The 53,135-nt window shown below is 65.1% G+C and carries 65 protein-coding genes, 2 tRNA genes and 2 pseudogenes (1 of these 69 running past the window's edge); 35 read left to right on the plus strand and 34 right to left on the minus strand.

The genetic code is table 11. The features are described from left to right. Window positions 1-243 precede the first annotated feature (243 nt). The 3 genes and pseudogenes from ACWD3H_RS21030 (at window position 244) to ACWD3H_RS21040 (ending at window position 2,360) form a co-directional block, all read left to right on the plus strand. Window positions 244-1,239: an ROK family protein gene (locus ACWD3H_RS21030; protein ID WP_451956153.1), complete on the plus strand. Its 996-nt coding sequence runs from the start codon at window positions 244-246 to the stop codon at window positions 1,237-1,239. A 33-nt stretch (window positions 1,240-1,272) separates the two neighbouring features. Continuing rightward, window positions 1,273-1,347 (plus strand) — tRNA-Val (locus ACWD3H_RS21035). 170 nt (window positions 1,348-1,517) lie between these two features. Then, window positions 1,518-2,360, plus strand: a pseudogene (locus ACWD3H_RS21040) (IS5 family transposase). Window positions 2,361-2,463: 103 nt separating this feature from the next. Here the strand turns inward: ACWD3H_RS21040 and ACWD3H_RS21045 are convergent. Continuing rightward, on the minus strand, window positions 2,464-3,576 hold the full coding sequence (locus tag ACWD3H_RS21045; RefSeq protein WP_451956154.1) for an ABC transporter substrate-binding protein: 1,113 nt from the start codon (window positions 3,574-3,576) through the stop codon (window positions 2,464-2,466). 459 nt (window positions 3,577-4,035) lie between these two features. On the opposite strand from ACWD3H_RS21045, the gene ACWD3H_RS21050 reads away from it, so the two are divergent. The 4 genes from ACWD3H_RS21050 to ACWD3H_RS21065 all read left to right on the plus strand — a co-directional run bounded on the left by ACWD3H_RS21050 (window position 4,036) and on the right by ACWD3H_RS21065 (window position 5,408). Further along, the gene (locus ACWD3H_RS21050; RefSeq protein ID WP_451956155.1) at window positions 4,036-4,257 is read left to right on the plus strand and encodes a type II toxin-antitoxin system RelE/ParE family toxin; all 222 of its coding nucleotides are present in this window, start codon (window positions 4,036-4,038) and stop codon (window positions 4,255-4,257) included. Next, on the plus strand, window positions 4,254-4,592 hold the full coding sequence (locus tag ACWD3H_RS21055) for a helix-turn-helix domain-containing protein (protein WP_451956156.1): 339 nt from the start codon (window positions 4,254-4,256) through the stop codon (window positions 4,590-4,592). Before ACWD3H_RS21050 ends, ACWD3H_RS21055 begins: the two co-directional genes overlap by 4 nt. 118 nt (window positions 4,593-4,710) lie before the next feature. Next, window positions 4,711-4,800 (plus strand): GntR family transcriptional regulator, encoded by a 90-nt coding sequence (locus ACWD3H_RS21060; protein ID WP_451956279.1) that lies wholly within the window; start codon window positions 4,711-4,713, stop codon window positions 4,798-4,800. 308 nt (window positions 4,801-5,108) lie between these two features. Then, window positions 5,109-5,408, plus strand: coding sequence for a UTRA domain-containing protein (locus ACWD3H_RS21065; RefSeq protein WP_451956157.1), 300 nt, complete (start codon window positions 5,109-5,111; stop codon window positions 5,406-5,408). A gap of 306 nt (window positions 5,409-5,714) precedes the next feature. On the opposite strand, the gene ACWD3H_RS21070 is transcribed toward ACWD3H_RS21065, so the two are convergent. The 3 genes from ACWD3H_RS21070 to ACWD3H_RS21080 all read right to left on the minus strand — a co-directional run bounded on the left by ACWD3H_RS21070 (window position 5,715) and on the right by ACWD3H_RS21080 (window position 8,012). Then, on the minus strand, window positions 5,715-6,815 hold the full coding sequence (locus tag ACWD3H_RS21070; protein ID WP_451956158.1) for a hypothetical protein: 1,101 nt from the start codon (window positions 6,813-6,815) through the stop codon (window positions 5,715-5,717). A gap of 730 nt (window positions 6,816-7,545) precedes the next feature. Beyond that, window positions 7,546-7,884, minus strand: coding sequence for a hypothetical protein (locus ACWD3H_RS21075; RefSeq protein WP_451956159.1), 339 nt, complete (start codon window positions 7,882-7,884; stop codon window positions 7,546-7,548). Continuing rightward, complete coding sequence (locus ACWD3H_RS21080; RefSeq protein WP_451956160.1) at window positions 7,881-8,012, minus strand: hypothetical protein; 132 nt, start codon at window positions 8,010-8,012, stop codon at window positions 7,881-7,883. Before ACWD3H_RS21080 ends, ACWD3H_RS21075 begins: the two co-directional genes overlap by 4 nt. A 192-nt stretch (window positions 8,013-8,204) precedes the next feature. On the opposite strand from ACWD3H_RS21080, the gene ACWD3H_RS21085 reads away from it, so the two are divergent. Further along, a complete protein-coding gene (locus tag ACWD3H_RS21085; RefSeq protein WP_451956161.1) occupies window positions 8,205-8,987 on the plus strand; it encodes a hypothetical protein in 783 nt (260 codons plus the stop codon). Window positions 8,988-9,339: 352 nt separating this feature from the next. Here the strand turns inward: ACWD3H_RS21085 and ACWD3H_RS21090 are convergent, their stop codons facing one another. Continuing rightward, window positions 9,340-9,894, minus strand: coding sequence for a DUF1349 domain-containing protein (locus ACWD3H_RS21090; RefSeq protein ID WP_451956162.1), 555 nt, complete (start codon window positions 9,892-9,894; stop codon window positions 9,340-9,342). 89 nt (window positions 9,895-9,983) lie between these two features. On the opposite strand from ACWD3H_RS21090, the gene ACWD3H_RS21095 reads away from it, so the two are divergent. After that, entirely contained in the window at window positions 9,984-10,376 is a 393-nt protein-coding gene (locus ACWD3H_RS21095; RefSeq protein WP_451956163.1) for a hypothetical protein, read from the plus strand. On the opposite strand, the gene ACWD3H_RS21100 is transcribed toward ACWD3H_RS21095, so the two are convergent. Beyond that, window positions 10,377-11,051, minus strand: a complete 675-nt coding sequence (locus ACWD3H_RS21100) for a DUF6461 domain-containing protein (RefSeq protein ID WP_451956164.1) — start codon at window positions 11,049-11,051, stop codon at window positions 10,377-10,379. A 129-nt stretch (window positions 11,052-11,180) separates the two neighbouring features. On the opposite strand from ACWD3H_RS21100, the gene ACWD3H_RS21105 reads away from it, so the two are divergent. From ACWD3H_RS21105 to ACWD3H_RS21115, 3 genes are all read left to right on the plus strand, one after another. Beyond that, a tRNA-Val gene (locus ACWD3H_RS21105) sits at window positions 11,181-11,254 on the plus strand. A 257-nt stretch (window positions 11,255-11,511) separates the two neighbouring features. Beyond that, complete coding sequence (locus ACWD3H_RS21110; RefSeq protein ID WP_451956165.1) at window positions 11,512-11,832, plus strand: type II toxin-antitoxin system RelE/ParE family toxin; 321 nt, start codon at window positions 11,512-11,514, stop codon at window positions 11,830-11,832. Then, window positions 11,832-12,140 carry a helix-turn-helix domain-containing protein gene (locus ACWD3H_RS21115; protein WP_451956166.1) on the plus strand — a complete coding sequence of 103 codons (309 nt, stop codon included), beginning with the start codon at window positions 11,832-11,834 and terminating at the stop codon, window positions 12,138-12,140. The genes ACWD3H_RS21110 and ACWD3H_RS21115 overlap by 1 nt, the downstream gene beginning before the upstream one ends. A gap of 302 nt (window positions 12,141-12,442) precedes the next feature. Here ACWD3H_RS21115 and ACWD3H_RS21120 read toward each other — a convergent pair whose 3' ends face one another. Continuing rightward, window positions 12,443-12,751 carry a hypothetical protein gene (locus ACWD3H_RS21120; RefSeq protein ID WP_451956167.1) on the minus strand — a complete coding sequence of 103 codons (309 nt, stop codon included), beginning with the start codon at window positions 12,749-12,751 and terminating at the stop codon, window positions 12,443-12,445. A 195-nt stretch (window positions 12,752-12,946) separates the two neighbouring features. Beyond that, window positions 12,947-13,336 carry a hypothetical protein gene (locus ACWD3H_RS21125; protein ID WP_451956168.1) on the minus strand — a complete coding sequence of 130 codons (390 nt, stop codon included), beginning with the start codon at window positions 13,334-13,336 and terminating at the stop codon, window positions 12,947-12,949. A gap of 6 nt (window positions 13,337-13,342) precedes the next feature. On the opposite strand from ACWD3H_RS21125, the gene ACWD3H_RS21130 reads away from it, so the two are divergent. Beyond that, window positions 13,343-13,663 (plus strand): transposase, encoded by a 321-nt coding sequence (locus ACWD3H_RS21130; RefSeq protein ID WP_451956280.1) that lies wholly within the window; start codon window positions 13,343-13,345, stop codon window positions 13,661-13,663. Next, window positions 13,663-14,322, plus strand: coding sequence for an IS3 family transposase (locus tag ACWD3H_RS21135; protein WP_451956169.1), 660 nt, complete (start codon window positions 13,663-13,665; stop codon window positions 14,320-14,322). The genes ACWD3H_RS21130 and ACWD3H_RS21135 overlap by 1 nt, the downstream gene beginning before the upstream one ends. Window positions 14,323-14,455: 133 nt before the next feature. On the opposite strand, the gene ACWD3H_RS21140 is transcribed toward ACWD3H_RS21135, so the two are convergent. The 3 genes from ACWD3H_RS21140 to ACWD3H_RS21150 all read right to left on the minus strand — a co-directional run bounded on the left by ACWD3H_RS21140 (window position 14,456) and on the right by ACWD3H_RS21150 (window position 18,512). Continuing rightward, the gene (locus tag ACWD3H_RS21140) at window positions 14,456-15,628 is read right to left on the minus strand and encodes a hypothetical protein (RefSeq protein WP_451956170.1); all 1,173 of its coding nucleotides are present in this window, start codon (window positions 15,626-15,628) and stop codon (window positions 14,456-14,458) included. 1 nt (window position 15,629) lies between these two features. Beyond that, window positions 15,630-17,009 (minus strand): hypothetical protein, encoded by a 1,380-nt coding sequence (locus ACWD3H_RS21145; RefSeq protein WP_451956171.1) that lies wholly within the window; start codon window positions 17,007-17,009, stop codon window positions 15,630-15,632. Between the two features lie 723 nt (window positions 17,010-17,732). After that, window positions 17,733-18,512, minus strand: a complete 780-nt coding sequence (locus ACWD3H_RS21150; protein ID WP_451956172.1) for a transposase — start codon at window positions 18,510-18,512, stop codon at window positions 17,733-17,735. Between the two features lie 307 nt (window positions 18,513-18,819). Here ACWD3H_RS21150 and ACWD3H_RS21155 point away from each other — a divergent pair, with 307 nt between their 5' ends. Beyond that, entirely contained in the window at window positions 18,820-19,386 is a 567-nt protein-coding gene (locus ACWD3H_RS21155) for a hypothetical protein (protein WP_451956173.1), read from the plus strand. Window positions 19,387-19,571: 185 nt separating this feature from the next. Beyond that, window positions 19,572-20,168 (plus strand): hypothetical protein, encoded by a 597-nt coding sequence (locus ACWD3H_RS21160; protein ID WP_451956174.1) that lies wholly within the window; start codon window positions 19,572-19,574, stop codon window positions 20,166-20,168. Between the two features lie 584 nt (window positions 20,169-20,752). On the opposite strand, the gene ACWD3H_RS21165 is transcribed toward ACWD3H_RS21160, so the two are convergent. After that, window positions 20,753-21,403, minus strand: a complete 651-nt coding sequence (locus tag ACWD3H_RS21165; protein WP_451956175.1) for a DUF6461 domain-containing protein — start codon at window positions 21,401-21,403, stop codon at window positions 20,753-20,755. A 155-nt stretch (window positions 21,404-21,558) separates the two neighbouring features. On the opposite strand from ACWD3H_RS21165, the gene ACWD3H_RS21170 reads away from it, so the two are divergent. From ACWD3H_RS21170 to ACWD3H_RS21180, 3 genes are all read left to right on the plus strand, one after another. Next, window positions 21,559-21,987 (plus strand): NUDIX hydrolase, encoded by a 429-nt coding sequence (locus ACWD3H_RS21170; RefSeq protein ID WP_451956176.1) that lies wholly within the window; start codon window positions 21,559-21,561, stop codon window positions 21,985-21,987. A 1,001-nt stretch (window positions 21,988-22,988) separates the two neighbouring features. Then, window positions 22,989-23,615, plus strand: coding sequence for a ClpP family protease (locus ACWD3H_RS21175; protein WP_355564267.1), 627 nt, complete (start codon window positions 22,989-22,991; stop codon window positions 23,613-23,615). Next, window positions 23,612-24,202: a ClpP family protease gene (locus tag ACWD3H_RS21180; RefSeq protein ID WP_355564270.1), complete on the plus strand. Its 591-nt coding sequence runs from the start codon at window positions 23,612-23,614 to the stop codon at window positions 24,200-24,202. Before ACWD3H_RS21175 ends, ACWD3H_RS21180 begins: the two co-directional genes overlap by 4 nt. A gap of 27 nt (window positions 24,203-24,229) precedes the next feature. On the opposite strand, the gene ACWD3H_RS21185 is transcribed toward ACWD3H_RS21180, so the two are convergent. The 3 genes and pseudogenes from ACWD3H_RS21185 to ACWD3H_RS21195 all read right to left on the minus strand — a co-directional run bounded on the left by ACWD3H_RS21185 (window position 24,230) and on the right by ACWD3H_RS21195 (window position 25,964). Next, window positions 24,230-24,586 carry a helix-turn-helix domain-containing protein gene (locus tag ACWD3H_RS21185; RefSeq protein WP_451956177.1) on the minus strand — a complete coding sequence of 119 codons (357 nt, stop codon included), beginning with the start codon at window positions 24,584-24,586 and terminating at the stop codon, window positions 24,230-24,232. Between the two features lie 157 nt (window positions 24,587-24,743). Continuing rightward, a pseudogene (locus tag ACWD3H_RS21190) lies at window positions 24,744-24,869 on the minus strand (hypothetical protein); the annotation flags it as partial. A 96-nt stretch (window positions 24,870-24,965) separates the two neighbouring features. Then, on the minus strand, window positions 24,966-25,964 hold the full coding sequence (locus ACWD3H_RS21195) for an SDR family NAD(P)-dependent oxidoreductase (RefSeq protein ID WP_451956178.1): 999 nt from the start codon (window positions 25,962-25,964) through the stop codon (window positions 24,966-24,968). A gap of 81 nt (window positions 25,965-26,045) precedes the next feature. Between ACWD3H_RS21195 and ACWD3H_RS21200 the strand changes: the two genes are divergently transcribed. Continuing rightward, window positions 26,046-26,648: a TetR/AcrR family transcriptional regulator gene (locus ACWD3H_RS21200; protein ID WP_355564280.1), complete on the plus strand. Its 603-nt coding sequence runs from the start codon at window positions 26,046-26,048 to the stop codon at window positions 26,646-26,648. Window positions 26,649-26,848: 200 nt separating this feature from the next. Continuing rightward, the gene (locus ACWD3H_RS21205) at window positions 26,849-27,118 is read left to right on the plus strand and encodes a hypothetical protein (protein WP_451956179.1); all 270 of its coding nucleotides are present in this window, start codon (window positions 26,849-26,851) and stop codon (window positions 27,116-27,118) included. Window positions 27,119-27,144: 26 nt separating this feature from the next. Here the strand turns inward: ACWD3H_RS21205 and ACWD3H_RS21210 are convergent, their stop codons facing one another. After that, complete coding sequence (locus ACWD3H_RS21210; protein WP_451956180.1) at window positions 27,145-27,606, minus strand: DinB family protein; 462 nt, start codon at window positions 27,604-27,606, stop codon at window positions 27,145-27,147. Window positions 27,607-28,253: 647 nt separating this feature from the next. On the opposite strand from ACWD3H_RS21210, the gene ACWD3H_RS21215 reads away from it, so the two are divergent. Next, window positions 28,254-28,994, plus strand: coding sequence for an NPP1 family protein (locus ACWD3H_RS21215; protein ID WP_355564292.1), 741 nt, complete (start codon window positions 28,254-28,256; stop codon window positions 28,992-28,994). A 380-nt stretch (window positions 28,995-29,374) separates the two neighbouring features. Here the strand turns inward: ACWD3H_RS21215 and ACWD3H_RS21220 are convergent, their stop codons facing one another. Further along, window positions 29,375-30,349 carry a quinone oxidoreductase family protein gene (locus ACWD3H_RS21220; RefSeq protein ID WP_451956181.1) on the minus strand — a complete coding sequence of 325 codons (975 nt, stop codon included), beginning with the start codon at window positions 30,347-30,349 and terminating at the stop codon, window positions 29,375-29,377. A 97-nt stretch (window positions 30,350-30,446) separates the two neighbouring features. Between ACWD3H_RS21220 and ACWD3H_RS21225 the strand changes: the two genes are divergently transcribed. The 3 genes from ACWD3H_RS21225 (at window position 30,447) to ACWD3H_RS21235 (ending at window position 32,840) form a co-directional block, all read left to right on the plus strand. Then, a complete protein-coding gene (locus tag ACWD3H_RS21225; protein WP_355614127.1) occupies window positions 30,447-31,073 on the plus strand; it encodes a TetR/AcrR family transcriptional regulator in 627 nt (208 codons plus the stop codon). Between the two features lie 771 nt (window positions 31,074-31,844). Then, window positions 31,845-32,450, plus strand: coding sequence for a hypothetical protein (locus ACWD3H_RS21230; RefSeq protein ID WP_451956182.1), 606 nt, complete (start codon window positions 31,845-31,847; stop codon window positions 32,448-32,450). A gap of 198 nt (window positions 32,451-32,648) precedes the next feature. Further along, on the plus strand, window positions 32,649-32,840 hold the full coding sequence (locus ACWD3H_RS21235) for a hypothetical protein (RefSeq protein WP_451956183.1): 192 nt from the start codon (window positions 32,649-32,651) through the stop codon (window positions 32,838-32,840). A gap of 42 nt (window positions 32,841-32,882) precedes the next feature. Here ACWD3H_RS21235 and ACWD3H_RS21240 read toward each other — a convergent pair whose 3' ends face one another. The 5 genes from ACWD3H_RS21240 to ACWD3H_RS21260 all read right to left on the minus strand — a co-directional run bounded on the left by ACWD3H_RS21240 (window position 32,883) and on the right by ACWD3H_RS21260 (window position 36,346). Further along, entirely contained in the window at window positions 32,883-33,059 is a 177-nt protein-coding gene (locus ACWD3H_RS21240; RefSeq protein WP_451956184.1) for a hypothetical protein, read from the minus strand. 154 nt (window positions 33,060-33,213) lie between these two features. Next, on the minus strand, window positions 33,214-33,975 hold the full coding sequence (locus ACWD3H_RS21245; RefSeq protein ID WP_451956185.1) for a pyridoxal-phosphate dependent enzyme: 762 nt from the start codon (window positions 33,973-33,975) through the stop codon (window positions 33,214-33,216). Continuing rightward, the gene (locus tag ACWD3H_RS21250) at window positions 33,972-34,772 is read right to left on the minus strand and encodes a ThiF family adenylyltransferase (protein ID WP_451956186.1); all 801 of its coding nucleotides are present in this window, start codon (window positions 34,770-34,772) and stop codon (window positions 33,972-33,974) included. The genes ACWD3H_RS21245 and ACWD3H_RS21250 overlap by 4 nt, the downstream gene beginning before the upstream one ends. A gap of 13 nt (window positions 34,773-34,785) precedes the next feature. Beyond that, window positions 34,786-35,484: a class I SAM-dependent methyltransferase gene (locus ACWD3H_RS21255; protein WP_355564313.1), complete on the minus strand. Its 699-nt coding sequence runs from the start codon at window positions 35,482-35,484 to the stop codon at window positions 34,786-34,788. Between the two features lie 97 nt (window positions 35,485-35,581). Continuing rightward, window positions 35,582-36,346 (minus strand): hypothetical protein, encoded by a 765-nt coding sequence (locus ACWD3H_RS21260; protein WP_355564316.1) that lies wholly within the window; start codon window positions 36,344-36,346, stop codon window positions 35,582-35,584. A 775-nt stretch (window positions 36,347-37,121) separates the two neighbouring features. On the opposite strand from ACWD3H_RS21260, the gene ACWD3H_RS21265 reads away from it, so the two are divergent. After that, a complete protein-coding gene (locus tag ACWD3H_RS21265) occupies window positions 37,122-37,658 on the plus strand; it encodes a histidine phosphatase family protein (RefSeq protein ID WP_451956281.1) in 537 nt (178 codons plus the stop codon). Between the two features lie 64 nt (window positions 37,659-37,722). Here the strand turns inward: ACWD3H_RS21265 and ACWD3H_RS21270 are convergent, their stop codons facing one another. Next, entirely contained in the window at window positions 37,723-38,214 is a 492-nt protein-coding gene (locus ACWD3H_RS21270; RefSeq protein WP_451956187.1) for a MarR family winged helix-turn-helix transcriptional regulator, read from the minus strand. Window positions 38,215-38,828: 614 nt separating this feature from the next. Between ACWD3H_RS21270 and ACWD3H_RS21275 the strand changes: the two genes are divergently transcribed. Further along, the gene (locus ACWD3H_RS21275) at window positions 38,829-39,722 is read left to right on the plus strand and encodes a slipin family protein (protein ID WP_451956188.1); all 894 of its coding nucleotides are present in this window, start codon (window positions 38,829-38,831) and stop codon (window positions 39,720-39,722) included. A gap of 76 nt (window positions 39,723-39,798) precedes the next feature. On the opposite strand, the gene ACWD3H_RS21280 is transcribed toward ACWD3H_RS21275, so the two are convergent. The 3 genes from ACWD3H_RS21280 to ACWD3H_RS21290 all read right to left on the minus strand — a co-directional run bounded on the left by ACWD3H_RS21280 (window position 39,799) and on the right by ACWD3H_RS21290 (window position 41,368). Then, complete coding sequence (locus tag ACWD3H_RS21280; protein ID WP_355564325.1) at window positions 39,799-40,149, minus strand: DUF1801 domain-containing protein; 351 nt, start codon at window positions 40,147-40,149, stop codon at window positions 39,799-39,801. Between the two features lie 14 nt (window positions 40,150-40,163). Further along, window positions 40,164-40,301 (minus strand): hypothetical protein, encoded by a 138-nt coding sequence (locus ACWD3H_RS21285; protein WP_451956189.1) that lies wholly within the window; start codon window positions 40,299-40,301, stop codon window positions 40,164-40,166. 122 nt (window positions 40,302-40,423) lie between these two features. Next, window positions 40,424-41,368, minus strand: coding sequence for an RNA ligase family protein (locus ACWD3H_RS21290; protein WP_451956190.1), 945 nt, complete (start codon window positions 41,366-41,368; stop codon window positions 40,424-40,426). 415 nt (window positions 41,369-41,783) lie between these two features. On the opposite strand from ACWD3H_RS21290, the gene fusA reads away from it, so the two are divergent. After that, window positions 41,784-43,868 (plus strand): elongation factor G, encoded by a 2,085-nt coding sequence (fusA, locus tag ACWD3H_RS21295; protein WP_451956191.1) that lies wholly within the window; start codon window positions 41,784-41,786, stop codon window positions 43,866-43,868. 199 nt (window positions 43,869-44,067) lie between these two features. Here the strand turns inward: fusA and ACWD3H_RS21300 are convergent, their stop codons facing one another. Beyond that, window positions 44,068-44,526, minus strand: coding sequence for a hypothetical protein (locus ACWD3H_RS21300; protein WP_451956192.1), 459 nt, complete (start codon window positions 44,524-44,526; stop codon window positions 44,068-44,070). A gap of 155 nt (window positions 44,527-44,681) precedes the next feature. Next, on the minus strand, window positions 44,682-45,185 hold the full coding sequence (locus tag ACWD3H_RS21305; protein ID WP_451956193.1) for an HAD family hydrolase: 504 nt from the start codon (window positions 45,183-45,185) through the stop codon (window positions 44,682-44,684). A 127-nt stretch (window positions 45,186-45,312) separates the two neighbouring features. On the opposite strand from ACWD3H_RS21305, the gene ACWD3H_RS21310 reads away from it, so the two are divergent. Next, on the plus strand, window positions 45,313-46,107 hold the full coding sequence (locus ACWD3H_RS21310; protein ID WP_451956194.1) for an ArsR/SmtB family transcription factor: 795 nt from the start codon (window positions 45,313-45,315) through the stop codon (window positions 46,105-46,107). 1 nt (window position 46,108) lies between these two features. Here the strand turns inward: ACWD3H_RS21310 and ACWD3H_RS21315 are convergent, their stop codons facing one another. After that, on the minus strand, window positions 46,109-46,681 hold the full coding sequence (locus ACWD3H_RS21315; RefSeq protein ID WP_451956195.1) for a peroxiredoxin-like family protein: 573 nt from the start codon (window positions 46,679-46,681) through the stop codon (window positions 46,109-46,111). 69 nt (window positions 46,682-46,750) lie between these two features. On the opposite strand from ACWD3H_RS21315, the gene ACWD3H_RS21320 reads away from it, so the two are divergent. Next, window positions 46,751-47,365 carry a TetR/AcrR family transcriptional regulator gene (locus ACWD3H_RS21320; protein ID WP_451956196.1) on the plus strand — a complete coding sequence of 205 codons (615 nt, stop codon included), beginning with the start codon at window positions 46,751-46,753 and terminating at the stop codon, window positions 47,363-47,365. A gap of 161 nt (window positions 47,366-47,526) precedes the next feature. Beyond that, window positions 47,527-47,871 carry an MmcQ/YjbR family DNA-binding protein gene (locus ACWD3H_RS21325; RefSeq protein ID WP_350923449.1) on the plus strand — a complete coding sequence of 115 codons (345 nt, stop codon included), beginning with the start codon at window positions 47,527-47,529 and terminating at the stop codon, window positions 47,869-47,871. A 159-nt stretch (window positions 47,872-48,030) separates the two neighbouring features. On the opposite strand, the gene ACWD3H_RS21330 is transcribed toward ACWD3H_RS21325, so the two are convergent. After that, a complete protein-coding gene (locus tag ACWD3H_RS21330) occupies window positions 48,031-48,348 on the minus strand; it encodes a hypothetical protein (protein WP_451956197.1) in 318 nt (105 codons plus the stop codon). Between the two features lie 458 nt (window positions 48,349-48,806). Between ACWD3H_RS21330 and ACWD3H_RS21335 the strand changes: the two genes are divergently transcribed. Next, entirely contained in the window at window positions 48,807-49,478 is a 672-nt protein-coding gene (locus tag ACWD3H_RS21335; protein WP_451956198.1) for an enoyl-CoA hydratase-related protein, read from the plus strand. Between the two features lie 126 nt (window positions 49,479-49,604). Here the strand turns inward: ACWD3H_RS21335 and ACWD3H_RS21340 are convergent, their stop codons facing one another. Further along, window positions 49,605-49,910, minus strand: a complete 306-nt coding sequence (locus ACWD3H_RS21340; protein WP_350923467.1) for a hypothetical protein — start codon at window positions 49,908-49,910, stop codon at window positions 49,605-49,607. A gap of 130 nt (window positions 49,911-50,040) precedes the next feature. Further along, window positions 50,041-51,291, minus strand: a complete 1,251-nt coding sequence (locus ACWD3H_RS21345; protein WP_451956199.1) for an amidohydrolase family protein — start codon at window positions 51,289-51,291, stop codon at window positions 50,041-50,043. Between the two features lie 144 nt (window positions 51,292-51,435). Between ACWD3H_RS21345 and ACWD3H_RS21350 the strand changes: the two genes are divergently transcribed. Both ACWD3H_RS21350 and ACWD3H_RS21355 read left to right on the plus strand, forming a co-directional pair. Continuing rightward, complete coding sequence (locus tag ACWD3H_RS21350) at window positions 51,436-51,666, plus strand: hypothetical protein (RefSeq protein ID WP_451956200.1); 231 nt, start codon at window positions 51,436-51,438, stop codon at window positions 51,664-51,666. Then, window positions 51,656-51,982 carry a type II toxin-antitoxin system PemK/MazF family toxin gene (locus ACWD3H_RS21355; RefSeq protein WP_451956201.1) on the plus strand — a complete coding sequence of 109 codons (327 nt, stop codon included), beginning with the start codon at window positions 51,656-51,658 and terminating at the stop codon, window positions 51,980-51,982. Before ACWD3H_RS21350 ends, ACWD3H_RS21355 begins: the two co-directional genes overlap by 11 nt. A 76-nt stretch (window positions 51,983-52,058) precedes the next feature. Here the strand turns inward: ACWD3H_RS21355 and ACWD3H_RS21360 are convergent, their stop codons facing one another. Beyond that, a complete protein-coding gene (locus ACWD3H_RS21360) occupies window positions 52,059-52,358 on the minus strand; it encodes an NIPSNAP family protein (RefSeq protein WP_355561685.1) in 300 nt (99 codons plus the stop codon). 198 nt (window positions 52,359-52,556) lie between these two features. On the opposite strand from ACWD3H_RS21360, the gene ACWD3H_RS21365 reads away from it, so the two are divergent. After that, window positions 52,557-52,754: an RICIN domain-containing protein gene (locus tag ACWD3H_RS21365; protein ID WP_451956202.1), complete on the plus strand. Its 198-nt coding sequence runs from the start codon at window positions 52,557-52,559 to the stop codon at window positions 52,752-52,754. Window positions 52,755-52,872: 118 nt separating this feature from the next. Here ACWD3H_RS21365 and ACWD3H_RS21370 read toward each other — a convergent pair whose 3' ends face one another. Next, a protein-coding gene (locus tag ACWD3H_RS21370; protein ID WP_451956203.1) for an SRPBCC family protein crosses the window boundary here: on the minus strand, window positions 52,873-53,135 show its 3' portion. 148 nt of this gene lie beyond the right edge of the window; the window shows 263 of its 411 coding nt (coding positions 149-411); its start codon lies off the right edge, out of view; the stop codon is at window positions 52,873-52,875.

Genomic DNA, 53,135 nt, shown 5'->3' on the forward strand with positions numbered 1-53,135 from the left:
TAAGTTGTGGGTTGGTGGAGGAAATGCCACCGGCATGCCGAACCACCCAGATCACGGAAGCCACCGCTTCCGGCACCGTCCCGTCCAGCGATGATCACCCGAGATACCGGTAAGCCGCCTATGAGGCCGTAGCCGGGGTTCCTTTCCGATCCCCCGCTATCGGTGGATCTACCCCATCCGAGCGCGCGTGCCGTGCGCTAGGGTCGGGCTCGGTCCCGCTCCTTCGAGCCGCTGGATGGGTGCATGAGCTCCTTCGTTGTTGCCCTTGACGTCGGTGGAACGTCGATGAAGGGCGGCCTCGTCACCAGGTCCGGCGAGATCATCCACACCGACCGCCGTGCGACTCCACGGGATAGGGGCCCCGCCGCCGTCGTCGCGACGATCCGGTCGTTCATCGACGACCTCGCCACCGCGGGCGACGGCACCCCCACGGGCGTCGGGCTCGCCGTGCCCGGCCTGGTCACCGCCGATGTGGCCCTCTACTCCGCCAACATCGGCTGGAGGGACGTCCCCGCGACGGATTTCGTCCCGCTCGACGTCCCCGTCATGCTCGGCCACGACGTCCGCACCGGCGGCCTCGCGGAGAGTGTCCTGGGTGCCGGTCGCGAGCTCTCCGACTTCCTGTTCCTGCCCATCGGCACCGGCATCGCGGGCGCCGTGATCCTGCACGGCGAGCCGTACGGCGGGAGCGCCGGCTGGGGCGGCGAGATCGGCCACATCCCGGTCTTCCCGGAGGGCGAGCCGTGTGCCTGTGGCCAGATCGGCTGCCTGGAGACCTACGCCTCCGCCTCCGCCGTAGCCCGCCGCTACTCCGCTCGCGCCACCTCATCCGCAGCCCCAGCCTCGCCCGTCACCGTCCCCACCGCCTCGCCCGCTCCCGTCACCGCCGAGCAGGTCGCAGCCCTGACCGCCTCCGGAGATCCTCTCGCCATGGAGATCTGGGGCGAAGCGGTCGAGGCGCTCTCCCTGGCCCTGGCCACCTACACGCTCCTGCTGGACCCCTCGGCCATCGTCCTCGGCGGCGGCCTCGCCGAGGCGGGCCCCCTCCTCTCCGTCCCCCTGGCCGAGCGCCTTGGCAAACGCCTGGCCTTCCGCGACGCACCACCTCTGTGCCAGGCTGCCCTCGGCATGTCAGCCGGCATGCTCGGCGCAGCCCTCCTCGGCTGGCGCGCCGCCGGTTTCGCCGACGCGGGGGCCAACTGGTCTCCCGATGTGCTGAAATCCCCCCGGGTGGCGTAAGGTGTTGTCCCGTCTGTCCAACGGGATTACCCCGGGCGCTTAGCTCAGCGGTAGAGCGCTCGCCTTACAAGCGAGATGTCACTGGTTCGAACCCAGTAGTGCCCACCAGTCAGTAGTGTCTACCAGGCAAAACGTCTCTCGTCTCGGGCACCGGGCGAGGTGGCTGCTGGGTGACTAACTTTTGAAGGCCTCGTCTGACACCTCCGCGCCTGTAGGTGCGCCGGGCGGATCTAGGGTCTGTTGCGAAAGTGAATCAAGGTCGTAGACGATCACGGTCTGTGGGACATGGTGATCTGACGAACGGCCAGTGGGAGCGACTGGAGCCGTCGTTGCCGGTGGGCAAGAAGTCGGGCCGCCCTCGGACCTGGACCCATCGGCAGCTGATCGACGGCATACGGTGGCGGACCCGGACCGGCGCGCCGTGGCGTGATCTCCCGGAATGCTACGGGCCTTAGGGCCGGGCCTACAGCCTGTTCGGGCGGTGGCAGCGTGACGGCACCTGGAAGCGGATCTTCGAGCAACTGCAGGCTGAGGCCGACGCAAGAGGCCTGATCACATGGGATGTGAGCGTGGACTCCACCATCGCCCGCGCTCATCAGCACGCCGCCGGCGCGCGTAAAAAGGGGATCTCCAGAAGGAGCCTCCCGGAGGCGTCGACTCCGAGCCGGACGACCATGGCCTCGAGCGCTCGCGCGGTGGGCTGACCACCAAGCTGCACCTAGCGGTCGAGCAGGGACAGAAGCCGCTGTCCCTGCTCGTCACCGCGGGCCAGCGGCACGACAGTCCCCAGTTCCAGCCGATCCTGGACGGCATCCGGGTACCCCGAACCGGACCGGGCCGACCACGCACCCGACCGGACAAGGTCCGCGCGGACAGGGCGTACGGGTCTCGGGCGAACCGCGCCTACCTGCTACGGTGCACGATTCCGGAGAAGGCGGACCAGATCCGCAACCGCCAGAAGCTCGGGTCTCGCGATGATCGCCCGCCCAAGTTCGACAAGGACGACTACAAGCAGCGGCACGCGGTCGAGTGCGGGATCAACCGGCTCAAGCGCCACCGCGCGGTACGACAAGCTCGCCGTTCGCTATCACGCGACCGTGCTGGTCGCAGCCACTCATTGATGGCTGCGACCAGCACGGTCGCAACAGACCCTAGTACTAACGCGTAGACAGGTAGACAGCCTCAAGTTCGGACAGATCTGGGCAGTTGGACCTCCGTGCTCTCTCAGCTGGCATGGAGGATCCGAAAGCGATCGGGTTCCGCCGGATCTCGATCAACGACTTGGATTGGTGTCCAAGCCCATTGCCAAACGCTGATGCCTGGCGTGCGGGAGAACTGGATCTGCCCGCGGGTGCCTTCGACTACAACGCGCGGCCAGGATTCGGCGGTGCGCGCCCGGTCCGCGCCGTGAGAACGCAGCACATCGGCGAGGACGGCGACCGTGTCGTAGCCCTCGAAAGCGACGAAAGAGGGCGCTTCGCCTAGCTGCTCGCGGAGGGCCGTCTCGACTCGTGCACCCAGTGGGCTGAGACGCTCGGGCAGGTAGCGCAGGAACGGGATCGCGGCGCCGTCGTCGCCCAGCGACGTCGCCCATTCGGCGAACTCCGGTTGCCCGGCCGGAGCACCAATCATGATCTCGGCGAGACGCTGGTCGTGGCGGACGGACTTGACGATCGACACTGCCGGTTCCGGGTGGCCGACCAGAAGAAGGAGGGCTGTCGCGCGATTGTCGAGGAGTTCGTCGCACACGGCCGTGGGGGTGAGCGCGCGCATGTCGAGTTCGATGACGGTGCCGCCGCGTGGAGCGAGGTAGTCCCGCAGAATGCGGGTGCCAGATGCCCAGTAGACACTCGATTCGGTTACTACGGCGATTCGACTGTGGCCCGCGCCGAGGAGGAAGTCTGCGTAGATCTGCCAGCCGTGGGACTGCGCCGGGGCGAGGCGCGCGACCCATTCCGTTGGCTGTTCGGTGAGCGCGTCGAGAACCGCTGACGAGCAGAGGAATGGCAGGCCGAGGGAATCGGCCCTGGCGGCAGCGGCGCGGGCGACGACGCTGTGATACTCCCCCGCCAAGGCAGCCACGCCCAGGCGAGCCAATTCATCTACGGCCGCCGTGGCCTTCTGCGGATCAGCCGCGGTGTCTCGGACCACCAGTTCGAGTGGTCTTCCGACGATCCCGCCGGCGTCATTGACTTCGCGAACGGCCAACTCGAGTCCAGCGAGCAAGTGTTGGCCTGCCTCGACCCAGCCAGGCCGGGTGAGCGGAACGAGAGCACCGATCCGGACGGCTGATCCTTCAGTCCACTCCGCTCCAGGTGGCGATGGTGGCGTATTCATGCGTTGGCGTCTCCCGTGTGACGATTCGGTGGCAGTTTGCCGGATCGCAGAGTATTGCCCACCGGCAGCGACGGCTCCAGTCGCTCCCACCGGCCGTTCGTCAGATCACCACGTCCTCCGGACCATGATCATCTATAACCTTGATCCACTTTCGTAACAGACCCTAGTCGCGGTATGCAGTAGCAAGGTTCTTTCTCTGAGCCGCTCGTGATCCATGCTCAAGATCTCCACAGCAAGGACAGAAGGGGTTTTTGTGATGTTGGCGATACGCTGAGTTGCCAAAGCTTCCCTTGGATCAACATAAGAAATTTATTATGCTGGAGTGAACTGGCAGATAGTGATCGTTCCAGCGGTCCGCGACTGGCTTCACGAGCTACGGAAGGCGGATCGGCACTCCTACTGATCGCTGCGGCCTTGGATCGGGTCGCCGAGGAGGGGCCCGGTTTGGGGCGGCCCTTGGTGGACACGCTTCAAGGGGCGACCATCCGTAACCTCAAGGAGCTGAGACCTGGATCCAGCGGGCGGAGCGAGGTGCGGCTGCTCTTCGTTTTCGACCCTTGGCGTCAAGCCGTGTTCCTGGTCGCCGGAGACAAGTCCGGTGACTGGAGCGGTTGGTATGACGTGGCGATCAAAGCGGCAGAGGTGCGTTTTGCCCGATACCTCAAGGAGGGGGAGCAATGAGCGATCAGGCGGTGACCTGGGAGGAACTGCGTGCTGAGCTTGTCCAGCCCGGCGATGAGCAGGAGGTTGCCCGACTCCGCGATGGGCTCGTGGCTCGCCAGCGTGCCTACCAACTCGCTGAAGCCAGACGCAAGCTCGGCCTACGGCAGGAGGATGTCGCTCAGGCGATGGGCGTGTCACAGGCCCGCATCTCACAGATCGAGAGCGGAGTGATCAGCGAAGTGGCCACTCTGGCTGCTTATGTGACGGCGCTCGGAGGTCAGCTCAAGATTGTGGCCGACTTCGGCGACTCGGCCATGGTGCTCGACACGCCTCGCGGTCGTCGTACGGGGTGATCTTGCCCATGACGGATGCCGTAGTTCTGGTCTTTTCCTCCCCCTTGCAGGCTTTCGTGTTGCGACGACCGCTAGAAGGGAAGTCTCCAGGACGGGGCGTGAGTGAATAACTGACGTGGTGCAAGGCCACTACCAGCCAGGACAGGTACTCCCCGGCGAAGCGTTCCTCGCTTCTGAGTACGCCACCTCACGCCCGACGATCCATTAGGCCATCGCCCAGCTCGTCGGCGAAGGACTGCTCACTGTTGCCCACGGCCGAGGCACCTTCGTTCGCCCCACCCCTGACCGGCGCCTCATCCTCATGGGCGGCTCAGAGCGCGAAGACCTGCTCAGCCCCACCTACGACCCCGCTAAACAGTGATGGGAACACGTCACCGTCGCCAGCGAGGCCGAACGCACCGCAGGCGGTGTCACTCCCAACTCGGCACTGTTCATGACCATCGAGGGCAGCAAACCCGACGTCCTGGGCGTGCGCCGAGGCCGCATGGGCGTCTACCGCTACGCCTACTGAGAGGTATGGAGATCGACTCTGAGATCAACCCCGAGGACTACTACGCCCACCTGGAGCGCACCCACGGTCCATTGCGCTGGATCACCTCGGTCCACACCCAGATACCCTACGGCGAGACCTACGAGGACCTCAACATGGAGCCCGTCGGCACACCCTTGTTACTGGTCCGCCGGCTGATGCTCAGCAAGGACGGTCGCCCACTGGAGTTCACCGAGATCGAAGCCCCCGGCGACCGCTTCGAAGCCGCAGCAGCCAGCGAACATGACCAGGCCGGATCAGACGGACAGGTCTCACTCAGGGTGTAGTGGGCTCAGACTTTCTTTACTGGTTCAAGGCGGCAGCGCTCCGCGCCGCCGCAGGCGGCCCTCCGCTCGCCCGCCAGCCGGGCATGCGGCCCTGGCGGCCGGTCCCGGCTGGCAGCAGCTACGGCCGCCTCCACCGCACTGAGCACCAGCCGAACCAAACGCACCCGCCACCCTCGGTGCGCGCTGCCGCCTGCCGCTCCGACCGCCGGCCCAACCGCTTCGCGGCCCCTCCGGGGTGCCTTCGGCATTGCGCCGGCCGTCTGCGCTAACCGGAGTAAAGGTTCTACGGCTATGAATCGGTTGAGGCTAGGAGGGGGGCAAAAGATCGACCAGCTCGGACAGCTTATGTACGACAGGGGCTGAACCGGGGCGGTTGCCCCACGCTCGCCCTAGGTAATTGGTCGCAGCCTTTTCTGCTACAACGAAGTCTGCGTAGGCAGTTGCGCAAGATAGAAAGAGAATGTCAATGAAATCATTCTTAACCCAGTTGGTATTTGAATTTGATAGGCGTACATCCAATGTATCGGAATACATTGCAAGGAACGGCATCGTGGCTAGATCTTCTAGAAATTTTCCCTTATACCAGTCTTCGAGTTGATCGGAAGTTGTTCCTGTTGCAGCTGCAGCGTCATTCGCCTCCTGTGTGACGTCGATAACAGTGTTCCCTTGAACTATCTTACGCCTTTTACTTGCATTGAATCCTTCTTCCTTGAATTGTCTAGCTGCTGACTTTTGATATTCAACCCACTTCATTACCGAGCCTTGCTCGATTTTTTTGGGGTCCATGAGGACGTCATAGTTGGCTGTTGCTGCTGTCAGGCATCGAGCTAGATAGCTGTACTCCTCTGGAAGATCTTCCTTATCTCTATCTTTTGCTGGTAGCTGTGGGTCTCTCGACAGTGCTTCGGGTTCAAGCGTGAAGACCGCTGGACTTTTGAACTCCGAGTTTCTATAGCGCCTGGAAAAAACTTCGGCTATCTCGTTCTGTCTCACTCTGAGAGGATGGCGCATCTGCCAGCCTCTGGAGAGTTCGAGCATGGTAGCCGCAATGTCTTGCCTTTTATCATCGTAGGTGATCGTTGTCTCGACAAAGTGTCCAGATGAAAGAGGGAGGATGATCTTACCTTGCCTGGCAAGATTGATGAGGTGGTCTGCGGGCTCTTTGTCGGATTGTTGCACTCTGGCTGGACTGTATAGCTGCTTCGAAAGCGTGCTCCAATGGCACTGGTCAAGGTAAACGATCGGGCGTCCGGCGGTCGAATCAAGGGCGTTGGGATCGTGGATTTCTACGGTCACCTCCTCTCCGCGAGCGAGGGTTATCAGTAAAACATTGTTGGTGAAAGAGTAGTCAGCTTGCCGAACTCCTGAATCCTTGTAGGTGGGAAGGGATGGCATTGGTGCTGTCATTGACTTTCCGTTTCGGAAATAAATCTCCGCTTGGCGTGTTACGGTGTTAATTGTGATATGTGTGACGTTTACTGGAAGGCTTTCCATAACCATGTAACCCTTAATGGAAAGTTCGGCTATTAGAGTGTTTTTGGGAATACCTCTGTTCTGTACATGATGTTACTATTTTGTTCTCGGCCTGTGGTGCTGTTTGGGACTCCCCCGCCCCCGCTGTCGGAGTGTTCGTGTCCCTCGGTCGGCGTCAACTCCGTCTGTACCTGTTGGGTGTGGGGTAGCGGTGTACGCCGTGGGGCAACGGACACGCGAAGACGAAGTTGACCCCTCGGTCGGGACACACAACCTGGCAGCTATCGGGGGCGGGGGAGGAATGGGCCAGGAGCCTGCATGGTGGCCCCTGGGTGGACGCGGCGACACGGTCCCTCCAGATCCGCGCCGCCGCGCCGGTCTTACCGGGCGCATCCAGACAGCAGTGCCGTCCAGATCACCCGAGCCTCATTGATTGGCCAGGGAAGGGTCTCTTGGACCTGATGGCCGCTGTCGAGTTGAATGGTTCGCCGGACGAATGCTCGACCGGCGCCCTCGTACAGTTCGTAGACCGTGGCACGGCACCAACAGGTCCAGGCCACTGAGCGTGTCCGTTCAAGCGTCGGGTACGGCTCTCGCCAATCCAGACGGATGTGATCTCGCTGCGGCATCACCACATGCGGGCTCAGGCACTCGTCGAGCAGAATCACGACGTGCGCTCCGCGACACCCTTGGACTGATGGGAAGCCTTGCGGAGTTCTTCGTACCGTTGGGCGACGGAGTGGGCGATGGTGATCGGGCTGTCCACGCCGTGGACCCAGTACAGACGACGGCCCGTCTTCGCCGAGGTCTTCCCCGTCCACCAGCGGTAGGCACGTCCGTCCGTCCAGACCAGGAGGTCGGTCCAGACGGAGACCAGAGCGACGCCATGGCCCTCGTGGACGTCGGCCGAGACTCCGCAGTGTTCGAGGCCGATACGTAGGCGCTCAGCAGCCAGGGCCGCCGGGCATCGTTGAGCTGGCCTTTTCCCGTCGAGGGTGTTCATGCCTCCAGCCCCTCCTGGTCGCGGAGCTGCTGGGCGAGTTCGGTGACGTCGTCGGCGTCGATTGTCCGGTAGAGGCCCTTATTTATTTCTTCGTCAGTGAGGTGGCGACCGTTCCGGGTTGCCCACAAACGGCCCGCAGAACTACGCCAAATGCACCATCCGGGAAATGCTGCCTGGAGGTCTTCCAGAATCACGGGTGTTGACATGGAGTAAGCGTCATTCCATTTGAGTGACGAACCCACCGCGTTCCAGAGACGTCCAGGACGTTTCAAAGTTAGAGTCGAAAACGTCCTTGACGTCCTCACTCCCCGAGGTGCACCGTGGCCAACATCCCCTTACGCCGCGCCATGCTCGATGCGAAGCTGAGCAACCAGAACCTGGCGGACCGCTGCGAGGTGGATGTTAAGACGGTGGAACGTTGGTTACAGGATGAGGCGCGAGTTCCGCACCTCCGGCACCAGTTGGCCGCCGCTGAGGCATTAGGAGTTGATACGTCCGTGTTGTGGCCAGAGGCTATCCGTAACACCGTGAAGACCGGCCCGGATCGAGAGGTTCTGACCGTCTATCCGTACCGGTCAGCGTGCCCCAAGTCGATCTGGCGCAACCTGATCAGCTCAGCCCGCAATGAGATCGTCTTCGCTGGCTACACCAACTACTTCCTATGGCTGGAGCACCCCAACCTCGCCAAGGTCCTCAGGCGCAAGGCCGAGCAGGGGTGCAAGATCCGGTTCCTGATCGGTGACCCGGACAGCGAGGTCACCCGCCGCCGCGAAGAGGTGGAGAACGTCCCGCTAACCGTTTCCACCCGCATCCGGATCACCCTCTCGGAGATCGAGCAGGTTCGGAACGTGCCCGGTATCGAGGCGCGCTTCGGAGACGAGCACATCGCGATGAGCGTCTTCCGTTTCGACTCCGAAATGCTCGTGACGCCGCATCTGGCCAAGCTGGTCGGCCACGACTCGCCGATGATGCACCTGCGCCGCTACCAGGACGACGGCCTGTTCGACCGATTCGGCTACCACGCCTCCGAGTTGTGGAGCAACGGGCGGGACGTCTGGGCGGAGGAGCCGCGGAAGCCTGCGGAGAGCGCGGGTTCTGGGTGACTATCTGGGTGACAACGACCATGGACGGGGCCCGACAGCGGTGGATCACCACGAACCGTTCACGCAGGTGGGGCGGGTGTAGTGCCTGGTCCCGCCCCCTACCGGTTTACCTGATAAGGAAGAGGTCCCGGGTTCAAGTCCTGATAGCCCCACTTGGTTTGGCCAGTCAAAAGGCCGCTATCCGGTCTTCGGAGAGCGACCTTCTTGTTGTCTGTGTGTCTGAGCCTTGTATGCCACTGGCAAATTGGCTATAAGCGGACAAGGCGCATGTGGTGGTTCTCGCATGACCTGGGAGGTCCGCGGACGACCCTTTCCCTCGTCGCGCAACGGCGCCAGATCCGCCGCCGCGGCGTCAGGAGACCGTCACCGAAGTGAAGTGGGTCTCGAAACCCTCGCCCCTGGGGGCCGCGCACATGACGCCCGCGAGTGCCGGGACCCCCGGAGGGAAGTAGGCGAAGCGGAGCATGGTGACCGGCGCCGCGCCGTTGAGCCCGTACCTCACGGTCACGGCGTCACCCTTGCGCTCCAGCTCCAATGTCACCGACTCCACCGGCTCGGACACCGTGAGCATCGACCAGTCGGAGAAGTCCCTGGTTACCACGGCGCTTAGGTTGATCTTCCTGTCGACGTACTCGACGCCCGCCTTGATCCAGTTCCTCTCGTCGATCCGGAGCATGGCACCCGCCTGGTCGTACCGGTCGGCGTAGGAGGCCTGGAAGGTCGTGGTCACCCGCAGGTCGCCCGGCAGCGTCCTGCCGAAGATGTGGGCGGTGTCGTATATGTACCCGTAGTGGGTGACCCGCCACAGATCGGTGCGCGCCTCGGCGGTGATCCGGAGGTCCTCACCCGCCGCCCACTTCGCGGGCTCGTTGATCCACTGCCACTCACTGAAATCCTGGACCGTCACGTGGTCATTTTACCGCTCGCCTCTGAGAGATCCACTGCCACTCATTGAGATGATTTCAGCGAATTTCACGTCAGGTAGCCATGTTCGAAATGGGTGAGAACAAGCGCAGCTTTGACGAGGTCTCCGATTCTGCTGGGGCTGGCGGTAATGTGCTGGAGGGAGCGCCAGCATTGCGTGAGCAGGGCGAAGCCGCGTTCTCCCAGGCAGCGCAGGGCGCGCAAGAGCGCGTTGTGGGTGCCGGCGTGGGTACGGGAAAGCGGGATTGTGCCTGGTATGGCTCGTGCCTGGCCAAGGCTCACGCCGAGGCTGGCGAAGCGGCGGCGGCCGTGCGGGTGAGCCTGCCCATCGTGGCCGATGCCGTCGAGCTGAACCGGCACGCGGCCAAGGAACTCGTCGACGTCGCGACGCTGCTAACGCGGTGTAAGGTCCCCCAAGCCGCCGACTTGAAGGAAGCTCTCATGGCAGGCCGTACAGATCACTGATCAGTCCGGAACGATTTCGGCTCCCAGGAAATCCGTTTCATAGGGGTCCCAGTCGGCGAAGGCGATACCCGTGATCCTGGTTGCGAGTGCGAACGCGCAGGCGATCGGATCGTCAACCCCGTCATCCTCGGGGGTGTGGTCAGGGGCCAGTCCGACAGCACGCATTGAAGCCGTCAGACAATTTGGATCACTTCCCGCGCGATCTTTGAGGCGCTCAAGCATGAAGCTCGTGATCACGTCACCGTCGATCGCGTATCCGAACATGTGCGAGGCATAGTCATGACGGCAGACGGACACCATCTCCGTGCCTCGGGAAAGCTCGGTCAGTACTTCCCACAAGGCCCCCCGCCAGCCCCAAGGCTCAACGAGCAGGGTCCAGCCATCGAAACTCGTCGCGCCGACATGGCCGGCTTCCAGGCCGTCAGACTCCTGGATGTTCGCCATCACATGCTCATCAAGCTCGTCGAAGGTGACTTTCTCGATCGAATCCGGCTCTGCGCCCAAGCGCGTCAGTACTTCGGCCGGACTCAGGTCCCGGATGAAGGACACACAGTAGATATCACCCAACGGTCCATCACCCGAGAGCCAGCCGAATTCCTCGCGAGGGTCTGTCACCACAGCTCCTTTGATCAGTTGCGCGTCATGATGACAGCCTTCACCGACAAGCATGGACATGCCTATGAGAGCGTCGGTGGTGGCAGGAGACGCGTGGGCGTGGGTGACAAACTGAGTGACAACGACCACGGACAGGGCCGGACAACGGTGGATTGCCGTGGACGGTACGCCCAGGTCAGCGCCGATATCGGCCCTGGTCGGGTCCCTGTTCGGATCGCCTTACAAGCGAGATGTCACTGGTTCGAACCCAGTAGTGCCCACCACAAGCTCCTCACCTGCGAAAACAGGTGGAGGGCTTCTCTTTTTGCCGCTTAACCAGCTCGCCACGTCGCTTAGACAGATGTCGCCTCAACACGTGAGCACACGCTTGTGTCATGCCCCCTTGGCGTCTCGGGCGGACGAGGTGACTCTTCGACCGTTGCCATCGGCAATGATTCGCTACTCTGAGTGAGGTGAGTGTGCGGAGGGAGTCTCAGGTGCATAAGCCGTATGGCTTTGAGATCGAGCCGGAGGTCCGTGAGTGGCTCGACAACCCGAGGACAGCGACTTCAAACGGGTTGACGAGGTAGCCGGTCTACTGGCGGAAAAAGGGGCTGAGCTTGGCGGTCCATGGTCGGACCATCTGGAAGGGGCAGTCTGGGAACTGCGGGTTCGGCTCCGTGACGTTGCAGCTCGGGTGACGTACTGGTGTACTCCGGGTAGGACGATCGTGTTGCTCACGGTTTTCCGCAAGACCGAGCAGCACGATCAACGGCAGATCGACAGGGCGGTCCGGGCGCAGAAGATCTGTGAACGCGACCACCACGGGTTGGTGGCCGAGATCTATGAGAGGAAGGTGTGATGACTGGTTATCACACCCGCTGGGTGCGGCCTGAACCTGAGATCGAGGATCCCGAACGGATCATGATCCGTGAAGCGTTGGCTTTTGGTAAGGCGCTGTATGACCGGCGTGGTGCGCTTGGACTGACCGTGGCGGAGCTGGCCGAGCGTGCGGGTATGACCGAGGATGAGATCGAGTGCATCGAGGAAGGCGGGACCGCGCCGACGATCGCCTTGCTGCGGCATCTGGCCGCGGCGCTGAACGCCGACGTTCGCCTCACCTCCGGTCATGATCTGGGGTCGGTCTGGTTCGAGCCACACGCGGCCTGATCGGCGGACACCGGTCACCCGGCGCGCAGGAATCCCGCTCGCTGCCGAGGTGCTGTGGGGAGTCACCGAAATCAGCACTGATGACAGGATGCGCAGAGAGCGAGTTCTGGGTGACAACGGCCACGGATGGGGCCGGACAACGGTGGACGGCCGTGGACCGTGCGCCCAGTTCAGGACCGTTATCGTCTCTGGTTGGGCGCCTGTGACGAAGCTGTGCCGCATCTCGCGAGGGGTCCAGTCGGTGCCACGGAGTCCTGCCTTCTCGATGATCTTTCGTACGTCGCGGCGCACGTTGCTTGCGCTCATCGGGGTGTCCTTCGACGTACAGAAGGCGAGGCCCGCTTCTGTCCCTGCCTTCTCCTGTTCCTCCGGAGCATCCGCAGTGCGTCGACGCATCGCCGGGGGAGTTTGAGGGAACGGCGCGACTTGACGGTCTTGGTGTCGCCCTTCTGCCGCACGGATCGCCACACGTAGATCGCGAACTGTTCGTTTTCCCAGCCGGTCTCGGTGACCGGTGACCACACGTTGCGGCTTTCGTCGTAGGCGATCACGTGCGACCAGAGAAGCGCACGCAGCCCCTCGGCACGGGCACCGATCAGCAGCGAGAGCACCACGTGCCCGCATGCGCGGGTTGGCCTGCTCCGCCAGGACGATGACGGAGCCGGTCTGCGCGAGCGTGAGCGCTTTGGAGGTACGGCCGTCGCACCCCTCCGGGATCTCACAGAGATCGTTCACCTTGTCGCGGCGCATAGCGCTCTGCACCGACCGGTTGAGGATGCCGTGGATCAACTTGAGCGACCCGGTGCTCAGCTCGTCCGCCTTGCCCGCCAGCCACCGGTCGACGTCCTCCACCGACAGGTCACGCAGCTTGCGCGCACCCACCGCGCGGGGATCACATGCTTGTCGGCGTATGTGGTGTACATCTTGACCGTGGTCGCCGAGCGCCCGGCCAAGCCGTGTTGCAGCCAGTACTTCACGGCGTCGGCCACCGTGTAGTTCGCTGGTGCGATGGCCAGGCCGTCGTCATAGTCGCGGATGATCTCTTTGAGCTTGGCCTTGGCCTCCGTCTTGGTTCTGCCGCTGGCCTTCTTGACGATGCGCTTCCCGGCGGGGGTGTAGCCGACTGAACCGCGCCGGGATTGCTGGAGGCTTTGATGTTCCCAGGCTTTCGTGGAGTCGCTTTGGTTGACTTGCATGCCTAGATCCTCAAGAGAGGTCAGCATGCCCAGGAGCTATCCCCCGAGTTCCGCCGTAAGGTCCTGGATCTGCTCAAGGCCGGCCGAACCGTGCAGCAGGTCGCCACGGATCTTCAGATCAGCGGCCAGACGATCTACAACTGGCGCAAGCAAGGCCGCATCGACTCCGGGCTGGAGCCCGGCCTGACCTCGTCCGACCACGCCGAGCTGGTGGCCGCCAGACGCAGGATCGCCGAGCTGGAGACCGAACTGGCCGTGACCAAGCGCGTCAGTGAGCTGCTGCGAGAGGTGGTGTCCCCAAAAGGCGGTTTGAGGCCATCGCGGTGATGGCCGCCGAAGGTCTGCCAGTTCAGATGTGCTGTCGGGTCATGGGCGTCTCGGAGTCGGGCTTTTACGCCTGGCGCAACCGTCCGCCCTCGGCGCGAGCACTGCGGCATGCGTGGCTGACCGACATGATCCGGCAGGTCCACGCCGCGTCCCACGGTGTCTACGGAGGCCGGCGCGTGCATGCCGAGCTCGTCCTCGGGCGCGGCATACTCGTCGGGCATGGGGCGGTGGAGCTGCTGATGCGCCGAGCGGGCCTCAAAGGCATGCCCGGCAACCGGCGCCGCCGGCCACTACCGCAGGTGCCGACCGCCGCCGACCTGGTCGACCGGCAGTTCACCCGGTCCGCGCCCAACCGGCTGTGGGTCACCGACATCACCGAGCACCCCACGCGGGAGGGCACGGTCTTTGGGGAAATGTGGGCTGCGAACAGCGACTACATTTTGGATCATGCGGCGCGACTGCGTGCTGCTGTAAAAGATCTGGCGCTCGGAGATAACATCATCTCGCAGTGGTGTCACGGAGTCGAGGAGCTGAAAGAATCTCTGCCGGCGCTCTTCGTCGAAGCGAGTCCGCCCATGGTCGACGACTGGGTTTTTGGTCACTTCGGTGAACTACTCGATGCCCATGATTCAGATGAACCACCAGGTCAAGGTGAATGAGCTGTTAACGCGAGAAGGTAATATGAACTCCTCTCGCTGGAGGGTCAAACATAGTGTCAGCTGCGGGCTCCTTGGCGGCGAAGCTGTCACCAATTCGAATGAGAATTCGTGCGGTCAGCTTGCCGTTGCCAAATCATCCTGCAGTGAGGTCCCACTGGTACTTGTAGTGCACAGGTGTTGCCAGGCGTGGAAATGCGTCGTCGTCCGGCCATCCGTCCGGCCAACAGATCAGGTTGCCGACCGAGTCGCCCTCAATTAGGCCACGAAATTCCCGTCCTTCGCCGGTAACAGATCCACTGGCGTGGGATACATTCGTTGCCCAGTCGGACGATTTCAGTTTGATCTTTTCTTCATTACTCTTTGTCTCTCCGCTGCAGCCGCCACGCAGCTCCGTCGTGACCCATAGCGGGATGTTGAGGGGAAGTGACCACGACATCTGCCCCTGATGAGTGCTTCGAAGGGTGAGTGTCCCAGTTCCAGTGGACGGAATCGAGGCTTCCATGTCGAAGATTCCGAACTCTCGGTCTTGGTAGTCCGATCTAAACTCTTCCTTAGTGATTGCTTCAGTCCATTGCCCATCGGCGCATTTTTCGTGCCTCGTGGTTACCACCCTCTTGCGCCATTCGTACACTCCCTGAATGCCACCGGCGAACCGCAGTACGAACACGTGGGGCAGGTGTGTCTGCCAGCTACCAGTCACCCGACCAACGACCGTTATGTTGCGGCGCATCGAGATCTCCTCATGTCGCGTCGTCTGGCGCGGCCTCTGCTCGCCAATAGGAGGAGTATCGCGGGTGAAACTATGATCGGTGACCTGAGTTATGCGAATTGTGCCGCGCCAGGACGAGCGCGCCGCACAGTCGGTCAGGCCGGCATGCGCGGTTCGCAGAGCGGCAAGAGCCTGCTGCACCTTCTCTTTCGCTACGGTAAAGCTTAGCTCTGCGGCTTCTCTTGCCTTCTGCGCGGAGTGGAGTGAGAGACCGGCTTCAGAGAGACAGGTTGCGATATCGGCGGGACCGTCCGCGGACCGGCAGTTCACCGCCGTCATTCGAGCGGCTCCAACTGCCGCGATCGCCGACTCCAGCGACAACAGTGCTATACGTTCATTAACCCGCGCATCGGCATATGCTTGGGCTGCGGCATTGTAGGCAGCGAGCTGGTTCTGACAGCCGCCACGGCTTTCTGCGAGAGTTAGCAAGTCAGGACTGTCCAGAGGCCTGTCAGAGTCGCCCGGGGGTCTTTCACGCCGCAGTCGCTGTCGGTCAATGCGGCTACCATGGGCCGCCAACGCGTCCTCATTCGCCACGCTATCCTTCTTCCTTGAACCAGCTGTGACAGCTTATCGGCTGACCGGCGCCCTGAGACGTCCAACTCCAAGCGACATCAAAGGACTCTACGTCGAAGGCGAAGTACTCTTTCATCTGGGCCCACGCCCAAGTCTTCCAGTCACTCGACGCAATAGCGTTGACGGAAGCTGCGCTCAAATAGACGATCCCGCTTTCGGGGGCCCGTACTACAGTTCCGGTCGCGCGTAATCCTGCGCCCGTGGTAATCCCGCTCTCGAAAAAGACCGGGGTGGGCACCCGCACGAATACAACGTGGTTAGTATTGCCGGCTAGGCTCTCCACGACCAGCACATCCCACTCCTGGCCGCTAACGATGTCCAATTGGCCTATGCGAACCCGGCCCAGTAGCGTCGCATCAGAATCTTCAGGTAGATTCATGACCTCGATGGCGTCGAGGTCAGTAGATGGAGGTTCCGAACGGCCGAAAGGCCGACCAGCCTCTATGGTCCAAGAGTTCCGTATCGCCGACTCCGGCGGGAGTACCGCCACGAGACGTACATGCTCGGCGAGCGCCAGCGCCTTGAACAGATCACCCAGCAACGTGCCTACACTGATCGCCGCAGTTGCACGAGTCCGCAGATCATCAGCGGTCGGGTGGTGCCACTGCGCTGCAGCAGCGGCTAGCTGTAGCGCGGGTTCGGCAAGCATCCGCCGTGCGTCGAAAGCCAGCATATCTGCCTTATTAAATAAGTCATCACCCAAGGACCGCAGCGACTCCTGGACCGCAATCAGGTGACTGTCCAGGCTATGTGTCAGCTCGGAAAGACGCTCCTGCACATCCACTTCCGTGATTCCCTGCGCCACTACACTGTCAAAAGTATCGACGGCGGTGACCAGCTCCGCACACATTAATGACCTGACGTTGTTCTGAAATGCCCGCGCAACGGTCTGACGGTATCTCGGGAGATCAACTTGTGCCGCATTTATGATCGTGTGCCCGTCGATGCCTTCCAGTGCAGCGACTATCTCATCGATCTGTCCATTGGGCATCCCCGCGCTTTCGAGGTTTTCCCGCAACCGTGACACAAGGACCGGGTCCTGGAAAGCGCTGGCTGTTCCCAGAATGTCAGATTCAGGATGAGCAGCCAAAACCTTCAGTGCGGCTAGCCCAGACTCCAAAGCCCGGGCGGCCTCCCTGGTCTGATTCAGCCAGAAGGAGATGTCACTGCTCTCCCATGCCGCAATTTCAAATCGCTTTGATCGAATAGCTTTTTGGTAATCGGCCCACCTGTGGTCCGGTCCACGCCGGGCCCAGGCCTGCACCCCTCCGCGAACCCATGCATAAGCCTCGGACACTGCACCTAATGCGTCTTTCAGACCTGCATCGTCAGGATCGGGCACTCGTAGCCTCCTGGAACGCGCGGTAGAGTTTCCAATATGAGGACGGCAAACAAACAACTATGGCGCAGATCGGAACGAGCCAAATGACCAGGACTTCCGGGATTTCGCCTCCCTGGAGAAGGCATCCAGGCCAGCGTGACACTCTCTCCAGATCATTTCAATAGGGTTCGTGGAGGGTCGGCCAAGCCCCTTGCCTGAAGGGTCGTGGGAAGCGCGAGGGCTTGAGGATCCCGGTTCTCGTGGTAGCCCTCGCGTGTCGCTCCGGGGGGGAAGATCAGCGCAGCCACGCCCGGACCCGCACGGCCGTGCGGTCGCCAACTCCCGGACGCCGGCCACTCCATAACCCGCATGTTGGCGATCCTGCCGCTTCCCTGTATGAGCGTTCTCCAATGGACGCCTGGCTGACGAGGAGATGACCGCTCGTCCAGGCCGTGACGATCGCTCACTTCGGTTCTCGCCGTTCGCGGCCAGGGCGATCGACGCCGAGGCCCTCCTTTGTCGGCCCCGGTACCGGGTGACCATGGCTGAGGTGACAGCAGCGCTGACAGCAACATCCCCACACACCGACGCATCCGCGCGATGGTCCACACGCGTATGACCACGGTCTCGATCCGCCGAGCAGGGTGGTTGTTCCGCCTGGCTCGAAAATCGGTCTGTAAGTGGGCAGGCGGCAGCGAACCTTGACCGGTGATTTCGGAACTGGTTTCGCAGATCGGGGCGGGGTCAGGCGGCTGGTTGCAGGGTGGCTTTTTGGCCGGTGAGGTGTTCGAGCTGGCGGACCAGGTCGCGTTCGCGGCGCTGGGTGGCCAGGCGGGATTGGTAGAAGTCGGGGCCAAGGTCGGTGAAGCGGGCCTCTGGATCGGATAGCAGGTGCCAGATGACGGTCAGTACGGAGTTGCCGATGGCGACGATGGCGCGTTTTCGGCCCCTGCGGCGGGCGAGGCGGCGGTAGCGCTCGCCGAGGAAGGTGTTGGAGCGGGAGGTGGTGGCCACGATCTCCCCGACGGTGGCGGCGATCCACGGATTGCCCTTCCCCGTGGAGCCGCCCTTCTTGCGCCGGGCGGAGTTCTTGTCGATGGGCGCGAACTTGGCCCAGGACACCAGATGAGCCGCGGTGGGGAAGCGGCTCATGTCCACCCCGATCTCGGCGATGATCTCTTGGGCGGCGATGGCGCCCACCCCGGTGATCTCATCCAGCTGCGTCACCGCGGCGGCATACGGGGCGATCCGGCCGGAGACCTGCTCGACCTTCGCGGTGAGGTCGTCGATACGATCGACCATCATCTGGCACAAGAAAGCGTGCCCGTCGGTGAAATGCCCCCTCAGGGCCTCCTCCAGGACGCTGATCTTGGCACGCATGGCACCACGCGCCATCTGCGCCAGGACCCGGGGGTTGCGTTCCCCGTTGATCAGCGCGGCGAGCATCTGCCGGCCGGATACCCCGAAGACGTCGCTGATCACGCTGGACAGTTTGGTCTGCGCGTCCTCCAGGAGCTTTTCCACGCGCTGCTTCTCGCGGATGCGCTCGCGCACCAACGTTCGCCGATAGCGGGTCAGGTCGCACAGTTGGCGGATCGGCTTGGGGTGCTCGAAGCGACAGTCGGGGGCCCCTCAAGCGGCTCCCGCGTCAGACTGCGATGCGAAGCTGAGCAACCAGAACCTGGCGGACCGCTGCGAAGTGGATGTTAAGACGGTGGAACGCTGGTTACAGGATGAGGCACGAGTCCCGCACCTCCGGCACCAGTTGGCCGCCGCTGAGGCATTAGGAGTTGATACGTCCGTGTTGTGGCCAGAGGCTATCCGTAACACCGTGAAGACCGGCCCGGATCGAGAAGTTCTGACCGTTTACCCCTACCGGTCGGCGTGCCCCAAGTCGATCTGGCGCAACCTGATCAGCTCGGCCCGCAACGAGATCGTCTTCGCCGGGTACACCAATTACTTCCTGTGGCTGGAACACCCCAACCTCGCCAAGGTCCTCAAGCGCAAGGCCGAGCAGGGGTGCAAGATCCGGTTCCTGATCGGTGACCCGGACAGCGAGGTCACCCGTCGCCGCGAAAAGGTGGAGAATGTCCCGCTGACCGTCTCCACTCGCATTCGGATCACCCTCTCGGAGATCGAGCAGGTTCGAAACGTACCCGGCATCGAGGCGCGCTTCGGAGGCGAGCACATCGCGATGAGCGTCTTCCGCTTCGACTCCGAGATGCTCGTGACGCCGCACCTGGCCAAGCTCGTCGGCCACGACTCGCCGATGATGCACCTGCGCCGCTACCAGGACGACGGCCTGTTCGACCGATTTGGCTACCACGCCTCAGAGCTGTGGAGCAACGGCCGGGACGTCTGGGCAGACGACCCGCGAGAAAGTGCGAGTTCTAGGTGACGAGTTGGACGGCAGTTACCCTGAGCAGCGGTATATCGCATGGCGGCGGGGTCGTGGAGACCTTTTCTCCGCTGTCTGAACCCTGAGCAGAACTCCGGGTTTCCGGCACTCTGTGCTTATCGAGATCCATGGATAGGATTCGCGTGGATCATGAGATGCCTTGATCGCCCCTGGTTGGAGTTGCCGTGATTTCGAAAGAGCGGACCCCGAGGAGTTCGATCGGCGCGCCGGGTTTTCCGTTGATCGGCTCACTGGTGGTCATTGGACTGCTGCTCCTGTACGGGGCAAGCTTTCCCAGTGGCGGCCCTCTGTGGGTGCTGCCTGTTCTCCTGGCGTTCTTCGTACTAGGTGTGATCTGGTTCGTGCGCCTCGCCGTGGAGGTTTTCAATCCGGAAGGCCGGCCTGGTGTCAAACGAAACCTGTTGCGCTGGGCAGCACCGGCGATCGTCGGAATTCTGGTGTTCGGGCTGGCTGCCATGGGCCCGGGGAGATTCAGACTCTCTCTGTCCGAGGAGGACTTCGAGAAGGTCGCACGGTCAGCGGTAGCGGGAAGCGGCGACTGGAGGATGGATGCCGCGACGCTCGGGCTGTTCGAGATCTCCTGGGCCGAACGGCATGAGGGCACGGTGCGCTTCGCGCTGGCGGGCGGAGGAAACGGCATCCACGCCCATGGCTTCATCTGGAGCCCGAACGGGGAACCTCCGTTGCCGGAAGAAGAGGAATACGAACCCGACGTCGAGCACTACTACGGCCCCTGGTACCTGTGGAGTGAGAACTTCTGAATCCTGAGTGACCAACTGGGTGACAACGACCCCGGACGAGGCCGGACACCAGTGGATCACCATGGACGGTACGCCCAGGTCAGGGACGGTATACGCCCTGGTCGCGCCCCTGCTCCGATCGCCTTGTAAGCGAGATGTCACTGGTTCGAACCCAGTAGTGCCCACCAGCCAAAACGCCCCGTATCCGATCTTCAGAACGGGGCGTGAGTGACTAACTTCCGAAGATGTCGTCCATGGCCTCGGCTCCCTGCATGAGCACCGGCCGGATCTGCTTCCTGTAGACGGTCTCGGTGACCACTGTGTTCCGGTGGCCGACCAGGCGTGAGAGTCCTCGATGGGGACGTCGGAGTCGGCCAGCAGCGAGACGAAGCTGTGCCGCATTTCGCGAGGGGTCCAGTCAGTGCCACGGAGTCCTGCCTTTTCAATGATCTTTCGTACGTCGCGCCGCACGTTGCCCGCGCTCGCCCTGTTGGCCTGGTGAGGCAGGCCTGCGGAGAACGGCCCCGTGGAGCCGGCAGGAGCTTGCAGCGGAGTGATCCATCGGCCGCGGCCAACCCGCGGGGGCCGCGGACGGTGGGTTCTGCTCACCTCGGTTTGGGAACGGATCCGCACAGGTAGGTGGACTCCTCCAGCAGTTGCGGCGTCATCGTGATCCCGGTGAGGCGCTCGGCCAGGAGGAACGCCGGCCCTTCGTTGGGGTAGGTGTGTGGTGGGTAGACGGAGTCGATCCGTTTCATGGTCTCTGCGAGTTCGTCCGGCATCTCCTCTGAGTAGCCTTCATAGTGCGGGAAATCGAGCTGGATCTTTCCGCCTTTGATCCAGTGGGAGTAGCCGTCCTGGTTCAGGTACTCGAACCGGGTCTTTCCGTCTTCGATCCAGTGGAAGTAGTCCATGCACTTGATGTCGAGGTAGTAGTGGGAGACGAGGCGGGTGCCCGCCGACAGCGGCACGATGATCTCTTCGGTGACGCCGAGGCTGCCGAGGACCTCGACGATGAGTACCCAGTCGTCTACAGCCGTGACGCCGAAGAACATGCTCTTCCCGTCGTAGCTGGAGTAGGCGGTCTTCGTCAGCTCATCAAGCGTCATGCGAGAACAGTCTTCGATCCGGACGCCGAGCCGGGTCACCAATTTCTCAGGCGTCAGGCCGCGGACGTAGGTGAAGCAGTAGGCACCCCCCAGATCGGGGAGGTGCTCGGAGGGGAACCGGGAGTAGTCGTCAGGGGTCGCGATCATCCCCTCATGCTCGCAGCGCCCACCGACACAATGATCATTGTCAATTCTGAAGGAGCAGCCCTCTTCTCAACTGGGCTCTCCATGCCCATCGCGACCAGCGCCGTCAGGTTGGAAAGGGTTCAAGGTTCTCGGCCGCCATCCGCTGGAGGTGACAGATGACCGTGGCAGATGGACTCCACTCAGTGAGCGTTGCCGGCGTCGTTGTCGATGACCATGGCCGAGTCCTGCTCACCAAACGTGCCGACAATGGTCAATGGCAGGCCCCGGGGGGCGTGCTGGAACTCAGCGAGGCCATCACGGATGGGTTGCGTCGAGAAGTCCTTGAAGAGACGGGCCTGATCGTCGAGCCGGTTGCCCTCACTGGCGTCTACAAGAACATGTCACGGGGAATCGTCGCGTTGGTCTTTCGCTGCGAGACCACCAGGGGAAGCCTCACCACCAACGACGAGGTGACGGGGTTCCACTGGGCAACGCCCGCCGAGATACCCCAGATGGTTGCCGAGGCGTTCGCCGTTCGAGTACTCGATGCCCTGCACGACGGAGCACCAGCTATCAGGCAGCACGACGGCGTACATCTGGTCTGAGCTGCTACGACTTCCATACGGTTTCAAGCCACCGCTGACGCGGTGGAGGTGCCGCCTCAGGCCGGAGGAGCGAGGGAAGCGGTACGGCGGAGGGAAGAAAGGGAGCTCTACGCCGGACGCTGACGATGAAGCAGGACGGGGTTCACAGCAGGGGAGCGGGGACACCCGCCAAGCGGAGGAAGAGCGCGGCGGAGACGACGAGGGGCGAGGGCGGATTGTTGGTCCCGAGACACCGCGGGGAGTCGAGGTGTTGGGGGAGGCACAGCGCAGCCTGGTAGCCATTCACGGCCCGCATGTTTTTGGGTACCTGCACGATGGGATGAAGCTGCATCTGGATCCGCGCGCTCGCTAGCCGGCGGCTGCGGCTCTTCGGCCGGTCCGCCGTCGGCGGCGCGCTGTCCGCGCAGACACGTCGACGCGGCGCAGTGATGGCGGCTTGGCAAGCTTGGTGCCGAGAGGAGTCCTCTCCGAAGGGGCGAAGGGGAGGCACACGGCCATGCAGACGACGATGAGCCGAATCATGAAGCCTGGAGAGAGCACGGCAGGCGATGCACGCGAAGAGACGAAGGAAGGGGGCAGGGGAAAGAGGTGCGGGTCCGGGAGGGGCGCCGCAGTCATCTCCTCATCGGTCACCACAAGGGATGCCGGGCCGGCCCCACGAGATCAAGCCGTCATCCTGCGGGCAGGGCAACCAGCGGGCGAGGAAGGTCACCGGAACAGGTACACGCGAATGACGACGTGACCTGTCGTGTCCGGCCCGGTATGGCTACGCCTGCCCGGCAAGGAGATGACCACACCGCCCATGCTCAAGCGACGGCCGGCGTCAAACTAAGCAAATCCGCAGGGAAAGGCGTGGGCAGCAGGAGGGCGCGCCCGCCCCAGTGGATTCCCGACCGCAATGCTACGAACCGGGCCGGAAACCGAGTTCTCTCTGCTCAGAGCAGATCTGCCCCAGGCAGATCGTGTCGACGCCGATCCGGATCGCCCCACATGATGGACGCATGGGTGAAGAATCGAAGCTTCCACTGTTCAACGCGCGGGTAAGACATCAGCTTTACGAGCGGCGTGTTCTCGTTCTCGACGGCCCTCTCGATGATGACAATGGGACGTTGCTCGCCACGCAATTGATAGCACTCGCCACGCAGGATGCGTCGACCGATATCGCATTGTGGATTCACTCCCCGGGCGGCTCGGTTCCATCGATGCTTGCGATCCGTGACATCATTCGACTCATTCCCTGTGACGTATCGACTCTCGTGCTGGGCATCGCCTACAGCGCCGGGCAATTCTTGCTGTCATCGGGTACCCGAGGGAAGCGCCGCGCTCTGCCGCACGCACGTGTCCTGATGCACCAAGGCTCGGCCGGAATCGGCGGCACCGCAGTCGACATCGAACTGCAGGCCGGCGACCTTCGGCATACTCGCGACACGGTGCTCGGTCTTATCGCCGAGGACACGGGCCAGCCCGTAGAGCGCATATTCGAGGATTCTCTGCATGATCGCTGGTACACAGCGCAAGAGGCACTGGACTACGGCTTCATAGACGCAATCGTCCAGAGCTTCAACGAAATCGCGCCACACAATCGCCCACGGCCCGGATTCGGCGTCACCGAAGGAGTCGGCCAGTGACCACGTACACGATCCCTAACGTCATCGCCCGGAATTCTCGTGGCGAGCGGATCATGGATGTCTACTCGCACCTGCTCACCGAGCGAATCGTCTATCTGGGAACCGCAATTGATGCGGGCGTCGCGAACGCGCTCGTCGCACAGCTTATTTTTCTGGAGTCAGACAACCCCGATGCCGACATACAGTTCTATATCAACTGCGAAGGCGGGGACCCGAGCGCGATGCTCGCGATATACGACACCATGCGCTATATCCGCCCGCGGGTTGAGACAACCTGCGTTGGACAGGCCATCGCGGTGGGTGCCGTCCTTCTCGCCGCGGGCGCCGAAGGAAAACGTGCCGCTCTCCCGCACGCACGAGTAATCCTGCACCAACCGGCTGCTCAGGGGCGCGGAACGATCCCCGATCTCATCTTGCAAGCCGACGAGGTCGTACGTGTCCGAGCAGACATCGAGCGCATACTGTCACGGCACACGGGCCAGACTATCGAGACCCTACGCGCCGACACCGATCACGATCGCGTGTTCACCGCGACCGCGGCCTTGGAGTACGGGCTCCTCGATGAGATCATCGAGGAGCATTCATAGGCTCGTGGATGATCCCGGCAGGCCACGCTACGCGGCCAGAGCATACGCCGCCGAGCAGGTAGCACCTCTCGACGTGCTGCTCTGAGCAGACCGCAAGCTCTCGGCAACGGCAAGGGTCAGATCGATCAGGGTGACATCCAGCGCGCCGGCGACCGCAGCGATCATTTCGCTCGATGGCTCTTTGAGGCCTCGTTCCATCTCGGAGAGATACTGCGGCGAGACGCCGGCGCGACGCGCCGTCTCGCTCAACTTCTCGCCCCGCTCGTGACGAAGACCTCTGAGACACTCACCGAGCGCGTGCCGCCACAGCGGCTCGCGAGCCGGAGACGGCTTAGGGTCGGTTCGATCGATCGCCGGACGTAGCGGCGGGACAGAGGAGGCCATGCCTCACCATAGATAGACGGCGCGTTCGAGTTCTGCCGGCTTCGCGCAGGGCAGAACCGTCCCCGCCCCCGGGGCCGGTGAGGATCGCAACTCGAACTCTGATGTGCGAGCCGAACTGACATCGCCGGAGGGCGAGCAGCACGTCGTATGCGCGTCGTTATGCGTGGCGGGCATGGCAGCCGACCGGATGCCCGTGCTCACAGACCTTGTCGCGCTTACGGGGACGGCAGGCCCGTACCGCCCCGTTCTTCTCTCGCCGGGTGTGCACCGGTCCGAACGAGGGAGCGGTGAGCGTGGGTCACCTGTGGTCTCGTGGTGCGCTTGGGGCGTTCCCCGGACCGCGAACCTGAGCACGCGGTCCGGGCTGTGCGCTATCGCGTCATGCGGAGGCTGTGCCGGACCGGCCTCCCTGGTCCAGCAGGGCGTTGATCATCTCCTGGAGTTCGGCGCGTCCAGTGGTGCCGAGCGCGCCGGACAGGGCCTGGGCGAGCTTGTCGAAGGGGTCGTCCATCGGCAGCTCTTTCACCTTCTCGGCCAGTTCCTCCACACTCCATAGCCCGTCCTTGTGGATGTGGCCGCCGAGGGACCAGCCCTGGTTGACCGCGACCGTACCGCCTCGCACCGACAGCACCTGGCCGGTGAGCGGGCAGGCTGAACTGGCCAGGTAGGCGGCGACAGGCGCGCTGGCGGCCGGGTGCAGGGGGTCGAACCGGGTCGCCGGCGGTTCCTGACTCATGCCGGGGACGCCGAGGGTGAGTCTGGTGCGGGCCATCGACGGCGAGATGCAGTTGACCCGCACGCCGTAGCGGCCCAGTTCGAGGGCGGCCACGGCGGTTAGCGCCGCTACCCCGGCGTTGCCCGCCGCGTAGGAGACCTGCGCGGGCAGCGGGTTGAGCAGTCCGGAGCCGGAGGAGGTGTTGACGACGGCGCGGTCGGCGCGGGCCCCTGCCTGGAACCGGTCGCGCCAGTGGCGGGCCGCCCAGTGCGTCACCGCGAAAGTGCCCTTGAGCTTGACGGCCAGGACGTCATCGAAGTCCTTCTCCGACAGGTCGGTCAGGCCCATGTTCCGTTCGATGGTCGCGTTGTTGACCACTACGTGCAGGTCGCCGAAGGACTGCAGGGCCGTCTCCACCATGCGGCGGGCGCCGTCCCAGTCGGCGACGCTGTCGGTGTTGGCCATGGCCTGCCCGCCACACGCGGTGATCTCCTCGACGACGTCTGCCGCCACGCCGGCGTCGCCGCCCGTGCCGTCGATGGCGACGCCGGGGTCGTTGACGACGACCTTGGCGCCTTCGGCGGCGAAGAACAACGCCTCCTCCCGCCCGATGCCGCGCCCTGCTCCGGTGATGAGGACGACACGTCCGTCCAGGCTCCCCATGACGACCACCCTTCAATTGCTACAGTCACTGTAGCAATGCATTGTATGCACTACTGCAGGCTCTTAAGTAAAGTGGCTCACATGGTGGAGAAACTGGGACTACGGGAGCGCAAGAAGCAACGCACCCGGCAGGCATTGATCGACGCGGCGGTGCGCCTGTTCGAGGACAGGGGCTACGACCAGGTAACCGTGGCCGAGATCACCGACGCCGCGGAGGTGTCCCCCCGCACCTTCTTCCTTCATTTTCAGACCAAGGAGGACGTGCTCTTGGCCAACACCGACGTGCGCGTCGATCTGGCGCTGGAGGCGATCGCCGAGCGCCACGCCGGGGAGCGGCTGCCTGAAGTGCTGGTGAGGGCGATGGACCAGATGATCTTCAACGCCTGGGATCACGACCTGTCCAGCGGCCTCGCAGCGCTTCGGGCGCGGCTGGCGGCCTCGGAACCGGCGCTGCAGGCCCGGCTGCTGCAGCGGTACCTCACCGCTCAGGCCGAACTGGCCCAGGCGCTGCAGCGGGCCTTCCCCGACAGACTCGACACGACCACCGCCCCCGCCCTGGTCGGCGCGATGGTGGGCGCGGTCAGCGCGTCCGCGGTCAGCGCGCTGCAGCGCGGCGACGGACCCGACGAGGTACGGAACGCCATGCGGCAGGCCATGGCCTTGGTGGCGCGATCAGTCGCCTGACCGATGATCGCGGTTGACCCAGGCCCGCATCGCCTTGATGAACTTCAGCTGTTCCCCCACGCTCCAGCCGGCTCACGAGCCTGCGCACGCAGGTGGACGTGACGCCAATAACGAATCAACCCTTGAGTTCCTCTGGGCTTCGGTGCCTCTAACCGCAGGACCTGGCTTGTCTGTTGGTGCTCCGGCTTCTTGATGTGTTGATGGGACGAGTGCCACCGCTGATGGCGGTCATCCCCGCCGGGTTCGTCTCGATCATCGTCACCGTGGCCGGGATCACCTACATCAGGTCGACGATCGCCGGCCGGTTTTCCTGGGCCGACTGGGGAGCCTGGCTGCCGGAATGCTTCTGGCCGGTCTGGGGCGCCGCCCTGGCCATCGCCACCGTCTGCTACTACGAGCGCCGCAAGTCGGACGAGCAGCAGGCGGGGGCCGCCCACGCGGTCCTGGCCGGCGACAGCGCCGGGCGCTGAACCTCACGCGAGCGGTACGGGGCCTCTCACAGCCCCGCCGCTCCGTCGATGCGCTCGCGGAGCAGGTCAGCGTGGCCGTTGTGCCGGGCGTACTCCTCGATCATGTGAATGAGCACCCAGCGCAGCGACACCGTTCCGCGCCAAGCGTCCTCCCCGGTGAGGTCGAGGTCGGCCGTGGCGGCGACGTAGCTGTCGGCGAAAGCCACCTCCTCCCGCCACGCCTGCCAGGCGGCGGCGACGGAGGCGGGGTCGGCGACGGCGACGTCGAAGTCGCCGTCGGGGTTCTGGGGAGAGGAGAAGCGGGCAGGCGCGTCATGCCCGGCCATCACCCGCCGGAACCAGCGGCGCTCCACGTCGGCCAGGTGACGGATCAGGCCGAGCAGCGAGAGCGTGGAGGGCTCCACCGACCGCCAGGCCAGTTCGGCCTCCAGGCCCGCGCACTTCAGCTCCAGCGTCGCGCGGTGCGAGTCGAGAATGTTGAGGAGCATGCTCCGCTCGTCTTGCGCGCACCCACCGCGCGGGGATCACATGCTTGTCGGCGAACGTCGTGTACATCTTCACCGTGGTCGCCGAGCGCCCGGCCAGGCCGTGCTGCAGCCAGTACTTCACAGCGTCGACCACTGTGTAGTGGGCCGGGGCGATGGCCAGGCCGTCGTGGTAGTCGCGGTGATCTCTTTGAGCTTGTCCTTGGCTTTGGTCGAGGATCGCCCCCAGCGCCCCGCGCACCATGTGGACGTCCTCTGTCAGGAGGACCTTCAGGCTGCGATCGCCCTCCCCCCGGACCCCGGCGACCCTGCTCCTCCGGGAGGCGATTCGTGAGCCTTCGCTTGTGGTTCACCTTTCGACCGTCGCCGATACATGTTGGCGTCATTTGATCTAAGGACCTTGATCAAGCATCGGTTCCGTGGTGCCGTGAAAGTGCGAGGCGTGCTCACATCGGCGCGGAGAACGCCGCCGACGCCCCACCACGCCGACGCGCCGTCAGGTCATGGAGCCAGTCCTTCGAGAAAGCGGAAGAATGCGAAAGCTGTCGTCATTCACGTCCACCGCGAGGGCATCGAAGTCAGCGACCGTGTCAGAGAGGAGCACATCCTCCCCTACGTTCTTCACACGCAAGCGTTCCCGGCTCGGGATCGTGCTCAGCGCCACCGCTCTGGGGGTCGTGATCCCCGCGTCGGCGGCCTATGCCGCTCCGCCGCACAACCTGCCTCAGTCGGCCGGAGGGTACGAGGCTTCGTTCTCGCCGGCCTACGACTACGACGGCGACGGCTGCTACGCCACCCCCGCCATCGGGCCGGACGGGACCCTCGCTTCGGGGCTGAACCCGACCGGCGCGGTCAACGGCAACTGCCGTGACCAGTCGGACCTGGACAACTCGCAGACCTACGCCCGTTCCAAGTGCAACAGCGGCTGGTGCGCCGTCGTGTACGCCAGCTACTTCGAGAAGGACCAGGCTCTGCCCGGCATCAGCCTCGGCGGCCACCGTCACGACTGGGAGCACGTCATCTCCTGGGTCAACCAGGCGTCCAACCAGGTGGAGTACCTTTCGACCACGCAACACAGCAGCGTCGTGACCTATACGCGCTCGCAGGTGCGCTTCGACGGGTCGCACCCCAAGGTCGTCTATCACAAGGACGGGGCGTCTACGCACTTCTTCCGGCTCGCCAACGGCAATGACGAGCCGCCGGAGAACCACTACCACAACTGGCGCTATCCCCCGCTCGTGGACTGGAACGGCTGGCCCAGCACCTGGCTGCGCGACAGGCTGATGAACGCGGACTTCGGCGCCGCGACCATCAAGATCAATGACGGCAGGTTCGGGGACCTCCTCTCGCGCGCCAAGCCGAGTGGCATCCCCTTCGACCCCTGGGCCTGACGAGCCCGTCATCGCCCGCCGGCGGCCGGCCTCTCCTGTCGAGGCATCCGCGGCTCGGCTGCCTGATCGACCGACCCGGTGAACGCCACCGCCCGGCTGTGCCGGGCGGTGACCCGTCAGGTCGCCTGTGGCCGCTCGCGGGCTTTCGCGTTGCTGCCGCGCCGTCTGGCCGCGTTTCGTACCTGAGTGGCCAACTGGGTGACAACGACCACGGACGGGGCCGGACAACGGTGGCCGACCGTGGACCGTACGCCCAGGTCAGGGCTGGTGTCGGCACTGGTCATGCCCCTGCTCGGATCGCCTCACAGGCGAGATGTCACTGGGTCGAACCCAGTAGTGATGTGCCCCGACTCCACAGAACCGGGGGTACATCAGTGGAGTCAGGGTATGAGCAGGACGCGGCCGAGTTGGGAGCGGCTCTCCATGATCCGGTGCGCTTCGGCCGCCTCGTCGAGCGGCAGCCGGGCGTGCAGCGCGGCCCGCAGTCTGCCCTCAACCGCGTGCCGCGCGACCTGGTCCATGTCCTCGCGTGCCTGCTGCGGCGCGGCCGCGCGCCAGGCGAGCAGTGAGAACCCGGCCGCCGATCTCATCGCGAACAGGCTGGTCAGCGGGATGTCGGTGGCCTCGCCGCTGGCCGCTCCGTAGACGACGGCTCGGCCGAACGGCGTCAGAAGGTCGAGGCTGCGCAGCAGGATGCGGCCGCCGACGGAGTCCAGGACGACGTCGACTCCTCCTGGCGCGGCCTCGCGTACCCGTTCTGGCCAGTCCTCTGCGGAGTAGTCGACGGCCACGTCGGCGCCGAGGGTGCGGGTGAAGTCCAGCTTGGCGGGGGAGCCGGCCGTGGCGATCACGGTGCCGGCGCCAGCGATCTTGGCGAGTTGCACGGCCAGATGGCCGATGCCTCCCGCGGCGGCGTGGATGAGCACGGTCTCGCCGGGCGACAGCCGGGCGGCGCGCAAGGCGCCCAGCGCCACGGGGGCGCCCATCGGCAGCATGCTCGCGGTGGCGTCGTCGATTCCCTCCGGCACGGGCGCGAGCCACCCGGCGTCGGCGAGGACGTGGTCGGCGAAGGCGTCCTCGGCCAGCGTGGCGACCCGCCGGCCGGTGAGGGCGGCGTCGACGCCCGGCCCCACCGCGTCGACCGTGCCGACCACGTCGCCGGTGAGCACGGCGGGCAGTTCGCGCCGGTAGATTCCGCCGGTGTCCGGCCCCTGACGGAACTTCACGTCGACGAAGTTGGCGCCGATCGCCTCGGCGCGGATGCGCACCTGGCCGGGGCCCGGGCTGGGGACCTCCGTCTCCTCCATGGTGAGCACCTCGGGGCCGCCGTAGGCGTGGTAACGGATTCGGCGCATGTCGTCCTCCCGTATCGAGGGTAAAGTGGACTTGCGGTCAAGTTCGGTGCGAGCGTACTTGACCGGCGGTCCAGTTGTCCATGGGAAAGAGGAGCCGATGATCGAGGAGCGTCGCGAACGCGCTGACGCGGCACGCAACCGTCGCGCCATCCTGCGTGCCACCGAGGACCTTCTCGCCCGGCACCGGCCCGAGCAGATCTCCATGGAACAGGTCGCCGCCGCGGCCGGGGTCGGTAAGGGCACGGTGTTCCACCGTTTCGGCAGCCGGATGGGGCTGATGGTCGCGCTGATGCAGGAGCGGGCGTACGCCCTGGAGGAGGCCGTGGCGAGCGGACCTCCGCCACTGGGGCCCGGCGTCCCACCCGAGGAGCGGCTGATGGCCTTTCTGGACGCGATCGTCGACGTCGTCGGCCGCAACAAAGGGCTCCTCGCGGCGCTCGGCCACGCCGCTACGGCGGCGCCCAGGCCGGAGTGGAAGGAGCACGGCGAGCACCGGGACGAAGACGGCGACCACCCCGTCTACCGGTTCTGGCACGGTCACACCAGTGCGCTGATCGCCGCGCGGCGCCCCGACCTGGACGGAGAGTTGCTGGCTCACATCCTGCTGGGCAGCCTCCAGAGCGAGCCGGTTCTGCGGCTGCTGGAGCGCGGAGAGACGATGCGGCTGGCCGCGTCGCTGCGCGTCATGGCCTCTGGGATGCTCGCGGCCCCCGCCCTCGCCTGAGGCCGAACCGGTCGAGAAGCCGGGTGCTCACCGGCGTCGGCCAGTGGGTCGCCTACGGTCTTGTCATCGCAGGCCGGGTGCGAGTCACCATCATCGCCACCGGTGTCACTCGCGCTCCGTCTCGCCGGTGGCTGCGAAGCGACCCACTTGGTACAAGGACGACGGACCAGTTCGGCTACCAGGCCTTCGGATTGCGGAGCAATGGACGGGACGTCTGCGGGAAGGCCCGGGAGGGTATGCGGAGAGCGCGAGTTCTGGGTGACCATCTGGGTGACAACGACCACGGACGGGACCGGCCACCGGTGGCCGGTCCCGTCCGTGGTCGGGACTCCGTCCGGATCGCCTCGCAGGCGAGATGTCACCGGTTCGAACCCCGTAGTGCCCACCAGCCGGCACGCCCCGTTTCTGATCTTCGGAATGGGGCGTGAGTGACCGAGGGTGCCTAGCAGAATGATCTCTGTTGTACTTTGATCTTTCGCCGTGGCGATGGCGAGATGAGCAACGGGTGGCGCGGCTGAAGCCGTGGGAGGTCAGTGACGAGCCGCGGGCTGTCGTCGAACAGCTGCTACCGAAGAGGCGGCGCCGGACCCGCTGGCCGGGCCGTAAACGGCTGGGTGACCGCCTCGCGTTGCAGGGGCATCTGTTCGTGCTGCGCACCGATCATCCGGCGGCGGCTCAACCGCCGGCGAGGACTCGTTCCAGGTCTTGTTCAAGGACGGTGTCCAGCGGGATCCAAGCCTGCGACAAGTGATGATCGGTAACTTGCCCGGAATGAGAAAGCGATCTTCCGCCCTCGCCGTGTTGGCCACGGCCGCCCTGCTCGCTGCTCCCACCGCCGCCCTGGCCGCGGCGAACTCGCCGGCGGCGGCTCCGGCGGCCGCGTCGGCTTCCGGGACCAAGACCCTCTCCTTCCGGGGGATGAACCTGAAGATTCCCGCCACCTGGAAGGTGTACGACTACACGGACCGGGTCCTGGTGGCGACCGGTAGCTGCAAGATTCCCGAGCCCTTCGCCCCGAACTGCCGGGGGTTCTGGCTGTACGGCCCGAAGGTGATCGCCTACGGCGCCGAGGGCCGCCGTTACACCGGCGAGAAGCCGTTCGTCCCGGCCAGTGGGGCGCCGGCGGGCTGCCCCTTCGAGTACGGAAGCATCCAGGTGATCGGCAAGGCCACCTCGACGGGGCTGCGCCAGGTCGGGCGCGGGCACAAGGCGAAGTACACCGCCTGGGCCGGCCGGTGCGTGAAGCAGAATAGCGGCCGGCAGACGGAGAGTTTCACCCAGCGTGAGTGGTTCCTGCCCGAGTCGAAGATCGTCGTAGTGGACGTATGGGGCGACCAGAAGCTGCCGGGCCTGCTGAAGAACGCCACTTGGAGCTGACCTGAGAACGGGAACGGGCCGGACCTCCTGCTCCCCGCCGGGCCCGCTCTCCCGCTCCCCGTTGAGGGCACGTTTCACCCAGTCCAGAGACCCGGTGCGGAGCGCCTCGTCCGCCAGGAGCTTGGCGAAGGCCGTGGTGAGCGTGGCCAGGGAGTCCTCGATCTGCGGCTGCACGTTCTGCTGATCCTGCTCGCGGTCTTGTCGGCGTCCCGCGCGCAGATCGCCTCCAGGCCGGCCTCCTCCTCGTACTCGGCGACCGCACCGCTGATCAGCGGAGAGGCGATGATCAAGGGGATAATCGTGGTCATCGCCCTACTCGTCCTCGCGCTGGGCATGGTGGTCATCTGGAAGAAGATCGGAAAAGACGACACCCGCGGCCATGACCGGTGAGGCGGTATGACCAGGTGCGAACACCCCGTGGCTCAAGGTCGTTCAGGCTGCTCTTGTTGAGGTGACCCCTTCGGGGCGTTCGACGAGCTTGCCGTTGACGAACGTCGCTCCGGCGCGGACCAGGGCGACGAGGCGGGGGCGTTTACCGCGCGCCGGCGGGCCTGGGCTGACTCGATCAGTGGCGATGCCGATAGTGATGGCGAGGAGAAATCGGCGCATGGTTCTCCTGGGGGCGAGGACGGGGGCCCACAGGGGGGTTGACCGCCGCCTCCAGGTCGACCACTCAGGCTAGATCAGCCCCTGTGGGTGCGCGACAGGATGAGAAGGCTCACGGAACGGAACGACTCGCTGCAGGGCCCGTCACGCGACCCTCCTACTCCCGAGGGCGGCCGTCGTGGGAAATCACCAGCACCTGCTCCGGATTGGCATAGGTGTTCGCGTACCTCAAGAGTGAATCCAGAGCACCCGCACCGGAGTTTTCGGTTTCGGATGGGATGGGAAGCGGGATTTCCTCCTGGTAACGATGGAAAAGATCCTGGTCACCCAGATTCTGGAGGGCATAGTTCCTCCAGCCGGGAACGGGATCGTCTGCCCTGGCTTGCAATCCCATGACTGAATACCCCAGTGGAGCAAAGACGCGGTGCAATCCCGCGACAGTGGCGCCGGTACCGAATCCGCACACCAAATAGCGAATTTCTGGCCAATTCATACGGACTTCCCGCAAAAGCTGCGATCCCCATAGCTCCACGCACCTCACCAAAGCCGCGTTGGTGAACTGCCTCGGCCAGAACCAGCCCTCCTGCTCGCGCTGAAGGCAAAGCTCGTGAGCCTCCTTGAGGCTCACGATCGTCTGCGCCTCGCCACGGAATCCGCGCCTCATGAGATGATCGTGACCGGAGGCATCCGTGATGGCGACGGTCGGCAGTCCTCTTTTTCTCCCGAGCAGATCCAGGGCAAGCGCGGTTGACGAACCGGAGATCTCAACGAATCCTCGGACATCTTTCGGAACCTCTTCAAGGAAGAGCTCGTACGTCAGGTATTTGAGGCTTCCCGATTCGCACATGCCACCCCAGAGCACGGCCGGACCGTTCTCGTCAGGTCGGGTGAGGGCGAAAGGTGCATTCATGGCGTTCATGCGGGGACGACCGAGCCTCGGACATAATGGTGGTCAAAGAAATCCACGTACAGGTACTCGGGGTAGGACACCATCTGATCCCGCCCCAGGAGGATGGCACGCATGATCTCGCTCACCATCATCCCGGCTGCGGTGGTGGCTCCGATCACACACGTGGGAGCGTGACCGCGCCCGGCGAAGCAGGCATCCCAATGCTTCTGTACGACATAGCCGCCGAGCCTGGGGATAATCTTGGGTAAATCGATGCGCCCATCCGGAAGCATGTAGAGATCCTGGTAAAGAGGTGCTTCGGGCTGGAAAACATGCAAAGCGGCCCCGAAGCCCAGCATCAAGCCGGTCATGATGACGACCCGCTGCTCCCTGCATGCTTGATGCAGCCATTCTTTCGCCCTGAGGCCGGCGATGTCGATGACTTCCACGACGTAATCCACCGGTTTTCCGTCGAACCCCGAAAGCAAGGAGTCGATATTGCTTTCCGTCACGCCCTCCGCCGCTTTGCGGATTCGCAGCTCCGGGTTGATGTCCTGGCACATTCTCCCGACGACCTCGATCTTTGGCTGACCGACGGTGCTGTCAAAGCTGCCGACCTGGCGATTGGAATTGTGCACCTCGTAAACGTCGAAATCTGCGAGTGTCATCCAACCGAAGCCGAGGCGGGCCAGATCCACCGCGCATTGCCCACCGGCACCGCCCACTCCGGCCACGAGAACATGGGTGTCCGTGACCCTCCTCATCGATTCTTCGTCCAGAATACCCAGGTTACGCTGAAACCTGGGATTGACCTCGGAGCCTTCCACTGGAAACCTCATTTCATTTCTGCATGCAAACGTAATAATTCTCGCCGAAATAGTCGTCGCCATCCGCGACCAGGGGGCGTGAGAAACCCAGGCGTCGCAGGGTGTCCACCAGCTCGTCCACCTCGAAGAATGTCACCATCTCATTGGGGTCGGTGGTCAGTTTCTGAGCGCAGGTCGAATGATGGGCCAGCGCGGCCTGGAGATCCTCGGTGAAACGCCCTTCCGCCTGCCACTCCGCGATGGAGTGTCGAAGCACCTTCTGTAGGTCGGGCCGGCGTTTCGGACCGGTGGCGATCATCACGCCCCCCGGCTTCAAGTGGGAGAAAACCTCGTGCAGCGCCGATTCGACGTCTTGGACGTAGAAAAGGACGTTGTTGAGCAGGACCGCGTCCGCGTCAGAGACAACCCGGGTGGGAAAGCGCTCCACGCTTCCCTCCATGACCGTCCATCGGTCGCGAGCCTCGCCCGACGCGGCCGCCTTCTTGTCATGAGCCCGTTGAAGCATGGCAGAGTTGTTGTCGAAGCCGATGACCCGGTGACCGCGGTCAATCAGTGCCTGGCTGACCAGGCCGGTTCCACACCCGGCGTCGGTCACGATCCGACGGCCCTCCGTGTCGCGAAGGATCTTGCTGAGCATCCGCTGATAGCAGTTCAGCTCGGGAATCATTTGGTCATAACTCTTGGCGAACTCGGTCCAGATGTTCTCGTTCATACCGCTTTCAATTCCCTCGAATATTTGTTCATGGGCAACGGAGAGGATTCCACCCGCGACGAAACAAAACAGTTAACGCGGAGATCGGAGCCAACGCTTAAGTGATTTCGGCATACCGGCCGGCAGGAGGATCGTCTGCGGGCATGCGGGGGCGTAGCTTCATGATCGCGTGCGGCATCAGGGACAGGGTCTGCGCCCGGCTGCTGTAGGTCAGAAAAAGGGTGTCGTCACGGTGGGCGGGGGGAAACGAGCCGGAATAGCAGAGCACCGTGTTCGCGAAACCATAGGCGTCCACGAGACTTTGCCTGACCGCGTTCTTCGAGAACACGATTCCCGTGTCCCAGTCGCTTCTGAACAGGTCCAAGGTGAGTATCTTCGCCAGCGGAAGCAGGAGGCCGGGGATTTCCCTTCCCCGCCAGCTCGGATGCACCCAGTGTCCGCCATAGTGCGCCACCCTGCCGGATATGATGGGTGTCTCCGCCGGCAGAACGAGGTCCAGCGACTGTTCCATCCCGGGGGGTGGCGGATCGAACCACAGCCGCATGGAGCTTATGTGACGGCTGAAGTCCGCCGTGTATATCATTCGCACGGCGATGCACGCGACCGTCGATCCGCCGCGGTCCCTGATATCCAACCAGTAGCTGTTCTGGGCGGAGACGGGACTGTGCGCCGGGTCAAAAGTCGGGTTGATGCCGTCGGCGTGAACCGCGGTCCGCATGTGGCGGACCCAACTTGAAATATCCGTATGGTATTCCAGAGTCAGGCCCCGTCGATTCAGCCAGCCTTCGGACTCGTTCAGGAACTCGTTCAATGTGGCGGCGACGGCAGCCGAACTGCGACCTATCTCAAGAACCTGACCCACCAAGATTCCAACCTCCGACCGGGGTATGGCCCGACGGACTGCTTTCGCTGGGCAGGTCAACGTTCCATGTGCTCCCGCCGGGCTTCGTGACCTGGCGGGGACGGTGAGGTTTCCTTGCCGGGGTCACGTACCACGGCAGGAGCGTCATGAACTCCCTGCGGGCTTCGGCCTGCTCCATGGCCGAAGCCCGCGGTGCGCATGTCATCGAATGTCGGGAGACATTGTGAAGGCGCCTGTCCGGCACCGCATGCTCTTCCGTCATGGAGCTCGCTGAAACACATTCTTGTCCACGCGACGGATCCTGGATTCCCCCTGATTCGCTTGGTGGTGATCGTTTCCAGGGCCTGTCTGGTTCTTCGTGCAGGAAAGCCGTCATCGTTCTCTTTCTTGCAATAGTTGATTTACCTGCCGGGGTAGCCTGATCTGCATTGGAATTTCGATCGGCTTTGCCGTGGCGTGAAACCGGTCACTTCGCGGCAAAATTATCCAGCCCTGGTTGAGAAATACTTGGAGCCTTCTTGGAGAGCTCTGTATGCCCTGGTCATAGGGGGACAGGCGAGGCGGAGCCACGGGACGGGGTGGGGGTTGTTAGACGTGGCTCCCCCTCATACCGTGGAGATCTGATGGTTTATCCGTACCGGTCGATCTGGCGAAATCCGATCACCTCGGTCCGCACCGCGATCGTGTTCGCCGGATACACCGACTACGTACCGGGACTGCGTTCTCTCTGTTCAACGGCCTGTTCGTGAGAGGTTTGGAGCTGGGTGTGGCAACGATGATCGTGTACGAGACGCACTCGATCACGACCGACAACGAGGCCGGAATCGCGACCGGCTGGTTACCGGGAGAGCTGTCGTCGCGAGGCCGTGAGCTGGCTCGGGAGCTTGGTGAACGCCGCCGCCATGATGGCCTGGCCGCGGTGTTCACCTCTGATCTTCGTCGTGCCGTGCAGACCGCGGAGCTCGCTTTCGCGGGCATCGACATTCCGATCTATCAGGATGAACGGCTGCGCGAATGCAACTACGGCGAGTGGAACGGAATGCCCGTGGCGCGGCTGGCCGTCGAAAGATCCCGGCATATCGACGTGCCGTGGCCGGGCGGGCAGAGCTACCGGCAGGTCGTCGAGCACACCCGTGATTTCCTGACGGATCTTGCCGGGCTATGGGACGGCAGGAGGGTGCTGGTGATCGCACACTCGGCCAACCGGTGGGCGCTGGACCAGCTGCTCGGCGGGCGGGCACTGGAGGATCTGGTGGACGAGGAGTTCGCCTGGCGGGAGGGCTGGGTCTACGAGTTGCCCGAGAGATGGTGAGGCGAAGCCACTTCGATGATCTTTCGCGTGTTGCTCGGCACCCTCCGGAGACACGCCGAGGGGGTCACTGGTGCCCCTCCTTCGGGGTGTCATCCCAGGCCGGGATGTTGAGTATCGCGTCCATGCGCCGTAACTCGTCGCGGTGCAGCGCGCTCAGGCGGGTCAGGACCTGTTCTCCCTCCGGTGTCAGCGACACCCGCACCGCCCTGCCGTCACTCGGGTGCGCGCTCCGCTCCACGAGTCCCTGTGTCTGTGCCCGATTGACCAGTTCGACCACGCTGTGGTGGCGTAGCTGGAGAGAGTCGGCGAGCTCTCGCACGGTCGCCCACCCGCGGCCGGGAAACCCCTTCAGCGCCAGCATCAGCTGGTACTGCTGCGGGGTGAGGCCGTTCCTCCGTGCTGTCTCCTCGCTGAAACGTAGATAGCGGCGGATCTCAAAACGGAACCGAGCCAACACCTCGAAATCCCGCTTCGTCAGGGGTTCGAGTCCCGCCCCGTCGTCCTCGGCCGCCGCCGCGTCATGACGCGGCGGCTTCTCGGTCTCACGGTCCGCCATGTCACAAATATATCGTGATACGACATGTTTGTGTCGCGGCCGTACGTCCGGGTCGCCCTCCTGGAACGTACCTCGTGGCGATCGTCGGCCTGTCGCGGGCAAGTCGCCGAGTTCCGTGTGCGGGCGCGGTGATGCAGGTGATGCAGGCGTGATCCCGGTGAGAGGAAGGCTGGATCTGCTCGGCGAAAAGGTGCATATCGGACACTTTGTATCGCGCTACGATAGAAAGGTCCGAACAGGGAGGTAGTGAGGCCGCGCCTGACGGACAGGCACCTCTGGGAGGTGTGTCGTGCCCAGTGATCGTGAACGCGAGGCGGCCCACGAGATCCAGCGCCGGTTACCGGTCGAGGACCCGGGCTTCGGGGGGCCCTTTGCCGCCGACGCACGGCACCCGCACCGCGCGCCGTCCGGCCTGATCCGGGGGAGTCGCCCGATATCGCCGGTACTCGGGGTGACGCTCCAGATGATCCCGCCCGGTGATGAGATCGCCGATCGGCGCGGCACCGGGTGCGGCGGCGAGTGTCACCGTCCGCCGCGAGCGGGACCCGCGAATCGGTCATCGATCCAAGAGGTCTTTGGAACGGCGGGACCCAGGGGAGACGTAGGAGGATGAAATGATCACTACCGTCATCTATGTGCTGATCGCGATCATGGTGCTGGGTGCGATATGGCTGAAGGCCGGTGTGCGGATCGTCAAACAGTTCGAGCGGGGCGTCGTCTTCCGGTTCGGACAGGTCCGCCCCGAGCTCCGCGCTCCCGGACTCGCCCTGATAATGCCGGTCGCCGACCGTCTGCAGAAGGTCAACATGCAGGTCATCACCATGCCGGTGCCCGCCCAGGACGCCATCACCCGGGACAACGTGACGGTTCACGTGGACGCCGTCATCTACTTCCGGGTCGTCGACCCGGTGCGCGTGGTGGTCGGTGTCCAGGACTACGAATCGGCCATTCGCCAGGTCGCGCTGGCCTCGCTGCGGTCGATCATCGGCAAGAGCGAGCTGGACGACCTGCTGTCCAATCGGGAGCGGCTCAACCAGGGCCTGGAGCTGATGATCGACAGCCCGGCTGTGGGCTGGGGCGTGCACATCGACCGCGTCGAGATCAAGGACGTGGTGCTCCCCGAGTCGATGAAGCGGTCCATGTCGCGGCAGGCCGAAGCGGAACGTGAGCGGCGCTCCCGCATCATCACCGCCGAGGGCGAGCTGCAGGCCTCGAAGAAGCTGGCCCAAGCCGCCGAGACGATGGCCCTGCACCCCGCCGCACTGCAGCTACGCCTACTCCAGACCGTCGTCGAAGTCGCCGCCGAGAAGAACTCCACCCTGGTGTTGCCCTTCCCGGTCGAACTGCTTCGCTTCCTGGAACGGGCAACACCTCCCGAGTCCGGCCAGGCCGCCGCGCACTCCAGCCCGGCGCTGTCCGGGGGCTTGTCGGCGCCGGTCGACCAGCACCTTCCAGGCACCCGCATCCCCAACCAGGTCGCCCCCAACGCCGCGGAAACCGGCCGGTAGGCCGTACCCGACTTCGCCACCGGGCGCCGCCACCGAAGCGCCGGTCATCGAGGGGTAGATGGAGGGCTCGCGGTCGTCAGTTCCGGTCGAGGTGGACGGCTTGGGCGATGTAGTCGCGCAGGGCCGTTTCGTTCATCCCGTCCAGCGTCTTGATCTTGACGTGCCGGGTCTTCTTGCCGACTCCCTCCAGCAGCCCGTGGGCGTCCTCGAACTCCGCGCCCCGCTCGAAGGCGAAGGTGAGGTGGGTCTTGCTCTGGCTGATGACCGCGAGGTTCCTCGTCGCGCGCCAGGCGGGGGAGCCGTGGGTGAGGCACTCGACGGCGTCCGGGGCGCAGTCGGCCATCAGCTTCCGCAGGGCCGCGACGATCTCCTGATACTTCGGCTGAAGTTTGGTCTCGACGTAGGCGTCGACCTCGGTGCTGCTCATGATCTGCGTCTCCCTTACTGCGCGGTCGAGAAGTTCATGTGGGCGGCCTCCCGGAGGTGGCCGGCGAACCGGTCGTTGAAGGCGAACCCGGGCTCGGTGAAGAAGCGCCGGGAGATGGCCAGGTCTTTCACGGGGAGGTCGATGAACGGCATCGAAGTCCCCGTTCTCGATTTCGGTACTGGACCGTACAGTACTGATAGGAGACTGGACTGTCCAGTACTAATCCGGATGCATGGAAGGCCGCCTCCACCGGGAGCGCGGCGACGATCCGTGCTCACGCCTGATGGTGATCACTGATCGCGACCCCGCGGATGGATGCCTGCAGTTCGGCCTCCTCCTCGTCGCCGAGCGCCGCCATGGCCGAGGGAAAGGTCGCCGACAGATCCACCATGATGTCGAGGACCACCTCATCCAGGAGCTCGTCGAGGGCCGACGGTCCCACCTTGGATCGCGCGCCGGCCAGTCGCGGCCCGTTGACCATGGCCCGGGCGACCTGGCCTAGTTCCTCGGGAGTAAGGATCACCTGCGGGTCCCAGGGGCGGCTCTGGTCGAAACGTTGCTCGTCGAACTCCTCGATCTTCAGCTTGACGGTCGGCCTGTGGTCGGGAGGCAGGGGGGCATCGGGTCGCAGCACGATCCCCTCGGCCAGGTTGTCCGGCACGCTGGGCAGGCCGAGTGCCTGCGGCACCCGGCTGGGGAACCGGACCGGCAGAGCATCGAGCTCCGACCGGGTCCCTCTGCCGAGAATCGGCACAACGTCGAGCTCGGCGTCGGCGGCGATCGAGGCGACGTCCGCGTACGGCAGGAAGACGCCGGGATCTCCGGGATCCCGGTGGCGCAGCACGTCGAAAAGGGCAAAGCGGATTTCCGGGCTGTACCAGACCCCCGTTTGAACCGGAGTGATGCCCGGCATCGGCGAGACGTCGGGGTGGGGGTAGTGGCCTCCGTACAGCTCGCCGTAGACGCGTACGGCCGCGCCGCCCCGAGCCAGGGCGGCCTTCGCGGCCTTTTCGAGGTGACCGCGCAGAAGTTGCCAGCCGAAGAACGGCTCGTCGTCGCGCAGCCATGCCTTGCGCTTGCCCACGAGCGTGTTCCAGCCGTCGTGGGCGATCACCATTTGAGCTCCGTGCACCTTCTCGGTCGCCACCCAGGGGCCGCCGGCAACCGCTCCGCCGGACCGCTCGGTCGTAGGGATCTTGGGGTAGGCCAGGTGTCGCATTGGAGCAGTATGACCAGGACGAGCTCAGCGGGCACGCCGATATACCGGGGATCGCGGCCGACCTCTGAGGGTGTCTGGAAGGCCCGGCCTGGGAGAAAACTGATTTCCCGCCCGTGCCGATTTCAGTATGCTCGCCACGAATCACACGCTGCCGCGACATCGCGGTGTGTGCCTTGACGAGTGAGGGGAGCCGGCCGTGCGTCACAGCACCGCTGTCGTCATTCCCCGGTCACGGTATGAGGTGATCCTGGTGTCTTCGTTGGTGCCCGGTGCCGGCCGCGCGGCCGGCATCGGACGTCCGTGACGAACGCCTGACCCCTGTCTGTCCGACGCCGATGCGGTCACGCCGCATCGGGGGTCTTTTCGTCCGGAAAGCGCGCTGTCCTCTGTGGAGCGTCCCGAAGGGCCATAGGCCGTGCGTACCAACCTGAACCATCACCTCACCGACCAGCTGACCGGCGTCCGTAATCTGGGCATCCTCGCCCATGTCGATGCGGGCAAGACCACCATCACCGAACGGATCCTGTACATCACCGGCGCCACCTACAAGCGTGGCGAGGTACACGACGGGACGACCGTCACCGACTTCGACTCCCAGGAACGCGATCGCGGGATCACCATCTTCGCCGCGGCGGTGAGCTGCGCCTGGGACGGCCACCGGATCAATCTGATCGACACACCGGGTCACGTCGACTTCTCCGACGAGGTGGAGCGCTCGCTGCGGGTGCTCGACGGCGCGATCGCGGTGTTCGACGGTGTCGCCGGAGTCGAACCGCAGAGCGAGTCGGTGTGGCGGCAGGCCGACCGGTACGGAGTGCCGCGGATCGCCTTCGTCAACAAGCTGGATCGCGCCGGTGCCGACCTCGACACGGCGGCCGAGTCGATCCGCGAGCGGTTGCGAGTGGTCCCGCTGGTGGTCCAGCTGCCGATCGGACGCGAGGACGGGTTCACCGGAGTGGTGGATCTGCTGCGCATGCGATCGCTGGTCTGGACCGGCGATCGCGACAGGCCCAAGGAGGGCACGGTGCCGGACACCCTGCAGGAGGAGGCGTACCGCCGCCGCCGGCTGCTGGAGGAGGCGGTGGCCGAACTGCACCCGATCGCGCTGGAGGAGTTCTGCGCGGAGTCGGCGATCTCCGCGCAGACCCTCGCCGTCGCGCTGCGCGACCTGACCCGTGCGGGTGAGGGCGTGCCGGTGCTGTGCGGATCGGCCTACCGCAACCGCGGGATCGAACCGCTGCTGGACGCCGTCACGGCCTACCTGCCCTCGCCGACGAACGTGCCGGCGGTACGCGGCACCTGGGACGGCGCGGTGCGGGAGCGGGCCGCCGACCCGGCGGCGCCGTTCGCCGCGCTGGCTTTCAAGGTGAGTTCGACCGCCACCGGGCGGCTGACCTACCTGCGGGTGTACTCGGGGGCGATCAGAAGGGGAGACGCGGTGCTGGACGCCGGCGCGCGGCGCACCGAGCGGGTCGGCCGCATCCTGCGGGTACAGGCCGACCGGCACACGGAGGTGGACCTGGCGGTGGCCGGGGACATCGTCGCGGTGGTCGGGTTGAAGGCGGTCCGCACCGGTGCCACCCTGTGCGCCCCCGCGGAGCCGTTGCTCTTCGAACCACCGAGTGTGGCCGATCCGGTGGTCTCCATGGCGGTCGAGGCCCGGAGGAGCACCGATACCGACCGCTTCGCGTCGGCGCTGGCCCGGCTGGCCGAGGAGGATCCCTCGCTGGTGGTCAGGACCGACCCCGAGACCGGCCAGACGGTGCTGTCGGGGATGGGGGAACTGCATCTGGAGGTCGCGGTGGAGAAGATCCGCCGTACCCACGGGCTCGATGTCAGCGCCGGCCGGCCACAGGTGGCCTACCGGGAGACGGTCGTCCGCGGGGTGTCCGGGCTGCTGTACCGGCACGTCAAGCAGGAGGGAGGCGCCGGTCAGTTCGCCCACGTCGTCCTTGACGTGGAGCCGCTGGACGCCACCGGCGGCGCGGTGGACTTCGTGTTCCACTCGACCGTCGTCGGTGGACGGGTACCGCGGGAGTACGTCCGGGCGGTGGAGGCCGGTTGCCGGGATGCCCTGGTCGAGGGGCCACTCGGCGGGCATCCGGTGACCGGCCTGCGGGTCACGCTGACCGACGGAGCCACCCATGCCAAGGACTCCTCGGAGATGGCGTTCCGGACGGCAGGCCGGCTCGCGCTGCGGGAGGCGCTGCGGACCGGCGTGATGGTGTTGCTGGAACCGCTGGCCGAGGTCACGGTCACCGTGCCGGACGACGCCATCGGCGGGGTGCTGGGCGATCTGTCGGCACGGCGCGGCCGGGTCTCCGGCTCGACCGCGCGGGCAGGCACAGTGGTGATCACCGCGACCGTGCCGCTGGCCGAGCTGTTCGGCTACGCGACCCGGCTGCGCAGCCGCACCCAGGGCAGGGGAACCTTCACCACCCGGCCCAGTGGGTACGCCCCGCTGCCGAGCACGGTGCCATACGGGACGCCGTCCCGGTAGAGCCCGGGGGTGGCCCCGCCCGCACACGGGCGGGGCCATGCCGATTCATGCCGATTCATGCCGATCTCGGCACCACCGACTCGCTGCGCGGGCACTGTCGGCGCCGGGTGAACGGTGACCTCCAGCACCTACTACGCCACTTGGAGCCGTCAGGCTGGGGGCGAGGGACCGGGTGTGGCCCCGGCCGCTTGAGGTCTCGCTATCCGCAGTTGCCGAAGGTCTTGCGGCCGCCGGTCGCCTCGGCGTAGTCCAGCCGGGTGTCTCGGGTGCTGCCCCAGTACGAGACGCACTTGCCACGGGCCTTCAGCTTGACCGGCCCGGCGTAGTACTTGAACTTGCCCGCGTCGGTCTTCGGCTTGCTGCCCTCCACCGTCAGGGTGGCGGTGGTGTAGGTGGCGGTCCGGTAGAAGGCGGTCTTGATACTGACCACGCAGTTGTAACCGGTGCTGCGGTTGTACATGAGGTAGACGTAGCCGAAGGTGTCACGTCCGGACTTGAGGGGGCGGGTGCCGTCCTTCACCCGGGTGAACCCCGCCCCGCAGACGCCCTCGGGAGTGTAGGGGGCGGAGGCCGCGTACGCCGTGTAGGCCGGGTTGGCCGCGAGAACGCCGACGGCTAGGGCCGCCACGGCGATGACCTTCGTAACAGGCTTGATCACTTGTCTACCCTTCGACGGGGGCTGCGGCCCCACAGCGGATCAACCCGTCGATCTTGGCTTACTCCTCTACTTTCCGGCAATGGGCACCGGGATGAGGCCTGGCCGACGGGTCGGGGTCTGAGGAACATTGGCACCGGATCGTGCGCTAAGCCCTCTCAGAGCAGGTCAGCGCTGTACAGCTCCTCCTCGGATCGAGTGAAGGGGTGGAAGATCACCGGCCGCGCGGCGCACAAGTTCCCCTCAGGCTGTAAGAAATGGCGTGGTCCGCTCACTTCCCTCAGACGCGGTCCTCGGGGAAGCCGTTTCAGGGTCTCCAGGCATGGCTGGACATCGGGATAGCTCCGCCAGGACTCCTCGAACACGGTGAGGTAGCGGTCGGCGATCCAGGCGTCCAGAAGGCCGGGACTTTCCGGAACCGGCTCGCCGAGCATTGGCAGGAAGGAACGGAGCCTGCGTCGGTGGTGCTCAGCGAAGGAGCACTGACCGGCCAGGTATTCCCGCATGTGGCGCCCCTCCAGCGTCCACCACAAGGTCACCAGCTCCTCCGGTGGAGCCGTCGCGTTCGGCGCGACCTGGACGATCTGGCCGATCGCTTCCCAGGCCGCGCTTCGATGATCGACCAGGGTGCCGTCCAGATCGAAGAAAATCACATCCGCCACAGGATGATCATCTCGTGGCGCTTGTCCCTGACGCCAGAGGGTCTTCGGGGGGATCGTTGACATGCAGCCAATCGGCTGCCTATATTTCTTTGGCAGCCAGATGGCTGCATGTTTGGGGTGGCATGAGATGGACGAGGTTTTCAAGGCGCTGGCTGATGCCAGCCGCCGCCGGCTGCTCGACAGTTTGAACGCCCGCAACGGGCAGAGCCTGCGTGAGCTGTGTGCCGGGCTGGACATGGCCCGGCAGTCGGTCAGCAAGCATCTGGCGGTGCTGGAGGCGGCCGACCTGGTGACCACGGTGCGGAGCGGCCGGGAGAAGTTGCACTACCTCAACGCCGCGCCGATCAACGCCATCGCCGAGCGCTGGATCGACCGGTACGACCGTGGCCGGGTGCGCGCGCTCGCCGACCTGAAGAGAGCATTGGAGCAGGAACCGATGGGCAACCCCGAGTTCGTCTACACGACCTACATCGGCACCACGCCGGAACGGCTCTGGCAGGCGCTGACCGACCCCGCCTTCACCCGTCGTTACTGGGGGGTCGGCTTCGAGTCGGACTGGAAGGTGGGATCGACGATGACCTGGGAGGAGCGCGGGGTGAAGATCGCCGACCCCGAGCAGGTCGTTCTCGAATCCGACCCCTACCGCCGGCTGGCCTACTCCTGGCACACCTTCACCCCGGAGTACGCCGAGGTCTGGGAGTTGGGTGCGGAGGTCGCCGCCCAGTGGGCCAAGGGGCGCAGGTCGAAGGTGACCTTCGACATCGAACCGCTCGGCCGGATGGTCAAGCTGACCGTCGTCCACGACGGATTCGATCCCGGCAGCACCCTGCTGGAGGGCGTCGGCGAGGGCTGGCCGCACATCCTGTCCGGCCTCAAGACGCTGCTGGAGACCGGCGAGCCCCTTTCCGGCGAGGCTGGCTGATTCAGCGGGTCTCCGCCCGGTGTGCGCGGGCCGCCAGGGTCAGTACCTCGTCGAGTGGCCACTGGTCGTGGGCGTGCTCGCCGTACTTACCCGCGACCACCCGGCCGTCGGGGGCGATCAGGAAGTCGGCGGGGAGTCCGAGCCGCCCGCCGTGCGGCCGGATGGACGGTAGGCGCTCCTGCCCGCGGGCGGCCGTCCGGATACCGCGTACGACGGCCAGGACGATCGTCGCCCAGACCCGGGGGTCGAGCAGCGCGCGGGGCGCCTGTTCCACGCCGAACTCCGCGTACAGCTTCTTGTCCGGGTCGGCGACGACGGCGAACGGCAGGCCCGTGGCGTGCTCGGCCAGTTCCTCGGCGGGGGAGTGGAACACCACCACCTCGCGGATTCCGGCGGCCTCGATCTCGGCGTGCCGGGTGACGAAGGAGCGCAGGTGCAGGTTGCAGATCGGGCAGCCGGCGAAGCGCCGGAACTGCAGGTGAACGAGATGGTCCCGGTCCGGGACGGGGGCCGCGGGGCCGGTGACGGAGGACAGTTCGCGGGCGGAGACGGTGGAGCCGGGCTGGAGACGCATCGGAACCCTCTCGTAAGCGTACGGTATATACCTACGATTGTAGGCGTATGCCGTACACTTTCAACCGCCATGCCACGCCCGCGTTCGCTCACCCAGGACCAGATCGCCGCCGCCGCCCTCGCCGTCATCGACCGCGACGGCCTCGCGGCCCTGTCGATGCGCGCGGTCGCCACGGAGCTCGGCATGAGCGCGATGGCGCTCTACCGCTATGTCGGCGACCGCCAGGAAGTGGAAGGGCTCGTGGTCGAGCTGGTGCTCGGCGGCGTCGACGTCTCACCGCCGCCGGGGACGTCATGGCGCGAACGGGTCACCACACTGGTCGGCAGGTTGCGCGACCAGGTGGGCGCGCACCCGCACGTCGTGCCGCTGACGATGACCCATCGGCACCGTTCCGCGGGGGTGCTGCGCTGGTCGGAGGCGGTGCTCGGCATCCTCACCGAGGCCGGCCTGGCGGGTGCGGACCGGGTCATCGCGCTGCGCGGCCTGCTGAGCTACGTGATCGGCGCGGTCCAGCTGGAGCATCTGGGCCCGCTGTCGGGCGCGGGCACGACCGTCATCGCCGGGCTCGCCCCTGCCGACTTCCCGTATATGGCCGAGACGGCGGGTCACGCGCGTCTCGTCGGCGCCGACGAGGAGTTCTACGGCGGCCTCGCCATCGTGCTGCGCGGGATGTGCGATACCTGATCAGGGCAGGTGGCGGGTGGCGGGTGGCGGGTGGCGTGAGAGGTTCCGGCAGGAGGGGGCGTCCATCCGCCGCGGTCGTCCCGGCCGGGCCGTGCCCGCGGTGGCCTTCGACGGCGGGGCGGTTCGCGGGGATTGTCGGAGCACTCTGATAGACGTGGCCCATGGGTGTGAGTGTTGGTGAATTCCTGGAGATGCTCGACAGGCTTCCCGAGGTTCAGCAGAGCGACTCCGGCAGCTGGACCTCGCTGAAGGTCCGGGGCAAGGGTTTCGGCTACATCTGGGGAGACACGGAGACCGTGGGTCTCAAGGCGACGATCGATGAGCAGATCGCACTGGTGGCGGAGCGGCCGGAGGTGTTCGAGGTCCAGTTCACCGCGGGCCGGTTCGGCTGGATCGTGGTGCACCTCGCGAAGATCGATCCGGATGAGCTGTTCGAGCTGGTCACCGAGGCGTGGTGCCTGACGGCCCCCAAGCGGCTGGTCGACGCGCACGAGGCCGGGCGGTAGTTCTGCGACATGTCGAGGGCCGGCCCGTGATCTCGCGGACCGGTTGGCCGGCCCACGGCTTCATGTCGTGGGTGCCGTGACGTTCCTCAACGGAAGTACCGGTCCGGGACGCCGCATGTTCGTGGCCCACACCGAGGAACGGAGCCGCCCACGCTCCTGTCAGTTGTCGATCCCCGCCCCGCCTCTGTTACCGGGAGTCCTGTTGTCGCTGATGCCGCCACCGATACCGACCTTGCCGCGGCCGCTGCCGATGCCGTCACCGCCGATGTTGCCGTGGTCGCCGCCGTGACCGTGCCGGGCGCGGCACCTCTCGGGGTGCCTGTGCTTGTGGCAGGGCTTCTGGGCGGAGGTGAGAGTGGTCGAGGCGTTCGAGGTCACGGTGTCCGCGACGGCGGACGGAGCCGGCGTCGTCATGGGGGCGAGGAGGGCGGAGGCCGTCATCGTCCCGGCTGCGAGAGCGTTCCTGACCTTGATCATCGCATCTCCTCGCGGGTGGAGATCTCCAGCTCTGGCTCTGGGAGAAAGCGTGGTCGGGCATGGTGTCCGGCGGTGACGATGCCCGAGCGGTCGGCACGGCGGGGAACCTGTTCCCACGGTAAGCAGAGGGACCCGAGGCGGTCGGTCACAGGACTTCAAAACCTCGGGGCGGTCCGATGACCCGCCGGTGGCGGACAGGAACCGGAAGGGGGCTTACCGTCACGCCGGGTTATGACTCCCCCTCGGGGCTGATCCTGCGGACAAGTGAGTCGCTTCCATGTACTATGCGATTCGCCGTAGTTACTCGCTAGTAGCGTCGTTGCTGACGCAAGCTCCTGCCGGTCTTCGACGTCAGGAAGGTGTTCATGTTCGACGGCTCGCTCGTCGCGGGTGCGGCTGCCGGCCCCCGTCGGGCCGGGTCGGGTGCGCATGAGCGACAGCCGCGAAAGGAATCAGTCATGCCCACGCTCGACCGTCAGGACGACGTCTTCATCCTCGACATCGGAGACACCGAGAACCGTTTCCACCCCGACTGGATCGCCTCCGTCAACGCCGCGCTGGACGAGGTGGAGAAGGCGGAGGGGCCCCGTGCCCTGGTGACCGTCGCGACCGGCAAGTTCTTCTCCAACGGCCTGGACCTGGACTGGCTGTTCGCCCATGCCGACCGGCACCAGGACTACGTGGTCAGCGTCCACGAGCTCCTGGTGCGGATGCTGGCCCTGCCGATGGTCACCGTGGCCGCCCTGCAGGGGCACACCTTCGCGGCCGGCGCCATGTTCTCTCTGGCCCACGACTTCCGCGTGATGCGCGCCGACCGGGGCTACTGGTGCCTGCCGGAAGCCGACATCAACATCCCGTTCACCCCGGGTATGTCCGCGCTGATCCAGGCTCGGCTGGCCCCGCAGACCGCGCACGAGGCGATGACCACCGCACGTCGCTACGGCGGCCATGACGCCCTGGCCGCCGCCATCGTCGACCGCGCGGTGGACGAGGACGCCGTGCGGCAGACCGCCATGGAGATCGCTCGCGCCCAGACGGCCAAGAGCGGCCCCACCCTCGGCACCATCAAGGCCCGCATGTACGGGCCCGCCATGGAGAGGCTGCGAGAGAAGGACAACCCCCTCGGCTGAGCGATCGAGGTCCGGCGGCCGGCGGCCGGACGCTCACCGGGGAGGACGTCGTCCAGGGCCGCCATAGCACGGATATCGCCGGCAGGCGGGGACCCTCCGGCCGGAGGATCCCCGCCCGAGCGGTTCTCAGCGCTTGTTCACCCGCAGGGACACGATCGTGCCCGGAGGGAGGGTGGCGGTGGAGGTGACCCCCGCGGGCTGCCACGGGCCCACGTTGTAGACGTATCCGACGGCCGGGTTGACGTGGAGGACGGTCACGGCGACCTGATGCTCTCCGGTGCCGCTCGCGCAGTAGCTGGAAACCGTCGATCCCGCTACCTGGGTGGTGCAGTTGTCCGGGATCGCGTGGGCGGTGGAGGCCGTGCTCATCAGAATGGCGGTGGTGAGCAGTGCGGTGCTGGAAAGGGCCGTGGCCCACTTCCTTGGTTTCACGTGTGCTTCCTCCGTGTTTCTCGGTGCGGCGGAAGTGTCCCGCAGGGTTTCTTTTAGGAAACTTTCCTATAGAAAAAGATACCTGCCTGCGAGAATGAGTCAATAGCCACCTGTGACGCTGCCGTCCCCTTCAGTGCGGGACACCGGCTCCGAAAGCGGTGTGCCGGGTGGACGAGGCCACGACCCGGCCCGCGACGACGACGTGGCGGGGCGGCGAGTGCCGGGTCAGAGCCTCGCGAAGGGTCCGCCCCTCAAGGACGACGAGGTCGGCGCGAGCCCCGGGTTCCAGACGGTGGGCGGGCAGGCCGACGACCCGCGCGGCGTCGACGGTCACCATGTCGTACAGCCGTTCCAGGGCGGCGTCGGTGCGGGCGTCGAGCAGGTGCGCGGCCAGGAACGCCACCTCCAGCAGGTTGTGCCGCCCGAACGGATAGTAGGCGTCCTCGATGTCGTCCTGCCCCAGCGCGACCGGAACCCCGGCGTCGGCCAGCTCGAAGACCGGTAGATGGAGCGGTCCGGTGTGCGGGTCGCTGACGAAACCGAGCCCCGCCGCACGGCACAGTCCGGCCAGGCGCCGCAGGTACGGCTCGGGATAGAGCGCCATCGCCCGCGCGTGCTGGGCGCTGCCACGCCCGATCATGTTCCGCTCCAGCAACTCCCGCGCGAGCATCTCGGTCGTCCGCAGCCCCGGGTCTCCGGCGTCGTCGACCAGCATGGCGACGCGCAGCCCGTGCCGCCGCGCGAGATCGACCATGCGTCGTACGTGCTCGGCGGCGTCGGCGTCGGTCCACTCGATCCACGGGATGCCGCCCACCACGTCGGCGCCGAGCCGTACGGCCTCGGTGACCAGCTCCTCGGTGCCGGGCTCGCGGAGCAGGCCGTCCTGCGGGAACGCCACCACCCGCACGTCGACCACGCCGCGGAACTCCTCGCGCAGCGCCAGCAGCGCCTCCACCCCGGTCAGCCCCGCTGCCGGATCGATGTCGGCGAACGCCTGCACGGCCCGGACGCCGTGCCGCACGGACTCCACCAGCACCGGCCGGGCCCGCTCCAGGACGGCCTCCCGCGTCTGACCGGCCTTGACGGCGGCGGCCGTCTCGATGGCGCCCATCGCGGCCCCCATGGTGCCGTCGGTGTACTCCGACAGCGCGGCGGGACCGGCCGCGTCGAGGGTGTGCGCCTTGCACAGGTGCAGGTGGGCGTCCACGAAGGGCTCGGTGACCAGGGCGCCGTCGGCATCGATGGTCACCTCGGTCGCCGGGCCGAGATCGGGGTCGTCCTCGGCGACGAGGCTGAGCAGCCCGCCTGTCGCCGCCAGCGACCACCTGCCGGGACGGCCACGGAGGGAGGCGTTGCGGATGAGGAGATCTGGGGTGTCCATACGACAGCACGGTAGAAGCGCACCCACGAGATCCGGGACGGCCAGACCTGCCAAGCCGCGTACCGCGAGCGGCTACCCAGAGTATCTGGGTGTTTACGAAATTCGATCGAAGTCCTGCGAGCTACCTGGTCGTACAGTGAAGATATGGGCATGCTGACTGTCGAGATCGACTCAGACACGGAGAAGATCCTCTCCGAGCTGACTTCCGAGGGCAGGTCCACCACCGATGTGATCCGCGAGGCGATCCGTATCGCGGGACGACTGCGCTGGCTGGAACAGGCCCGTGCCGATGCGGAGAGACTGGCCAACGATCCGGATGATCTGGCCGAGATCCGAGCGATCCAGCGCGAGTTCGGTGATTCGGATGCGTGGTGACGTCTACCGGATACGTGCTCCTCGTGACACGGTCGGCCATGAACAACGCGGCGAACGTTTCGCGGTGGTGCTGCAATCGGATGCCTTCACCAGGCTCTCCACCTTGGTCGTCGCGCCAACTTCGACGAGTGCGGGTCCTGCGGTCTTCCGCCCCGAGATCGAACTGAATGGCAAGATGACTCGCGTACTCATCGACCAGATGAGATCCACGGATGTCTTCCGGCTCGGAGACTTTGCCGGCCGCCTCGATCCAAGTGAGATCCATGAGGTCGGCAGGACACTGCATGGCTTCCTCGGTCTGCTCTGTAGCAGATAGCAGGGAGATGTGGCAGATCGCTCACTTATTCCGGAGCAGCAGATACGTCCCACATAGTGGGCAATGAAATTGTCCGTCAGTCGACGGGGGTCACGTCGCGGATGATCCGGCCCACCAGGTAGAGCGCCGGGTCCACGTCCATCGCAACGCGGCGGGGAGAGTCCCAGTACTCCTGGTTCCGCTCCCGGAAGCTCTCCGGCCCGTCGTACGAGAGCACCCAGATGAACTGGTTCCGCTCGTGATCCAGCCAGGCGCCGTGGACCTCGAACCCGAATTCGCGGCGGAGCGGCACGACCAGCGAGTGCCACTTCTCCACCCATTCCTCCAGCAGGCCCTCCTGGATCGTGTAGATGCGATGCTGAAAGGTCCTGGCCATGTCGTCGCCTTCCGTCTCGGGTCGGATACGGGGCCGCCTGTGATGAAGATCGTACGACTACCGGGTCGGAGCACGCACGGGACCACTCCGGCCTGGTCCGGACCCGACGCGGGGTCAGGAGCAGAAAGTCGGCTTATGCCGGGCTCAGGGTGAAAGTTTCACGGTTCGTTGACACCGGGAAAGCGCTTTTCTGTGGTGTTGCCATCCGCTGACGCGGACGTGTTCGCTCAGGTGAGCGGTGCGCACTCGCTGGGGGGAATCCACCGGGTGGTCAACGCCAACGGCGGCAAGTGCCTCAACACCAAGGACAACTCGACCTCCTCCGGCGCTCTCGTACAGCAGAACTCCTGCGACTCGGTGGCGACCAAGCAGTGGCGGCCAGCACGGCCTCGGTGAACTCGGTCTCCACCCCGTGCTCGTCGGTATCTCCAGCATCCGGTAGTCAAGGTGCCCGCACATCGGAGGGAAGGCCCTGGCGAACCTTCCCCTCCCAGGGGTCACCTGGGTCTGCGGCTCAGGGTGCTGCGGCCTCGATCGCCTGCTTCATCTCCACTGCGCCGCGTTCGATGCGAATGCGGATCTCGGCGGCCTGCCCGTGTGGCAGCACGTTGGTAGTCCAGATCAGCCGGCCCGCTCCGGCACCCTCCGGGCGAACTTCAAACGAGGCGTGGTGGTGTTCGAGCGGGGGCCTGGCGCCTTCAACAACGGAATAGGCCAGGCAGCGGGAATCATCATCGATCGCGACAATCAGCTCGCGGATGACGTGTCCATCGGGAA

It is taken from the genome of Streptosporangium sp. NPDC002607 (assembly GCF_053592655.1).

Coding starts and splice junctions, on each gene's coding strand:
- ACWD3H_RS21330 (WP_451956197.1), bottom strand. CDS start 48,348: ATGATCAAGGTCAGGAACGCTCTCGCAGCCGGGACGATGACGGCCTCC.
- ACWD3H_RS21270 (WP_451956187.1), bottom strand. CDS start 38,214: ATGGCGGACCGTGAGACCGAGAAGCCGCCGCGTCATGACGCGGCGGCG.
- ACWD3H_RS21135 (WP_451956169.1), top strand. CDS start 13,663: ATGGCCGCCGAAGGTCTGCCAGTTCAGATGTGCTGTCGGGTCATGGGC.
- ACWD3H_RS21175 (WP_355564267.1), top strand. CDS start 22,989: ATGGGTGAAGAATCGAAGCTTCCACTGTTCAACGCGCGGGTAAGACAT.
- ACWD3H_RS21225 (WP_355614127.1), top strand. CDS start 30,447: ATGATCGAGGAGCGTCGCGAACGCGCTGACGCGGCACGCAACCGTCGC.
- ACWD3H_RS21315 (WP_451956195.1), bottom strand. CDS start 46,681: ATGCGTCTCCAGCCCGGCTCCACCGTCTCCGCCCGCGAACTGTCCTCC.
- ACWD3H_RS21205 (WP_451956179.1), top strand. CDS start 26,849: ATGGGACGAGTGCCACCGCTGATGGCGGTCATCCCCGCCGGGTTCGTC.
- ACWD3H_RS21255 (WP_355564313.1), bottom strand. CDS start 35,484: ATGAACGAGAACATCTGGACCGAGTTCGCCAAGAGTTATGACCAAATG.
- ACWD3H_RS21265 (WP_451956281.1), top strand. CDS start 37,122: ATGATCGTGTACGAGACGCACTCGATCACGACCGACAACGAGGCCGGA.
- ACWD3H_RS21280 (WP_355564325.1), bottom strand. CDS start 40,149: ATGAGCAGCACCGAGGTCGACGCCTACGTCGAGACCAAACTTCAGCCG.
- ACWD3H_RS21195 (WP_451956178.1), bottom strand. CDS start 25,964: ATGGGGAGCCTGGACGGACGTGTCGTCCTCATCACCGGAGCAGGGCGC.
- ACWD3H_RS21230 (WP_451956182.1), top strand. CDS start 31,845: ATGAGAAAGCGATCTTCCGCCCTCGCCGTGTTGGCCACGGCCGCCCTG.
- ACWD3H_RS21350 (WP_451956200.1), top strand. CDS start 51,436: ATGGGCATGCTGACTGTCGAGATCGACTCAGACACGGAGAAGATCCTC.
- ACWD3H_RS21360 (WP_355561685.1), bottom strand. CDS start 52,358: ATGGCCAGGACCTTTCAGCATCGCATCTACACGATCCAGGAGGGCCTG.
- ACWD3H_RS21075 (WP_451956159.1), bottom strand. CDS start 7,884: ATGAACACCCTCGACGGGAAAAGGCCAGCTCAACGATGCCCGGCGGCC.
- ACWD3H_RS21245 (WP_451956185.1), bottom strand. CDS start 33,975: ATGAACGCCATGAATGCACCTTTCGCCCTCACCCGACCTGACGAGAAC.
- ACWD3H_RS21070 (WP_451956158.1), bottom strand. CDS start 6,815: ATGACAGCACCAATGCCATCCCTTCCCACCTACAAGGATTCAGGAGTT.
- ACWD3H_RS21030 (WP_451956153.1), top strand. CDS start 244: ATGAGCTCCTTCGTTGTTGCCCTTGACGTCGGTGGAACGTCGATGAAG.
- ACWD3H_RS21095 (WP_451956163.1), top strand. CDS start 9,984: ATGGGTGAGAACAAGCGCAGCTTTGACGAGGTCTCCGATTCTGCTGGG.
- ACWD3H_RS21290 (WP_451956190.1), bottom strand. CDS start 41,368: ATGCGACACCTGGCCTACCCCAAGATCCCTACGACCGAGCGGTCCGGC.
- ACWD3H_RS21170 (WP_451956176.1), top strand. CDS start 21,559: ATGACCGTGGCAGATGGACTCCACTCAGTGAGCGTTGCCGGCGTCGTT.
- ACWD3H_RS21055 (WP_451956156.1), top strand. CDS start 4,254: ATGAGCGATCAGGCGGTGACCTGGGAGGAACTGCGTGCTGAGCTTGTC.
- ACWD3H_RS21065 (WP_451956157.1), top strand. CDS start 5,109: ATGGAGATCGACTCTGAGATCAACCCCGAGGACTACTACGCCCACCTG.
- ACWD3H_RS21100 (WP_451956164.1), bottom strand. CDS start 11,051: ATGTCCATGCTTGTCGGTGAAGGCTGTCATCATGACGCGCAACTGATC.
- ACWD3H_RS21240 (WP_451956184.1), bottom strand. CDS start 33,059: ATGCGCCGATTTCTCCTCGCCATCACTATCGGCATCGCCACTGATCGA.
- ACWD3H_RS21220 (WP_451956181.1), bottom strand. CDS start 30,349: ATGCGCCGAATCCGTTACCACGCCTACGGCGGCCCCGAGGTGCTCACC.
- ACWD3H_RS21320 (WP_451956196.1), top strand. CDS start 46,751: ATGCCACGCCCGCGTTCGCTCACCCAGGACCAGATCGCCGCCGCCGCC.
- ACWD3H_RS21345 (WP_451956199.1), bottom strand. CDS start 51,291: ATGGACACCCCAGATCTCCTCATCCGCAACGCCTCCCTCCGTGGCCGT.
- ACWD3H_RS21310 (WP_451956194.1), top strand. CDS start 45,313: ATGGACGAGGTTTTCAAGGCGCTGGCTGATGCCAGCCGCCGCCGGCTG.
- ACWD3H_RS21355 (WP_451956201.1), top strand. CDS start 51,656: ATGCGTGGTGACGTCTACCGGATACGTGCTCCTCGTGACACGGTCGGC.
- ACWD3H_RS21045 (WP_451956154.1), bottom strand. CDS start 3,576: ATGAATACGCCACCATCGCCACCTGGAGCGGAGTGGACTGAAGGATCA.
- ACWD3H_RS21210 (WP_451956180.1), bottom strand. CDS start 27,606: ATGCTCCTCAACATTCTCGACTCGCACCGCGCGACGCTGGAGCTGAAG.
- ACWD3H_RS21200 (WP_355564280.1), top strand. CDS start 26,046: ATGGTGGAGAAACTGGGACTACGGGAGCGCAAGAAGCAACGCACCCGG.
- ACWD3H_RS21325 (WP_350923449.1), top strand. CDS start 47,527: ATGGGTGTGAGTGTTGGTGAATTCCTGGAGATGCTCGACAGGCTTCCC.
- ACWD3H_RS21335 (WP_451956198.1), top strand. CDS start 48,807: ATGCCCACGCTCGACCGTCAGGACGACGTCTTCATCCTCGACATCGGA.
- ACWD3H_RS21165 (WP_451956175.1), bottom strand. CDS start 21,403: ATGATCGCGACCCCTGACGACTACTCCCGGTTCCCCTCCGAGCACCTC.
- ACWD3H_RS21285 (WP_451956189.1), bottom strand. CDS start 40,301: ATGCCGTTCATCGACCTCCCCGTGAAAGACCTGGCCATCTCCCGGCGC.
- ACWD3H_RS21185 (WP_451956177.1), bottom strand. CDS start 24,586: ATGGCCTCCTCTGTCCCGCCGCTACGTCCGGCGATCGATCGAACCGAC.
- ACWD3H_RS21125 (WP_451956168.1), bottom strand. CDS start 13,336: ATGCAAGTCAACCAAAGCGACTCCACGAAAGCCTGGGAACATCAAAGC.
- ACWD3H_RS21115 (WP_451956166.1), top strand. CDS start 11,832: ATGACTGGTTATCACACCCGCTGGGTGCGGCCTGAACCTGAGATCGAG.
- ACWD3H_RS21275 (WP_451956188.1), top strand. CDS start 38,829: ATGATCACTACCGTCATCTATGTGCTGATCGCGATCATGGTGCTGGGT.